The organism is Fructobacillus sp. ESL1096 (genome assembly GCF_058511985.1).
In genome coordinates, this window is the sequence record NZ_CP196400.1 from 670,001 (window position 1) to 727,671 (window position 57,671).

Sequence of the window (57,671 nt, forward strand, 5' to 3'; positions counted from 1 at the left end):
TATTTCACTCCCCTTCCGGGGTGCTTTTCACCTTTCCCTCACGGTACTGGTTCACTATCGGTCACTAGGGAGTATTTAGCCTTACGGGATGGTCCCCGCAGATTCCGACCGGATTTCACGTGTCCGGCCGTACTCAGGATCCTGTCTAGAGGACAAAAGCTTTCGGTTACGGGGTTATCACCCTCTTTGACAACGCTTCCCAACGTTTTCACCTAACTTCTATCTTGGTAACTCAACGACAGTCCTACAACCCCAGCATGCAAGCACACTGGTTTGGGCTCTTCCCGTTTCGCTCGCCGCTACTCAGGGAATCGATTTTTCTTTCTGCTCCTGCTGCTAATGAGATGTTTCAGTTCACAGCGTATTCCTTCAACTATCCTATGTATTCAGATAGTGATAGCACTTCTATGTGCTGGGTTTCCCCATTCGGAAATCTCTGGGTCATAGCGTACTTACCGCTCACCAAAGCTTATCGTAGTTAGTCACGTCCTTCATCGGCTCCTAGTGCCAAGGCATCCACCACGCGCCCTTATTCACTTAACCACAACTTTTCAGTTGGATCAGTTTTATGAGTTGGTCTTCTTTCAGACCTGCGATTAAACCGTTCTTTTTTAAAGAACTTGTGTTGTTTCTCGGTTCATTTAGATGATTCACCTCTGAATCATTTTAAAAGAATTTCTTGATTATTCAGTTTTCAATGTACTAGCTTTTGGCCAAAAGGCTTTCTTCTGGCCAATGGAGAATAGCGGGATCGAACCGCTGACCCCCTGCTTGCAAAGCAGGTGCTCTCCCAGCTGAGCTAATCCCCCATGCGCTGGTTGTGCTTCACGCACTCAAAACTAAACAAAACTTTGCACAAATCAAATTGACTCTGACGTCCCTGTAACGCTCCGATTATCCTTAGAAAGGAGGTGATCCAGCCGCAGGTTCTCCTACGGCTACCTTGTTACGACTTCACCCCAGTCATCTGTCCTGCCTTAGACGGCTCCTCCCTAAAAGGTTAGGCCACCGGCTTTGGGCATTACAAACTCCCATGGTGTGACGGGCGGTGTGTACAAGACCCGGGAACGTATTCACCGCGGCATGCTGATCCGCGATTACTAGCGATTCCGACTTCATGTAGTCGAGTTGCAGACTACAATCCGAACTGAGACGTACTTTAAGAGATTCGCTTACCCTTGCGAGTTCGCTGCTCGTTGTATACGCCATTGTAGCACGTGTGTAGCCCAGGTCATAAGGGGCATGATGACCTGACGTCGTCCCCGCCTTCCTCCGGTTTGTCACCGGCAGTCTGTCTAGAGTGCCCAACTGAATGCTGGCAACTAAACATAAGGGTTGCGCTCGTTGCGGGACTTAACCCAACATCTCACGACACGAGCTGACGACGGCCATGCACCACCTGTCACTTTGTTTCCGAAGAAAACAGCACTATCTCTAGTACCTTCAAAGGATGTCAAGACCTGGTAAGGTTCTTCGCGTTGCTTCGAATTAAACCACATGCTCCACCGCTTGTGCGGGTCCCCGTCAATTCCTTTGAGTTTCAACCTTGCGGTCGTACTCCCCAGGCGGAACACTTAATGCGTTAGCTTCGGCACTAAAGGGCGGAAACCCTCTAACACCTAGTGTTCATCGTTTACGGTGTGGACTACCAGGGTATCTAATCCTGTTTGCTACCCACACTTTCGAGCCTCAACGTCAGTTGCAGTCCAGTAAGCCGCCTTCGCCACTGGTGTTCTTCCATATATCTACGCATTCCACCGCTACACATGGAGTTCCACTTACCTCTACTGCACTCAAGTTCGACAGTTTCCAAAGCACTTCCACAGTTGAGCTGTGGGCTTTCACTTCAGACTTATCGAACCGTCTGCGCTCGCTTTACGCCCAATAAATCCGGATAACGCTCGGGACATACGTATTACCGCGGCTGCTGGCACGTATTTAGCCGTCCCTTTCTGGTATGGTACCGTCATGTAAAGATCATTTCCTACCCTTACCGTTCTTCCCATACAACAGTGCTTTACGACCCGAAAGCCTTCATCACACACGCGGCGTTGCTCCATCAGGCTTGCGCCCATTGTGGAAGATTCCCTACTGCAGCCTCCCGTAGGAGTTTGGGCCGTGTCTCAGTCCCAATGTGGCCGGTCAGTCTCTCAACTCGGCTATGCATCATTGTCTTGGTAGGCCTTTACCCCACCAACTAACTAATGCACCGCGAATCCATCAAAAAGTGGTCCAAACGGACCTTTTAACGTTTTGTCATGCGACAGCACGTTTTATACGGTATTAGCATCTGTTTCCAAATGTTATCCCCTGCTTTTCGGTAGGTTATTCACGTGTTACTCACCCGTTCGCCACTCGCTTGAAGAGTGCAAGCACTCTTCGCTGCGCGTTCGACTTGCATGTATTAGGCACGCCGCCAGCGTTCATCCTGAGCCAGGATCAAACTCTCATGTTAAAAGTTTGAAGATTGCTCTTCGATTAAACTGACTAGTTGCTATCTCTCGATAACGCCTATCCGTTTATTGTTTGTTACGAATTGACTTCGCAAATTTGTTTGTGACTACTTACCAAGTAGCCACCGTTACAGATTTGTTTGTTCAAAGTTTTGTTCAGTTTTCAATGTGCGATGCCTTGTTGGGCAACTCATTTATCTTACCTTAGCTGTGACCTAAAGTCAACAACTAATTTAGAAAGTTATTTGAGTTGCTTTGTTAGGGCAACTTGATTAGTTTATCAGGAATGTTGAAGCTTGTCAACAACTTTCTGATGAACTTTTATCAACTGCCGGTCATCTCTGACAACCAGCGCTTCGCTCGAAGCAGCTTTGCTTCGTAACGAACAATAACAAGTATAGCGCCTACCTGACTACTCGTCAACACTTTTTTAATAATTTTTTGAAAGTTTTGATTACGTTAAAAGGTGTTATTGTACATTTTTCGATGATGACTACTTTTTGTTAATTTATTGTAAAAAAATACTGTACTTTACACTCCTTTAAATTTAACATTTATCTAAATATGATTAAAAATGCGACTTTTTGTAAATATTTGTGGTAAAAAATTATGGTTTTCGTATAATTAATATAGAATTTATTCTTTATCTAATAGTACTAATCAATTTCAATCATTGATTTAGAAAGGTGTCTAAACGGGAAAGGAGGCGAATATGGCTTGCTATATTCTAACAACAAAGAAGCGTGACCAGCGCTTGTTCCGTAAAATCTTAATCGATCCATATATTTTTGAAACTCCACGAGAACTTTTACTCGCGATTCGTTCAAATAAACGAGGTCCAATTTTGATTATTGATTTGGAGATCCGCGGTCACGAAAAGATTGGCTTTCAAACTGCCGAATTAGTTAAGAAGAACAATCCCAACGCCCAAATCATTCTCTTAGCGGAAGATAGTCGTTTGGCTAATTATTGTTTCGAATACCAAGTTGGGGTTTTAGACTTCATTATTAAGAATGACCGTGATTTAACTTTTCAAAAGCGTCTTTTACGTGCCATTGAAAAGGCCCAATACAATCTTCACAAAATTTTTTACACAAAACCAAATTTTGTACGTTTTCCAAACGGAACACGGTCAATTTTGGTTGATTTAACACATGTCATTTATATCTCTTGTGAAAAGGGGACTCACCACCTTATTTTGCATGAACACGACCGTATCACGAAAATCAGGGCAACACTTAAAACCATTGTCCCACTCCATAAAGATATTTGTCAGATTCACTCAAGCTTTGCCATTAATTTAAACTATTTAAAGGACTACCAACCCAAGAAAAAAATTATTACGCTCTCAACTGGCAACGCTTTACCGGTTTCTCGTCGCTATGCAAGCGAAGTCCGAATGCACACAACTTGGTTTACTGAACCACCGAGCAAAGATGAAAATCCAAACTTCAAACGCAACGATTAAAAGAAAAAACATCACGACCACAGATAGTGTGGTTGTGATGTTTTTAAAACTGATTGAAACGATTTGCTAAACAAAAAAAGAAAATCACTGATTCAAAATCACTTATTACTCCCAATATCATTCGCCTTAACGTCATCAACAAAGGATGGCGGCCACTTACTGAAAATAACAGCAAACAGCAACTCCCAAAAATTAAAGTTGCTTTCTATCACATCCCGATCCATTCCGAAAATCATCTAATATTATTGCTAGCTATTATCATATCTTGATGGGCTTAAGATGCCAACCTCTTCATTTTATTTTTCTAAAATAAAAACACCACGGTTTAATCACAGACAATTTGTCCCTGACTATTGTGGTGTTTTATTTTGATTATTGCTCAGAATCTGTATCGTTTTGGTCAGCCTCTGCTCGAGCAACTAAGTCACTAACTTGGTCGCTAACAGGGGACTGGCTATTATCTGCTGCTTCTTGGCTTTGAACCAAAGCAGCTTCTGGACTATCTTCGTCCATCTCAACTGGTTCCAATTTCGTCAAGGTTGCTACCTTGCTGTCGTCTTCCAAACGAATCAAACGAACGCCTTGCGTTGCTCGACTGGTTTGACTAACTGTATCAACGCTGAAGCGAATCATAACGCCCTGGTCAGTAGTGACCATAATGTCTTCATCGCCATCAACAGTGACCATGGCAGCCAGTGGTCCGTTCTTTTCGGTGATTGTTGCCGTCTTGATCCCTTTACCGCCACGACCCTTAACAGGGTATTCAGCAGCTGCTGTTTGCTTCCCATAGCCCTTTTGACTAATCACAAAGACCTTCGAGTCCGGAGTTAAGATATCGGCACCGATCACTTCATCTCCGTCACGCAAGTTGATTCCTCGTACACCAGCAGCACCACGACCCATTAGTCGGACCGCTTCTTCCGCGAAGGTCACGGAGTAACCATTCATCGTGGCAATCACAATATTTTGCAAACCATCTGTTTGCAAGACCTTCAAAATTTCATCATCATCACGTAGGGTCAATGCTTTCAAGCCAGATGTTCGAATGTGGGCAAAGTCTTGTACCTGTGTCCGCTTAACGACACCCTTGCGAGTAACAAAGAAGAGATTATCTTGGCTTTCAGCTGGATTACCACTAACAGATAGAAGGGATTGAATCTTTTCATCTTCTTCAAAGTTCAAAAGATTAATCACAGGGATTCCCTTAGCCTGACGACCATATTCAGGAATCTCATAGCCCTTCATCCGATAGACCTTTCCCTTGTTGGTAAAGAAGAAGAGGGAGTCATGGGTTGAAAGGTTAACCAACTGGTCCACAAAGTCTTCATCATTCAGATTCATCCCTTGAACACCACGACCACCACGGTTTTGTGCCTTAAACTCGCTCGCTGGCACCCGCTTGATGTAGCCGTTATTAGTCAAAGTAACAATGACATCTTCTTCTTCAATCAAATCTTCGTCTTCGATGCTGGTAACATCACCAACTTGCAATTCTGTCCGACGAGGATCACCAAAACGGTTTTGGATTTCAAGCAATTCATCATAGATCAACTGATCGATGCGTTCTTGGTGGGCCAAGATATCCTTCAGATCAGCAATCAAAGCAACCAACTTTTGGTATTCGTCTTCTAGCTTATCGCGTTCCAAACCGGTCAACCGGACCAAACGCATGTCTAAGATGGCCTGTGACTGCTTGTCCGAGAGGTCATAGCCCTCAATCAAACGTGTCTTGGCTTCATCAGAAGTCTTGGATGAACGAATAATATTGATAATTGCATCAATGTGGTCAAGGGCAATGCGCAAACCTTCTAAAATATGTGCCCGTGCTTCAGCCTTCTTTAAGTCAAAGCTTGTCCGACGACGAATGACAGAACGCTGGTGGTCCAGATAGGCCACCAGGATTTCCTTCAAACTCAGCGTCTTCGGAGCACCATGGTCGATGGCCAACATGTTGAAAGAGAACCCAGTCTGCAAAAGGGTTTGCTTGTACAAATTATTTAAAATAACCGATGCGGAAGAATCTCGTCGGACATCGATTGAAATCCGCAAACCTTCACGGTCGGTTTCATCACGAATACCGGTAATGCCTTCAATCTTCTTATCGCGAGCTAATTCCGAAATCCGTTCAATCAAACGCGCCTTATTAACGGCGTAGGGGAGTTCTGTCACGATAATCTGTTCTCGACCTGATTTTGTCGTTTCAATATCGACCTTAGCCCGAATCGTTATTGTGCCCCGACCGGTTTCATAAGCTTTTCGGATACCAGCCTTACCCATGACGATTCCACCAGTTGGGAAATCAGGACCGGGTAGTGCTTCCATCAAATCAGCCGTCGTCGCCTCCGGTTTGTTCATCAAGATATGCAAGGCCGAAATGACCTCGCCCAAATTATGCGTTGGAATATTGGTTGTCATTCCAACGGCGATTCCGGTTGCACCGTTGACCAAGAGGTTCGGGATTCGAGCAGGTAGAACCTCCGGTTCGCGTTCCTCACCATCGTAGTTTGGCACGAAATCAACCGTATCCTTATTCAGGTCACGGACCATTTCCATTGCCACTTTCGACAAACGAGCTTCCGTATATCGCATGGCAGCGGCACTATCACCATCAACAGAACCAAAGTTTCCATGGCCATCTACCAACAAGTAGCGGTATGAAAAGTCCTGCGCCATTCGGACCATTGATTCATAGATTGCTGAATCACCGTGAGGGTGGTACTTACCCATAACATCCCCGACAATACGGGCTGATTTTTTATGGGGTTTATCTGGCGTATTGCCTTGCTCAATCATCGAATAAAGGATTCGACGATGAACAGGCTTCATCCCATCACGGACGTCAGGCAAAGCCCGAGCCACAATTACTGACATGGCATAGGACAAGAATGACGTCTTCATTTGCTCGGACAAATGCGTATTTTGAATCCGAGTATCCATTTCTTCTGGCATTTCATTTACTCCTCGTCAAACACGACCGACAATTAAATATCGAGGTCTTGAACAAAGACCGCGTTATCCTCAATAAACTGACGCCGTGGTGGCACATCGCCACCCATCAACATATCAATCACAGCATCAGCTTCTTGGGCATCGGCCGGGTCAACCCGTAACAACCTTCGGTTAGCAGGATCCATCGTGGTATCCGCTAATTGGTCGTAATCCATCTCGCCAAGACCCTTATAGCGCTGCACCTTTGGCTTGGCATTACTTGGTAATTGAGCTAAGTAGTCTTCTAGTTCTTTATCAGAATCCAAATAAGTCATGGTCTTGGAATTTCCCAAAGAAACACCGTACAAAGGTGGTTGCGCAATATAAATATAGCCAGCATCGACCATTGGACGCATATAGCGATAAAACAGCGTCAACAACAAGGTCCGAATATGGGCACCATCGACATCGGCATCCGTCATGATAATAATTTTGTGGTAATTGGCTTTTTCAACATTAAAGTCATCCCCAAAACCAGAACCTAGCGCTGTAAAGAGCGAACGAATTTCTTCGTTGGCCAAAACTCGGTCAAGAGTTGCTTTCCCAACGTTCAAGATTTTTCCACGAATTGGCAAAATAGCCTGTGTCAAACGGTTACGACCCTGCTTAGCTGAACCACCGGCAGAATCACCCTCAACAATAAAAAGTTCTGAAATTTCAGGATCCTTCGAAGTGTTGTCGGCTAATTTACCAGGCAAATTCGAAATTTCCAAGCCCGACTGCTTCCGGGTCATTTCGCGCGCCCGTTTAGCTGATAACCGGGCACGTTGAGCGAGCGAACCTTTTTCAACGATTTGCTTAGCAACTACTGGGTTTTCAAGCATAAAGCGTGAAAAAGTCTCAGAGAACATCCGGTCAGTCGCCTGCCGGGCATCCGAATTCCCCAACTTTGTCTTTGTTTGTCCCTCGAATTGAGGATCTGGGTGCTTAATCGAAACAATGGCCGTCATCCCTTCCCGGACATCTTCTCCGGTTAATGATTCGGCCCCTTCTTTAATAATCTTTTGTTTGCGAGCATAGTCATTAATTACTCGGGTTAAAGCTGTCTTAAAGCCGGTTTCGTGCGTCCCACCTTCATAGGTGTTGATGTTATTGGTAAATGTTTTCAGATTTTCTTTGACACCCGTTGTATATTGCAAGGCAACTTCAACGACGATGCCGTTCTCCTCACCCTCAACATAAACTGGTTGGTCAAACAAAGCCTGCTTATCTTCGTCAAGGAAAGAAACGTATTCCTTAATCCCACCCTCAAAATGGAAAGATTCACTAAGGGGTTCATCCGAACGCTTATCCTCAATTGAAATCCGCAACCCTTTGTTCAAGAAGGCTAATTCTCGAACACGGGTTAACAGAGTTTGATAGTTATAAACAGTTGTTTCTTGGAAAATATCAGCATCGGGCTTGAAATGAACGATTGTTCCTCGTTCAATTGGCAATGGCCCATCTTTTTTAGTCATTTTTGTTTTGACATGACCGGTTTGAAAGTCCATATAGTAAAGCTGACCATCACGAACAACTTGGACATCCAGTGCCGTTGAAAGGGCGTTAACAACTGAGGCCCCAACTCCGTGCAGACCACCAGAAACCTTATATCCGCCACCGCCAAATTTTCCACCGGCGTGCAAAATTGTAAAAACGGTTTCCAAGGCTGGCTTGCCCGTCTTTGACTGGATATCAACCGGAATCCCACGACCATCATCCGTTACGGTGATCGAGTTATCTTTCTCGATGGTCACGGTGATATGACTAGCAAAACCGGCAAGGGCTTCATCGATTCCATTATCGACAATTTCCCAAACCAGGTGGTGCAAACCTTGGGCCGTTGTTGTCCCAATATACATTCCAGGGCGCTTTCGAACGGCCTCTAACCCTTCCAAAACTTGGATTTGGTCAGCATTATAGGCATCCGCATCCGTATGCATTTGACTTGCTTCTTCCGGATTTACTGCGGCCACTTCTTGATTTTCTGGATACTCTTGCTCTGCCATCATTCTCCTTTACGCCATCATGGCTACTCTTCCACCTGCACATGACCAGCTTTGACGATAAAAATTTTTGGTTCCTTGATCAACTGACGGGCCACTTCCGTTAGGGAAGGGGCCGTGATAAAGGTTTGAACCTTGTCTTGAATAGCCATTAAAAGGTGCGTTTGCCGGTTGGCATCCAACTCACTTAAAACATCATCCAAGAGCAAGACGGGATACTCACCCGTTTCTTGATGCATCAATTCGATTTCACCAAGCTTTAAGGCTAAGGCCGCCGTCCGCTGTTGTCCTTGCGAGCCAAAAACCGCCACATTGGCTTGGTTGACATCAATAATAAAATCATCTCGATGTGGACCTGCCAAAGTAGTGCCTTGCCGCTTTTCACGCTCGGCATTCTTCTCAAAGACCAACAAAAGAGCCTCTTGCACTTGATCTTTTTGCATCTCCACTTCAACTGGAATCGCCGTTTGGTAATGCAAGGTTAAAACCTCTTTTTGACTGGCTATTTCCTGATGAATTTGATTTGCCTGGGCTTCTAATTTGATTAAAAATTGCTGTCGAGCCAAAATAATTTGACTAGCGACGTCGATTAGCTGCTCAGTTAAGACATCTAAAAAAATCTGGTCGCGCTGGCCACCCTGGGCCCAGGCCTTTAGATAGGCATTGCGTTCTTTGAGAATTTTTTTGTATTGGCTACTTTGCTGTAGATAGAGTTTGTTCATTTGTCCAAACTCGATGTCGATAAAACGGCGCCTAATCGTCGGTGCTCCCTTAACCAAATCCAGGTCTTCCGGAGCAAATAAAATGACGTTTAGCTGACCAATGTAAGTTGACAGCCGGGATTGATCAAGATGATTAACCCGAGCCTGCTTGCCTTTAGCAGACCAAGAAAGGGAAAGGGGCGTTTGACCAAACCGATTTTTGATTCGACCAGCAATTTTTGCCTCTTTTTGTCCCCACTGAATCAAATCCTTATCAGTTTTTGTCCGGTGGGAGCGAGCTAATGCCAGTGCATAAATACTTTCCAAGAGGTTTGTCTTTCCTTGGGCATTCTCACCCAAAAAGACGTTAATCCCACTTTGGAAATGCAAATCAGTTTGATCATAATTACGGAAATGGTTGAGAGATAAATCGCTTAGTTCCAAGATCCTGGTCCACTTGGCTTTTGCTTCGATGACCGCTGAACCGCTTTGTTACTTGCTCGTTGTTGACGAGCAAGCGCTGTTTGGCGTTTCTTTTCCTTGTGTGCTGCTTGCTTTTGACTAGCAGCAAATCGAGCTAAGATTGCCTGTTTTTCAGCTTCTTCGGCCTCTTCCTCTGCGCTTTGGTTATCAATCAAATAGCGCGTTTCTTGGAAGTCAACCTGGTCACCTGGGTACAATTTCTTACCCCGGCGATTTTCTTCTTCGCCATTTAACAACACTGATTGCTCAGCGAGAAAAGCTTTTGCCTGGCCACCAGAAGCAATAATGTTTTCCATTTTAAGCAACTGAGCCAGGGTGATATAAGCGGTTTTAATTGCTACGCGTTCAGCCATCGTTTTCCCCGATTTCTTGGTAAATACTTACTCCGTTATTATACCATACTTACGCTAATTTGCCCCTGAGAGCCGTTTTTAGCTTAATTTCTTTGTTTTGGACATTCATGCCAAACAGATAAAAAAGTAGCAGCAGGCTTCCTTGTGCAAATTGGCACAAAAAAAGAACATCAACCAAAGAAGATGTTCTTTTCTAAAGAATTAATTAAAATGTGCGTACTGGTGTTACCAATTGGAGTTGTTTATTATCGGTTTCACCTTCAGGGATGATGATGAAAGGCCGTAAGTTAGTTGTAAACTTCAATTCAACCGTTCTTCCCTGCAAAACGCGCAAGGCATCACGAACATAATCTGGATTAAAAGAAATTTCCAAATCTTCACCAACAACCTTTTTTGCTGTCAGCTCTTCCTTTACTTGACCAACTTCTTGTGAATTTCCAGAAAGTTGTGCTTGGCCATCTTTAATGGTCAGCAAAATCACGTTATTGCGTGATTCGTGTGACAGCAACGAAGCACGATCGATGGCACCTGACAAAACGGCCGCATCAATTTGCAGTTCGGTAGTTGCTTCATTTGGAATCAAACGATCTGTTTCTGGATAATTTCCTTCCAACAAGCGTGAATAGAAAGTCGTCTTACCAAAGATAAAAGCAGCCTGGTTGGTTGAAAGCTTAATTTCAACACGATTTTGTCCATCTAACAATGATTGCAATTCATTAAAGGCCTTTGCTGGAATAATAACCGATATTTTATCAGTATTTTCTGTTCCAGTTAACGTTACGATTCGTTGCGACAAGCGGTGTGAATCAGTTGTAACAGCTTTAATTTGGTTACCATCCAACGTTAAATGAATTCCCATTAAAATTGGACGACTTTCTTGCGTTGAAGCTGAAATTTTTGTTTGGGCAATAATTTCAACTAATTGAGCAGCGGAAACCTTTAATGATTTGCTTTCCGTTAATTCCGGTAATTTTGGATAAGCTGAACTTGGTTGGCCATTAATTTTAAATGATGCTGAACCAGAAGTAATCAAAGCTTGCAAACCATCAATTTCAAGTGTCATTTTGTCAGCAGGTAAATGCTTGACAATATTAATAAAGAAAGTTGCAGGGAGGGTAATACCACCTGTATTTTCAATTACTAATTCATTAGTGGTATCACTTGCTTCCAATGCGATTTTAATTGAGATATCAGCATTTGATCCCGTTAAGACCAGGTCTTCTTCGGACAACTCTAATTTAATGTTAGTCAAAATCGGAATGGTTGTTCGAGATGAAATTGCGCGAGCAACATCATTTAAAGCTTTGATAAAGGCTTGACGGTTAATCGAAAATTTCATGGCGTACGGCCTCCTTTATGGTCGGTACATCTATATTATATTAGTATTATTTAACTAGTAGTAATAATAAGGGCTGTGGAAACGGGGGATTGAAGAATCAGGCCTAATTTACTCGCTTTTTACCTGTTGATAACTTTGGGACTAACTTGCTAGAAAAGGGAGTGTTGTCCACAAGGCCTATTTCCCGTTTTTTATCTCATTGGCCAGGTCTTCAATCAGTTCCTTTGTTTTTGGTTCCGTTTCGACCTGTTCAGCTACCTTGTTGTAGGCATGTGAAATCGATGAGTGGTCGCGACCACCAAATGATCGACCAATATCTGGTAAGGATTTATTTGTCATGGTTCGGGTGAGGTAAATGGCGATGTGTCTTGCCGTTACTAAATCAGCTTGCCGTCTAGATCCCTGCATATCGGCAATTGTTTGCATAAAGTAGTTAGCAACGGTTTCTTGAATCCGCTCTACCGTAATCTTTTTGCCTTGGTCAATGTTTAGCTCGGTCAAAATTGATTGGGCCGTTTCAATGGTTGCCGGCTTGTTCATGAAGCGAATCTTGGCTTCAAACTTATGAAAAGCGCCTTCCAAAGAACGGACGTTGGTATCAATCTTTTCGCCAATTAGTTCCAGTACCTCGTTTGGAATATCTAGATCATTGCGTTCTTGCAAGTTGCGCAAAATTGCGACCCGGGTTGGTAAATCGGGCTTTTGAATGTCCTGGGTAATTCCCGCTTCAAAGCGGGAGGTCAACCTAGTCAGTAAGTCTGGAATATCAGTTGGATAGCGGTCGGAAGTCATCACAATCTGCTTACCAGCCTTGGTTAAGGCGTTAAAAGTATTGAAGAACTCTTCTTGCACCTTTTCTTTACCAGACCAGAACTGAATATCATCAATTAAAAGCATATCCAGCGATCGATATGTTTTTTTAAATTTAGCCGTCGCGTTGGAATCGGCTTTGTTTCCTTCACGAAGTGAATCCGTAAAGTCATTTAAAAAGTCTTCTGCAGTTGCATATTTGATGCTGGCATTTGGGTGGGTAGTTGCATATTCATTACCGATTGACTGCATCAAATGTGTCTTACCCAGACCAACCCCTCCATAAATAAGGAAGGGGTTATAGACTTTGCCGGGTGCTTCAGCAACTGCTAAGGCAACTGCTAAGGCGTTTTCGTTCCCGGCCCCTTTGACGAATTTATCAAAGGTAAAATCAGAATTTAAATCGTTTTCTTGGGAGAAAGGAATTTGGGTCGGTTCATTGTAGCCGTTGAAGCTACCGCTTGTTTCAGTTTCGCTGTCTTCTTCGACTTTTAGTTCTGGTCGAATGAAGTCGCCGGTAATTTCGTTGGCATGCTGGACGAAATCCATCGCATACTGTTGTGTATTCCATGCTTGAATGATATCAGCGGCATGGTCGGTCGGAACAGATAAAACAAGTTTGCCATCTTTAAAGCCAAGCGGCGTAAGTGGGGCAATCATTGCTTCAAAACTGACAGGACCAGTTGTTTTGTAAAGTCTGAGACTGACCTCTTTCCAAAGGACGTCGGGATCAAGTTGTTTTGCCATGTAAATCTCCAAGAAAAGTAGATAAAGGATGAAGCTATGCTGAATATTATAGCAAAAAAAAGGGGTAAAGACTAGTTATCCACAGGAAAGAGGATAAAAAGAAAGTTATCCCGCTTGGGGACTAATAACTGTCTGTCATGTGGAGAAGAAAGGGAACAAATTTTCGGGTTATCCACATATCAACAAAGTTATCAACGCCACAAAGTGGACTAATTTCGTTTTGTCTGACTTTTTCAACGTTATCCCCAGAAAGCAGTCCCCAGCCTGTGGATATGTGGATAAGTCGTGCATAAGGCGTGAAAAGACAATTATTGTCCCCTTATGTCCACAACCTTGTGGTTTTCTTTTGGATAAAGGCGTGGAAAGCTGATTTGAGCCAATTTTAAAATTTTTAGTGTTTTTGCTGGCGACTTTGGTGCAAAACTTGCCTCAACGGCGTATCCATGGTATGATTAGTCTCGAATTGCAAGAAATTTTGCAGACAAATTATTAATGGAGGAAATATAGATGAAGCGTACATTCCAACCAAAGAAGCGTCATCGCGAACGCGTACACGGTTTCCGTAAGCGTATGAGCACTAGCAATGGCCGTAAGGTATTGGCTCGCCGTCGTGCTAAGGGCCGTAAGGTATTATCTGCCTAATCAGGTCGCTGCATGCAGTGGCCTTTTTATTTTTATTGGATTTTTAATGCAGGGTTTTCCTGTGTACATAAGTGAACGGTGATTTAGGTAAGAGACCATGCGCAAGACATTTCGGATTAAAAAACCAGCCGAATTTCAAAACGTCTTTGACCACCATCATTCGGTGGCAAATAAGTATTTTGTCTTATATCGGTTAAAAAAACAGAATCAAAAACATTTCCGTCTCGGGCTTTCAGTTGGTAAAAAAGTCGGTAAGGCCCATGACCGGGTTTTTGTTAAAAGACGAATTCGACAAGCTTTTTTGGAATTAAAACCAGTGTTGAATTCAGATGTTGATATCTTAGTGATTGCAAGACCAGCTGCAGCACACCAGTCCCAAGCTTTTATTAAGAAACAACTTGAACATGTACTAAAGCTTGCGAAACTTTTAAAGGAAGAAAATCATGACTCGAATCAATAAATGGGTAAAAACAATTGGCTTTTTGCCGCTGCTCTTAGCAGCATTGGCAATGGTGGGCATCATTGCTGCTGACCATTCATATAGCGGCCATGTGGCAGGTTCTGGCTTGTGGGGTGGTTTTGTTGCCATCTTTATTCGTTCTATTTTGGGCGTTTCTTCCTGGTTTTCGTCTTCTTTTGGACTTGGAATCATTGTCTTTACGGTTTTTGTTCGTTTTCTGATTTTGCCATTAATGGTTTATCAGGTTGATTCCATGAAGAAAATGCAGGGCTTGCAAGATGAAATTAAGGCCTTGCAAGATACTTATCCTGGTCGTGATACTGAAAGTCGGCAGTTGCTAGCTGCTGCTCAGCAACAACTGTACAAGGACCGTGGTATTTCACCTTTTGCCTCAATGCTGCCTTTGTTAGTTCAAATGCCGGTTTTGATTGCCTTGTATCAGGGAATTCACAATTCACCTGTGTTACGTTCAGGCTCATTTCTTTGGTTGAATTTGGGACACCAAGATCCTTATTTCGTCTTGCCAATTTTGGCTGCCTTGTTTACCTTTGGTTCGTCATGGTTGTCAACCCAGGCCAATCCGCAGCAAAATGCGATGACGAAAGCAATGCCATATGTCTTTCCTTTTCTAATTTTGTTCACAGCCTTAGCTGTTCCTTCTGCCGTTTCTCTTTATTGGGTGGTTGGAAACTTGTTCCAAATGGTGCAAACGTTCTTCTTGCAAAACCCATTCAAGATGCGCCGCGAGCGAGAAGAGGCCTTGGCTTTGGAAAAAGCGAAGGCACGTAAGGTTCGTAAGGCCCAACGCTCAAAGAAGCGTAAAAAGCGCTAATTGTATTGTTTAAATGAAGTCACAGCAAGTTCTTGCTGTGATTTTTTTTGATTCCTTTTATAGTGAAGATGTCTGTTTGATGGTCTTGAAAGTTTAAGCAACGATGGTTTAATTAGACTGTTTTTTTTGCTATGATACCTAGTGTTATTTTCTTTTAAAAATCAGTGAGGGAGGGTCATCATGATTGAAATGTTAAAACAGACACCAAAGTTTTCTTGGTACCATATTACCGATATGAGTTCTGCAGATGAGAAAACACTTTTGGACGACCATGGTTTAACAAAACAAATGATTGGCTATGCGGATGACCATAATGAAAGTGTTCGAATGGAATTTGATCCTGAGGCCGACGAAGCCTTGATTATTTTAGATGTTATCTCCGCTGAACCGGAACCGGTTTTAACTCGTCCTTTAGGAATTGTTTTGGTTCATGGTGACTTATATACTTTTGCGCATCGTCCAACGAACTATATTAAGAAGAATTTTTTAAATGGCGATACAACCTTTCATCGAACAAATGATGAAGAAATGTCAGTTTTCGAATTTATGGTGACGGGTATTTATCCGTTAATGACAATGTTTGGTGATGAAATTACTGAAATTAATCGACAAAGACGGGCAATTCAAGCACAATTTAGTAGTCGTAAGCAACTAACGAAACACACCAATGATTTATTGCACCTGCAAATTCAAATGATTTATCTCCAAAATTCGTTGGCGAATGATTTAATTATGTTTGATCAGATTCGACGCTCATATGAGAACCATGTTTCGGAAGCCGACTTGGATCGATTAGATGCTGTTCGGGTTGAGGTTGAGCAGGCGCGCGACATGGCTGGTTTAGCAATGGAAGTGATTAATGCTGTTGCTGATGCGACAGGCTCACTTGGTAATCGTGATTTGAATTGGACGATGAAGGTCTTAACTGTCTATTCAATTGTCTTTACAATTCCAACGATTGTTTCTGGTTTTTATGGTGAAAACGTTGATTATTTACCCTTTGCTCATGGTGCTTCTGGGTGGTGGGTGACCATCATTATCATGTTCTTAATGATGATTGGTGCAATCTATTTGTTCCATCATTATGGTTTTTTGAAAAAGTAAATAATGAACCTGATTTTTATGCTACATTGCCGTATAATAAATTTATAACAATTATATTTCGAATGTTGTGAGGATGTTATGTCGAAAAAAAAACGGAAAAATGAATTTATCGAGCAACGAGATTTGCTGTTACAGAAATCTTCTGTTGGCTGGGTTTCTTTCCGCCGCTTTTTGTTTGCACCGAATCTGTTAACTTTTGTGATTTCGGTTGTTGTTGGAAATGCTTTTGGTGGAGCAATCAAAGATTTAGTGAGTTTATTAGCTAGTTTTATTTCCTTTGTCTGGCGTTGGCTCTTTACCAAAAACCATCCATTATATTTTGCAGCAACGCAACAGGCTTGGTCTGAGTTTATCACCTCATTTTTAACAATGATTTCGATTGCGTTGGCGGTATATTATACAATTCAATTGATTAATAATAAGTTAATTAATTCGGAAAGTGAAAAATGGGGTTATGATGAACCTCATGAAGATATGATGGCTTTGCAGAAACTGCAACGAGAAAACAACGATTTGATTAAAAAGAATAATGAACTGCAGCAAAAAGTTTTGCAGACACTAGCAGAAAAGAAGTAAAAGAGTTACTCTAAGGAGAGAGGAAAAAATATGAAGCAAACAACAGTTATTGTCACGATTGTCGCCTTGGTTTTGATGTTTATTTCGATTGCCAGTTGGATTTTCAAGCAGGAAGGTTTTTCTCTTGTTTGCGCCAACTTGGGAACAGTCATTTTGCTGATTGCCTATTTGTGGGACAATCGTCGTAATGATATAAATGATTAAGAAAAAGTAAAGAACAGTAATATTATTTAAAGCTAAGATTCTTTCTTAGCTTTTTCTTTACTTTTTCGGTGGTGTTTCACGTGAAACACTTGAACGGTTGTTTCACGTGAAACACAGGAAGGACGGAAAATGCTATTTAAAGATGCTCAGGTAACAATCGATCCTGTTGTAGTACCTGACTACGTTAGCCACGTTATCAAAAACCAAAAATATGGTCCAGAAGATTATCAGCTTTTTGATATTTACCTACCAGCTGGTGACCAACGGCACCCAATCATTTTGGATCTTCAGGGGGGTGGACTGATTCGAGGGGTGAAGTCATCCTTTAAGTTAGGACCTTCATTGAAATTTGTCAAAGAAGGCTATGCCGTCATTTCAATGAACTATGCACTGATTTCGACAAAATCATTTTCTTTTCCAAAACAAGTAGCAGAAATTCGTGCGGTTTTGGCAAAAGCTAAAAAAGATGCACAGAAATATCAGTTAGAAGCCAATAGTGTTGATTTAATTGGAGAATCTTCCGGAGCACAGCTGGCAATGCTGACTGCCGCATCTGTTACGGCTAAAGTGAAATTAGGACGAGTTTCAGCAGCCGACGACTTAACTGATTTGCCAGAAATTAAACATGTGATTGCCAATTATGGACCTTATGAATTTGACCAATTTGCCCGTCAGTTTCAAGAAGAGGGGATTCAACCTAAGTATGTAGAATCTGGCCAGGCAATTTCGTTTGAAGGACTCGCCTTAGCAGGACTAGCAGTTGGTGAAAATCCAATTGGTGTTAGTCAGGCAAATCCAGCCAATTACTTTACTCAAAAGACACCAGCTGTATTAGCCTATGCGGGTAGTGATGATCAAGTTGTGCCTTATCAACAAAGCCTTGATCTAATTACTCGTTATCAGAAAATGACAGCAAAAAAAGCTACCTGCCATCTTATTACAGGTGGTCGACATGGTATTTTTGATTATGATACACCAGAGATTTATCAAGAAAAACTTGCTTTTTTAAAAAATAATGACTGAGCAACGGTAAAGATACTTTAGAACAAAAAAAGAAGGTAGGATTGGATTCCTACCTTCTTTTTATTGGTTTAAAATTTGCTTCACAACTGTGGCAGCTTCAGTGAAGGCGATTGTTTGAACGTGTGGTCGGGGGATTACTGTTGTGAACCAACTTTGACCTTCTAAAGGAACACCAGTAACAAACAAGTTTGGAATTGATTGGTTTTCCTTGTTATAAACCGTAAAGTTTTTTAAGTCAACTTTGATGGTGTTGGCTAAAGGAGCAGTACCATCCTGGTTAATAATTCGGTTGTCACCAACAATTAAACCATTTTTGCGGAGAGATTTTAGCAACGGACTCTTAGCCGTGCGAAAATCGGGTCGACCAAGACGCGCTTCGATGAGAGCAGTTCCTTGAAAATGTTCAGCAAAACGATCAGTTGCTGTAAAAAATTGTTGGTTATGGGCGACACTGAAATTTGGACCGGCGATAGTAACGAGCTTGGCTTTAATTAAAGCCAAAAGTTGCCGTGTTCGGATTAATGGCGGACCCACTGATAGTTGTGTATCAAAGAGTTTGAAGTCAGTTAAGAGTTTTTGATAATCATCTTCATCAAAAAGACGTTCATTATAAAGTGTTCGGACAGTACCACGAACATCACGCAAAATGTCATAGGCTCCTGTTAAGGGCGATTTATCATTACCGAGAAAGGCAGAATCAATATCTTCTTTCAAATGCTGAACGAAAAATTTCCGAAAAGCAGCAAGAGAGGTAACATCGCGGGAAGGGGTTGCTTCCTTTTCCCAAGAAATGTTCACATCTAATTTAAGATGAAACTTTTGATTAACATGCTGCCAATTTTTTGGATTTCCTAGAAAATCCAAAATTTCTTCTTTTTTTGTATCGGATAGTTTATCAAGCAGATTGACTTGGTTAATGAGATATTTGTAAGTCAACTCTTGGTCTAAGACGTGGCGAAAAGTATTGTAGGGCAGGTGACCACCGTGATCTTTTGCGATTTGCTGCATACGTTCCAGCGTGAAAAAACGAGGTTGATACAACTCATTTGCCCCTTTTTGATTAAGGCCGTGTGATCGAGGAGGAAGCCCCGAACCAGAACCAATAATCAAATGTGGCTCATGACCAGATGGGTGGTAAACAAGTGAACCATCCTTTTTAGTCAAAAAGAAACCACCTTTACCAGCTGTCAAAGACAGGAGGTCATCAAAAAAGGAAAGACCAAGTCCTTGAACCAAAACAGTATCATTTTCATTCAGGCTAGAAAAATCATTTTCCGCTGGGTGAGAGGCGGGATAATAGTGAAAGCCCCTTTCTTTTGCAAATTTTTCCAAGTCTTTCTTCTTCTCACTTAACTCGGCATCAAGGTGACCCAAAGCCAAGACGACTTTATCAGCAAAAAAATGATTATAGTCGGTAGTGGTCATGTTAAAACCGGGATTAGCTTCTAATAAGCTTTTGACGGCGACTTGGTGAAAACGTACTGAAAGGTTACTAGGACAATTTTTGAGAATTTCTTCAAAAAACCAAGCAGCATAGACACCCATTAAACCACGGGAAGCATAGGCAGTCATTGATGTTAGTGACAAAACTTCCTCTCGGTAAGCCATTGGATATTCGTGATGTTGTTTTAAGAAGGGCAGTGCGTAAGATTGCGCCCAAGTAAGCAGGTTTGGTGTTAAATCTTCACCACGACGTTGACCGATATCGTAATCATTAAACAACGTTACCTGATTGGGATTCGTATTCATTAAATAAGTTTGATTATTTTCAAAAAAAGGATTCCAAACGCGGCCACCAACTGGGTAAGGGTCGAAAATATTAATTGTTAAGGCCTGGTTTGAATCAGCTTTTTGAATAAGGCGGTCGAGAATAGCTAGATTTCTCGGACCCGCTCCAATTAAAGCAATTTGCATGGGGACTCCTGTATCAAGTGAAAATAAAAAGCCAACGATAAAGTAAGCGCTAGCTATGAAAATGCATTTTTGAAAAAAGGTTAGAAACATTGCGATTAAATGTGTCTAAAATTTATAATATTTCTTAAACTAATTCTACTCTAAATATGATTGAAAAAAAAGGTAACTAAACAAAGTATATCCCAAATAAAAAAAGAATTTGTTATAATAGACGTATCATCTGTTGGCAAAAGTTTACTTCCATGGAAAAGACAGAAAGTTAGCGGTCGCTGTAAGCTATCCCATCTTAAGCTGAGTTACACAACAGGAATCGATGACGTCGAGTCGCGTTAAGACTAAATGAGTGGCCTTCAAGAGGCAATTTAGGTGGTACCGCGGACAATTCGCCCTAATCAGTTATGATTAGGGCTTTTTTTTGTCCTGATTTCTAACTGAGACGAACGTGCCGGTAATCAATGGAGGAAAGTAAAATGAATTTTATTGAAGATTTGAAGTGGCGTGGGGCCTTAAACCAGGTGACTGATGAAGAGGGGTTGTTGCAGGCAATGGCGGCCGGCCAAATCGGCGCTTATGTCGGCACTGATCCAACAGCTGATTCGCTGCACTTGGGACATTTGATTCCATTTATGGTCTTGAAGCGTTTCCAAAAAGCCGGTGGGAAAGCCGTGATTATTGTTGGTGGGGCAACCGGATCAATTGGGGACCCTCGGCCAACAACTGAGCGCCAGCTACTCTCAGAAGAGCAATTAAAGGTTAACGAACAAGGAATTGCCACCCAAGTAACCAAGCTCTTCGGAGCGGACGGAACGACAATCGTCAACAATGCTGATTGGCTGAGCCCAATGACCTTGCCAGAATTTTTACGAGATTATGGAAAATTATTCTCTGTTAATGTCATGCTGAAGAAGGATGTTGTTGCTTCTCGTTTGGAAACCGGAATTTCTTATACTGAATTCACTTACCAAATTTTGCAAGCCGTTGATTTCTTACACCTCTGGCGCGAAGAAAACGTTCGCTTGGAAATTGGTGGCTCTGATCAGTGGGGGAACATTACCGCCGGTGTTGATTTGATTCATACGGTTGAAGGTTCTGAAGCACCGGCTTTTGGATTGACAATTCCATTGATGACGGACTCTACGGGAAAGAAGTTTGGAAAATCAGAAGGAAATGCTATTTGGCTGAACGCTGAAAAGACATCACCATACACGTTCTACCAGTTCTGGTATAACCAACGTGATGAAGACGTTGTTAAGTACCTGAAGTATTTTACTTTCTTGAGCCCTGAAGAAATTGCTGATTTGGAAAAGGAAGTTGCTGAAAACCCTGGTGCCCGTCTGGGTCAAAAGCGCCTAGCGGAAGAAGTGACGGCCTTTGTTCATGGTCAAGCAGCTGTAAAAGAGGCGGAGGCACTTTCCAAGGCATTGTTCTCGGGTGATGTTGCAACCCTTTCTACTCAACAAATTCGCGATGTTTTCGCTGGTGTTCCAGGATTTGAAACAACTAGTGCTCAGCAAAATGTAGTGGACTTCTTGGTTGACGCTGGTATTGAAAAGTCTAAGCGTCAAGCACGAGAAGACGTGACGAACGGTGCAATTACCATTAACGGTCAAAAGGAAACCGACGTTGCAGCAGAAGTTGATCCAAGCACCAATTATGACGGTCAATATATCTTAGTACGCCGTGGTAAGAAAAAGTATTTCTTGGGAACGGTTAAGTAAGAAAAGGGGACATGCGAGTCTCTAAGACACTTTTTTCTTTAAAAAAATAAAGAAAAAGAAATCTTTTTCTTTAATTTTAGTTTAATCTCAATTCCCTATACTTACAGTATCGATATAGCGATATATCGGACATCAAAAACTTCATCTCGGCACATCTATAAATACTTCTCTCTAAACCTAATTTATACCTTCTCTCCCGTGCCGAGATGGAGGTTCAGCAGATGGACGACCCCCTGATTTTTATCAGGGGGCCTTTTACTACCTGAAACTTCATCAGTGATGGACGCTGGGCTTTTGAATGCTTGCCGGTCTTTGTTATAATGACCAAAGAGACTGATTTTTGCGACGGTGTTGAACTTGTCAAAGAAAAAGACCGGTAGCGCAAAATTATCCTCAGATCAGTATCAAGACAAAGGAGACATAGGTAATGTCATTACTAGAACTGCATCACGTGTCAAAGAACTTCGGTTCTTACCAGGCTTTGGATAACGTTTCGTTTTCCGCTGAACCTGGGCGAATTGTTGGGTTGATTGGTCCTAACGGGGCTGGGAAGTCGACAGCAATGCGCGCAATCACTGGATTAATGTCATATAGCGATGGAGAAATCATCTTTGATGATGAAACAATTCGCTTTGCTAAGAATAAGTCGCTGGCAAAAATGGGTAATTTGATTGAATATCCAGCGATTTATCCTAATTTCACTGCACGTGACCATATGACATACTATGCCATGGATGCCAAAGATCATGCAGACATTGATGAATTGATGAAGATTACTGGAATTGACGGCGAAAAGTTTGGTAAGCGTAAGGCAAAAAAATTCTCATTGGGAATGAAGCAACGCCTTGGGATTGCCATCGCTTTAATTCGTAATCCAAAGTTTGTTGTTTTGGATGAACCAATGAACGGTTTGGACCCACAATCTGTTCATGACATTCGTGCCTTGATTCGTTCGCTAGCTGATAAGGGTGTCGCCTTCTTGATTTCTTCACACCTGTTGGACGAATTGCAACGTTTGGCTGATGATGTTGTGATTATTAATAAGGGAAAAATCTTGCGTCGTGAAAAAATGGTCGACTTCTTGGCCGAAGGAAAGACCCAGGTTAAGGTTCAAACGAGTGATAATGACAAGATGTTGGCTGTCGCCAAGGCTGCGGGTTGGGATGCCTCGATGGGTGATGACCGTGTCTTGATTTCTGTTCAGGGCGACGTGACAGCACAAAAGGTGCTGAAATTGGCCACCGATGAAGGGCTTGAAGTGACAGATATTCAAACGGGTCAAGGAAACTTAGAAGATCATTTGTTAACGGTATTGTCAACTGACGCCACTCGGGCCTAGTCAACGAAGGAGAATTCATGTTTACGTTATTAAAGCAAGAAGCAATGAAGGCCTGGAAGCAAAATCGGGTCTATATCTGGGCGATTATCGCCTTTGTTTTACCAATTATTACTTTGACTAGTTTTGTTCCAATGGCTAGTCAAGCATCGGCATACGGTGCCTTGGGTGGTTCAAGTATCATCATTACGATTGGAATGTTGGTCTTAACAGCCCTTTCCTTTACGCAGGAATTTACTTTTGGGACAATTCGTCCCTTACTGTCACGTCAGTATTCACGGCTTCAAATCTTTTTGGCTAAGATCATTACGGTAATTGTTGAATACTTCCTCTTGATTGTTTTCTCACTGGCAGGGACAGCGATTGGTCGTTTAATTTTCAGAGCAATGCACGATGGCGCAACTGAAAAGATTTACACCACATATTATACAAGCCTTGATTGGAAGTCATTCCTATTTGCATTGTTGATGAGCTTCGTTGGTTCATTATTCTTGATGGCCATTGTTCTTTTGGTTTCCAATATTGCTAAGTCGTCTGCTGCAGCAATCTCTCTTGGGATTGTGATGTCAGTTGCGACTAGTATCTTGTCAGCAGTGACTTCTTCATTGATTCAACTTTGGGCTCCATTAAAGTGGAATCCATTGACTGTTCAGAACGTTGTTTCTTACTATAGTGGGACTTCAGACTTTAATAAGAGCATCCAGTCTTATTTCGGTGCTGGTGCTTGGGTACTTTTCGTCGTTTATGGTGCCTACGTCTTGGTTATGTACGCCCTGGCTTACTGGGTTTTCAAGCGACGTTCTGTCTAATTTAAAATAAAAAAAGGACTGCTCAAGCAGTCTTTTTTATTACATACATGCGAATAATTCTAAAAACAAGTCTTTTCTTTCTGTTGGGCTTTGATAAAATAGGGGTAGGAGAAATCTTATGTCAAGAAAACCACCAGCATATAATGACAAACAACGGATTTTACGTCTTTATTCCGTCCTGATTTCTAAACAATCGATGGGTGTAGACGAAATCGAAAACCTCTTCTTCGTTGGTCGCAAGACCGTGCAGCGTGATATTGCGGCGATCCGTGAGTTTCTGGCGGATCTACAGGTCGAAGATGAGGTTAAATCAGAGATTATCTTTGATCGCAAAAGTAAAAAGTATCGATTAACCGAGCGAGAACACCTTTTTGAGGTTTTTGATCGAATCAATACTAATGGATCAGGAATGGAATTGTAACAAGTAGAAAGTGATTCGCCCCCAAGATAAGGGGACTTCAGCGAATACCCTTTAGGACTGGTGGCCGATACTGAACCGGTCTTGGTCCTTTTCCTTTGTTTTTAAGATAATAGGGGCTAGTAAATAAAAAAGCCCCGAATCGCAATCGGAGCTTTTTAGGAAACGGATTATTTTTTAATTTTTGATGTGGTCAATATCAGTCAAAATGCTCATCATTGATCACTTGTTAACCCTCTTTTTAGTGAACAAAATATTCAAGCAGGTCCTCTTCACTGAGGTCCTTTTTTTCTTGGTCCTTGACGTCTAAGACAATCTTACCGGCGTTGAGGACAATTAAACGATTCCCATAAGTTAAGGCGTCTGCCAAATTATGGGTGATCATCAATGCCGTGAGATTATTATCAATAACCTGATGATTAGTGGCATCCATTAGTTGTGCCGAAGTTTTAGGATCTAGGGCGGCCGTGTGCTCGTCTAATAGTAGGAGTTCTGGCTTAACCTGAATAGCCATTAGAAAGGATAGTGCTTGTCGTTGGCCCCCAGAAAGGGAACCAGCGGCTGTCTGCAAACGGTCTTCAAGATTGTTGCCCATCTTTTCGGTAATGTTATGGTAAAAGTCCAATTTTTGATTAGATAGATGGCGATTTTTCAGTGTCCGCCGTGAACCACGCTTTTCAGCTAAGAGGAGGTTTTCGGCAACAGTCATGCGGGGGGCAGTCCCCATCTTTGGATCTTGGAAAACTCGGGCTAAAAAAGCGGTTCGTTTAACAGCTGGAAGGTTGGTAATATCTTTGCCCTGGTGATAGACAGTGCCTGAACTTAGGGCGAGATCACCAGAAATAGCGTTGAACAAGGTTGACTTCCCAGCCCCGTTAGTCCCCAGGACAGTGATGAAATCACCGGGGTAAATTTCTAAGTTAAGCTGCTTTAAAATTTCAGTTTGATTGCCGACAGTAACGGTTGCATCTTTTAGGGTAATCACGGGTTTAGTCATGGTGCTGTCCTCCTAACTGGAAAAGCTTGTCTAATTTCAAATAATGGCGAACTTGTGGCAAAACCATCGCGATCGCCAAAATAATGGATGAAATCAGGTTCAAATCATTGGTTGAGAAGCCAAGTTGCAAGACAGCTAACAGAACTAAGCGATAAATAATGGAACCGATGATGACAGCAACCAAGCGCTGATTTAATGACAAATCACCAAAGGCAACTTCGCCAATAATAATAGAAGCCAGGGCAATGACAATGATACCAATTCCCATGTTAATATCCGCAAAGCCGTTGTTTTGAGCAATCACAGCGCCACCAAAGGCAATCATGGCATTTGAGACCATTAGACCCATAATGATCATTTGGTCAGTCTTAATTCCAAAGGCTGCAGCCATTTTGGCGTTATCGCCGGTAGCGATGAACGCTTGTCCGAGCTCCGTTTGCAAGAACCAGATTAAGGCGAGGGTAATCAAAATAATGATGATCAGGCCCACAAAGACGCCGTCAAAGTATTTTGGCAGACCTTCTAAGAATGGTGACGAGAAGATTGTTTTTTGATTTAAAAGAGAAATGTTAGCAGATCCCATAATTCGGAGATTAATTGACAGGCAGGCTGTCATGACCAAAATTCCGGAAAGCAAAATCGGAATCTTGCCCTTTGTATACAAAAGGCCGGTTACTAGGCCGGCTAGGGCGCCAACGAAGATGGCGGCTAAGGTTGCCAGGTAGGGGTTGGCCCCATGGGCGATTAGGGCAACAGCGGTCGCACCACCAAGAGGAAAGGAACCTTCAACCGTCATATCGGCAAAGTTTAAAATCCTAAAAGTTAAAAACAGGGCCAGGCCCAAAACGGCCCACAAGATTCCCTGAGAAATACTTGAAACAACAATTGACATTAGAAGACCTCCCCGGCTTTTTCAGCCTTGGCAACGATATCGGCCGGCAAAGTAATGCCAAGCGTTTTCGCTGTTTGTTGGTTGATGACGTAATTTCCCTTCGTGACGTTGTAAACTGGCATCGTTGCAGTTTTCTTCTTGCCACTAAGGACTTGGGCAGCCATCCGACCAGCCTGATAACCAATTTCATACTGTGAATTAGAAAAAGTAACCAAACCACCGTCTTTAACCATTGAATCAGCAGCCGGAATCACAGCAACATGTGCTTGGTTAGCGACGGCCACTAAAGTCTTCATCGCCGTGGCAACACCGTTATCTTGCGGTGCGTAAACAGCGTCAACCTGGCTGACCATCGTGGTTGCCACCTGTTGCATGTCATTAGTAGAAGCAATCGTATAGTTTTTGACTTGATAGCCGGCCTGTTTTAATGCACTGGTCATTTTTTTTGCATTATAAGTCCCACCGGCATCAGAAGAAGTTGAAATGACTCCGATTGTCTTTGCTTTTGGTAAGACTTCCTTGAAGACAGCAATCTGCTTTTCATAAGGAGAATCGCCACCGACACCAGTAATATTAGCGCCAGGATGAGCATCTGATTTTATTAGTTTTGAACCGCTAGGGTTAGTAATGCCCGCTAAGATAACGGGATTCTTCCCATCGGCAGCCTTTGCTAAGGAAAGAGCTGCTGGCGTAGCGATTCCAACAGTTAAGTTTTCGTTTTTATTGGCAAAATTTTGAGCCATGGTTTTTAAATTAGCTTGATCTGCTTGTGCATTTTGATAGTCAATCTTCACGTTTTTGCCGGCAGTGTAACCACCAGCAGCTAGACCAGCCACAACTCCTTGGTGAATTTGATCCAAGGCAGGATGAGTGACTAACTGCAAAATTCCCACAGTGGGGATGCCTTTTTTCGAACTAGTGTTCGTGTTACCAGTGGTGAAAAAGGCAACGACTAGGAAAAGGGCGATGAATGATGTCACGGTTAGTAGACGCTTATTCATTTTTTACTCCTTCATACTTCTAATATACTGGCCCAGACAAGTTTTAGACAAAAAGAAAAGCCTGCCTGGGTATTATGATTAAACCCAAACAGACTTTTAATGAATTGCAGTATTGCAAAAGAGCCGGTTGGGACAAAACTGTTGTCACAGCTTGTCCAAACGACGAGCTGCTTTCCTACCGGCGCCACCATTGGCGGTTAGATTGTGAAGCAAACTGACGCATACGCGACTCCTTAAAACATTTAAAAGTTAAGTTAAGCATACAAGACGGGACTAGGCCTGTCAAGAAAAATGAAAAAATTATCAGAAGAGGCGACAATCAACCTTAAGAGAAGATTAGTCTTGGAAGAAACGGAAACGTACGTCTTCTGCTAAGTAGTCTTTCTCACTTGCAGGGGCAACGATTGATCCAAATGGCATTTGACCACGCAAGGTCCAGTTTTCAGGCAAGTTAAATTCCTTGGCGACGGCAGCATCAATCAATGGGTTATAGTGTTGCAATGAGGCACCAAGACCTTCTTCTGCTAAGCGCAACCAAACAGCGTAAAGCGAGATACCAACTGCTTCTTCAGCCCAATCAGGGAAGTTGTTAGCGTAAAGTGGGAAGCCTTCTTGCAAGCCCTTGACGATGTTTGTGTCAGTATAGAACAAAACAGTACCAAAACCGGCCTTGAAAGCACCATCAACCTTGGCCTTCGTAGCAGCAAAGGCTTCTTCATCAGCAGAAACCTTCTTGAGTTCAGCTAACGTGATTTCCCACAAACGCTCGTGAGCGGCACCAGTCAAAACAACGGCTTGCGTTGATTGTGAATTAAAAGCTGATGGTGTGTTTGCAATGGCTTCTTTAATAATTGTGTTCAGTTCTTCAGGAGTTTTTGAAACGTCCTTACCAAGGGCATAAATTGAACGACGCTTTTTTTGCAAATCTAAAAATTCTGACATAATCTGTCTCCTTATTTACTGTATTTTTTAAAAGTACAACTCTATGTTATAATAGACATTAGAAAAAGACAAGGACTAATTTTTATGAAACCATCATTACGATTAACAAATGCGCTCCACATCCTTGTTTATGTGGCAACTGCGCGACCAACAGATTCATTGAGCTCTGCTACGATTGCGAGTTCAATTAATACGAACCCGTCACGTGTCCGGGCACTTTTAGCTGAATTACAGAATGCTAATATTCTGTGTCGGCAGGGTCCTTATCCTGGCCGTCCTGTACTTGCAAAAAATAGTAAGGACATTACCTTTGCAGAGGTTTTGCAGGCCGTTGAGGATTGTGCGGCAGTTTTTGCTTTAGATAAACATACCAACCCTGATTGTCCAGTCGGTTCTTCAATTGGTTCGGCCCTGTCAAAGTATTATGGCGAAATTGATCAAGCCGTGATGGCCGTGATGGGAGAAATGACCCTTTTTGATCTTATCGAAGACGTTAAAAAGAATCAAACGCTACCAATTTGAGCATTGAAAGCGTGATAGAATCTTCTTATGTAGAAAGTAGGCGTGGTCATGACGGTTGAAACAAATCGAAAAATTGAAGGATTGGTTGTTTTCTTTGGAGGTGCCCTTGGTGGGCTCCTGCGCTATGTATTAAGCTTTACGCCAGTAATCGGACAATGGCCATTGACGACGATGTTGATTAACTGGTTGGGGGCTTTTTTGTTGGCCTTCTTGGGCGCTTATTTGGTTGGCAAGATGGAACGGCCGGCATACTGGCAGTCGTTTTTAGGGACTGGCATTATGGGTGGGTTCACGACCTTTGGGACCATGATTTTGCAGACTTTCCATCTTGGCTTGCATCAACCAATCTTAGCTGTTTCTTATCTTTTCTTTTCTCTATTTGGTGGTCTGGCACTAGCACTTGCTGGACAATTGATCGCTCAAGAATGTTTGAAACAAAAACAAAAGGGGGCCAGCCATGCTTGAAAACTACTTACTGGTGATGATTGGCGCGGGGCTGGGCGCCCTTTTACGGTATCTGTTACTGATTTGGTGGCCGCAGCGCTTTGATTTTTTGACCGGAGTTTGGGCGGTTAATATCCTTGGATCATTTTTACTTGGTGCTCTTTCAAGTATTGGCCAAGGTGCCCACGCCGTCCTTTTGACGCAAACCGGTTTTTTGGGTGGATTAACAACATTCTCAACAATGATGACCCAGGCCAAACAAAGAGAGGGCCTCTGTCAGCAACTTCTTTATTTATTTGTCCAGGTTCTAGCGGGTGCCATCGCCTTCTTCTTAGGTCAAGTGCTAGTGGGGGCCGTTCGTTAGTTTAGTATGGTAAAATAGCCCTTAAGATTAGGAGCAACTTATGACAAAGAAAACAGCAATAATTGTGGATTCATCGGCGGCGTTGCCGGCCGAAATCCGCCGTTCATATGGAATTGAGGAAGTTTCAATTCCGATTTTGTTTGGCCAAGAAACTTATATGGGTGGTCAGGATTTAACTTCTCTAGCTGATTTGGTCGAATTAATGACTAAAAAAGACGTTTTGCCAACGACATCGCAACCAAGTCCGGCTGAATGGGAGCAGGCCTTGAACCAAGCGGTTCAAGCAGGCTATACAGAAGCAATCATCATCACTTTGTCTTCCGGGATTTCAGGCGCTTTTCAAACGGCAAAATTGGTTGCTGCTGGTTTTACTGGCCTTGAAGAAATTCTTGTAGTCGATTCCAAATTGACTAACATGGGTCAGGCCAGTCAAGCGTTATTGGCAGCCAAATTAGCCGAAAAGGGGCGTACTTTGGCTGAAATCGATCAAGCCCTCTCGGACTTCCGTAAGAACCTTGGGGTTCGTTTGGTCGTCAACGATATTTCGCATCTGAAGCGAACAGGGCGCCTATCCCGTGGGCAAGCCCTAATTGGCGGTCTATTAAATATTAAGCCAATTTTGTCCTTTGATATCGTTTTAGACGGGAAGATTGGAGCCGTTGGCAAGGCTCGGAAAATGTCTGGGGCGAAGGAACAAATCCAAGAAGCCTTTGAGGACTACCTAAAAGTTGCTGATTTTCCTGTGCGAGCCTACATCATTGACGGTAATAATGCTAAATTAGGGGATAAATGGCTGAAGGATTTTCAGTCAAAGTATCCGACAGTCGCCTTTGAACGGGCAAGTATGGATCCTGTGATTGGTGTGCATACCGGTGATGGGGCAATGGCCGTCATTTGGTCACAAGACTGGCAGGTCATGGCAAAAGAAGATTGAGATAGTTATTTAGAGTAAATAAAAAGCCAGCCGAATGGCTGACTTTTTAGTAAGCAGAAAAATAGTAGTTAATGCCTAACAATTAGGATGTCTTAGGCAACTTTCTTGATACCCAAGGCAGGGTCAAGTTCGCCACGACGACCAGACAATGAGTAGCGTAAGTACTTTTCATTGACGTCGATGGTCATTTCTTCATCCATTTGGTCGGTTGAATAAGGCTTAGCATAAATTTCGCCAAGGTTTGAGTCAATTTTAGCACCAAATTCCGACAAATCCGCATCCTTATTAACGAATAAGAGGTTGAATGACAAAGCCAAGGTGCAGTTCGCTTCATCTGAGAATGGTCCAACGCCATCATCGAAATCTAGGACCATCTTGACGTCGTCGCCCAAAAACTTCTGCAAACGCTCAGTTGCTGCTGGTGTAAAAGTCAATTTCATAAAATATTCCTCCAATTCATCTTTAAATAACAAGGTTAGTATATAATGTTTAACAATGTTTGTCAATTGGTATAGTTGTCATTTGTTTTATTTTCGCGATGACAGTAGACAAAAATCATGTGACGGACAACTTTTAAGGGGTTTGACAAAAAATGGAAATAAAAAAACACGGAAAAGCATATCAGATTGTCTATGAGGTTTTAAATGCCGTGACTCATGGTCTTGGCTTTATTTTAGCCGTGATTGCCAGTATCTTTTTAGCGTTAAAAATAGTTCGTGATGGTCGGACGAGTGGCATTGAAATCGCCGCGGTCAGCATTTATTTGACCTCGGTATCACTATTTTTACTAGCATCGACACTTTTTCACTCACTCGTTTTTACTAGGGCAGCCAAGATTTTCCAATTTATGGATCATGCCGGTATTTATCTTGTGATATTAGGCTCCTATACGCCCTATACCTGGTTAGTTTTGAAGGGAGGGTGGGGTTTTGGCATTTGGTCAGCCATCCTATTGATGACCATTGCCGGTCTGATTTATGATTTGTTTTTGGTCGGCCGCTTTCCCTGGTTATCTGTACTGATCTACCTAGTGATGGGCTGGCTTATTATTATTGCCATGCCGCTATTATGGACTGCCTTATCACCAGCTGCCTTTTGGCTACTTTTAGCCGGTGGCGTGGTATACTCTCTTGGAACCATTTTTTACCTAGTACCACGAATTCCCATGGGTCATGTTTATTGGCATGTTTTTGTTCTTGTTGGTGCCGGACTCATGTATTGCTCAATATATCTAACGCTTTAGATTTTGAAAGAAGGTCCAAAAGATGGAAAAGCTGGATTATCGTTTTCAAAGTGCCTGGACAGCCACGGCTTTAAGTAACCAAGAATCACCGATTGAGATTAACCAATCAGCCGTTTTTATGGGGGATGATTGGCAAGTTGACTGGACTAATTTTCAAAACACGCCGGTTAAGAAGAGTCAAGAGGTGATTGGCGATCAGTTTTATTGTCAGGGCCAGCTGATTTTAAATCAGCAGGCTTGGCATGTTGTGCGTTTTCACATTCATGATGGTGCTGAACATCTGATTGATGGCCAGCGCTATGCTGCCGAGATTCACATCGTTTGTCAAAATCAGCTTGGCCAAACGATGGTTGTTGGGGCCTTTGCTGAAGTCGACGAAAATCACCCGGTCATCTTTGCCCCACTATTTTCGGAAGAAAAAAAGATGGTCAATCTGCAGGATTTGCTGCCTGTGGAAAAGAGGGGTTGCTTCACCTATACGGGCTCGTTAACCACACCACCGTTGAAAAAAGACATTAATTGGGTTTTGTTAGACGAACCGGTGGGGATAAGTCCCCAAGATTTGGCGACTTTTGCCGAGGCCTATCCGGATAACTACCGGGAATGTCAGCCCTTATTCGGGCGGACGGTGGTTTATCACCACTTATCACCGATGCATCATTCAAAGTAAGTGCCAAAAGCCCGCAGGGCTTTTTTCAATGCCATTGTTTTCTTTTTGATCTAAGAATAAAATTGAGCAATGGTAAGTTAGCTTCTCTAACAAATGAGAAGCCTCTTTCACGCCATTCGTCATTTAAAAGGGGATTTTTTCATGACCAGTAATTCGAAAATGAATTTTTCGCAGATGAAACGGGCGGCCTTGGTCGTAGCTGCCGCCCTGTTTATGCAAATGCTTGATTCGACCATTGTCACAACAGCACTACCACAGATTGCAACTGATTTGAAAGTAGCCCAGAGTACGGCCTCATTACTCGTATCAGTCTATATGCTGTTTGCTGCCATTTTTATTCCATTGTCTGGTTGGTTAGCTAAAAAGGTTCGCCGTAAGAACTTATTTTTGCTGGCCGTCGGTCTTTTCACGGTTTCATCTGTGTTGGCCGGCCTCTTTAATAACTTAACCTATCTGTTGGTCATGCGCGCTATTCAGGGGATGTCCGGGGCATTGATGGTCCCTGTTGGCCGGCTAATTATTTTGGAAAATACAGAGCCAAAGAAAATGCTCCAAATCCTGTCTTACCTGGTATGGCCGGCACTCTTGGCACCGGCAATTGCTCCCTTACTTGGGGGTTATGTGATTGCGAGCCTATCCTGGCATTGGATTTTCTTTTTAAATTTGCCAATTGGCCTGTTAATTATTTTAACGGGAGTGTTTTTTATTTTGGATGATAACGAACGGGAGGACTTGCCCTTTGATCTATTTGGTTTCGTGCTTGTAGCGGTTGCCGGTGGGGGTCTCTTGATTGCTTCCGAAATGCTGTCACGCGGTCTCTCTCTTTTTTTCTGGGGCTTCTTGGTGCTTTTCGTGTCCCTCGTCTTTTTGGCCTTGGCCTGGCACCATCTTTCAGCGAGCGACCAACCGCTATTCTCCCTGGAGCCTCTAAAAGTAAAAACTTTTCGAGTCTATGAATCGGGCGGATCAATCTTTTGGATGACGATTGGTGCTTTGCCATACCTTTTGACCTTGCTTTTGCAAGTTGCCTTTCATTGGTCACCGATCATGGCTGGAACCTATGTTATCTTTATTTTTGTTGGCAATATTGCCATTAAGCCATTTACCACAGTAATTATTCGGCGGTTAGGCTACAAGTATGCTCTGGTAGTGGCCCTCAGTCTAGCAAGCTTAGCAACCTTGCTGATGGCAGCCTTTCATGCTGATAGTACAAAGGTCTGGATTGCCTTCGTTGCTTTTGTATCTGGTGTTGGCCGTTCATTAGCCTTGACTGCTTACAACTCGTTGTCCTTTTCAGAACTTTCAAAAGAGCAGAAGAATTCAGCCAATACCTTGACGTCGGTCCTACAAATGCTGTCACAGGCACTCGGAGTCGGAATTGCTGCGACAATTTTGGCTTTGCTTGGACAAGTGGTGAAAGTGACAACTGCTTATCAGCTAACTTTCTTGATTGTGGGGTTAGTTTCCTTGTATCCACTTATGGAGGTTTTAACCTTACCTAAGGATGCAGGTGCAAAAACTCTCAGTTAAATTTAATAAAAGAAGGCCAAACAGCTTTTTGTTTGGTTTTTTTTGTGAAGAAAGTTGCTTTTTAGAAGTAGTCTAGTGGATAATAATGAATAACAATTATTAGGAGGCGCATATGGTAGCAAAGTATCAAGATGATTTTTATCAAGCAGTCAATCAGGAGTGGTTAAATCAGGCTGAAATTCCAGCCGACAAACCCGTGACTGGTGGCTTTTATGACTTGGCCGATAAAATTGAAGACTTGGAACGAGCCACAGTCAAAGAAATCGAAGCCGGTCAAAAGCAAGTCGCCGCTTTGGACCAGTTTGTTGCTCTCCATCAGTTAACCAAGGACTGGGACCGTCGTGGCCAAAATGAAGCCGGTCAAGTCCAACAATTCTTGCAGCCGTTGCTGAAGATTAAAAACTGGGATGACTTCCAAGAAGCCGAAGGGCAATTGATTTTGGATTCTTATACGACACCGTTAGCATTGACGGTTAGTCCAGATTCAAAGAATACGGCCCGCAATGAATTGTGGTTGGCCAATCCAGGGCTGATTTTACCTGATACAACGAGTTACCAGGACGAAGACAGCAAAAAGGAGCTGTTGGCTACTTGGTCGACAATGGTTACTGGGCTGTTGCAACGGTTTGGTTTTGCAGAGCTAGAGGCGCAGAAATTAGTTGATGACACGCTCGCTTTTGACCAACTTTTGGCAGATAGTGAAAGTTCTCGTGAAACGTTGTCGGATTATTGGAAGAATTACCATCCCACGGCCTTGGCTGATTTGACAAAACAATTCACCGACTACCGGATTGCTGCGGTGATTGAAAAGGTACTGGGGCAAAAGCCGGAAAAGGTGATCATCTTTGATGGGGCATTCTTCGCTCAGGCCAACGCTGTCTACCAAGAAAAGAACTTTGCCTTGATTAAGGCTTGGTCAATTGTTCAAAATATGCTCGATATTGCCAAATTATTGGGGAACCAAAGTCGCATCGATGCTGGTGTCTTTGGTCGAAAACTGTCTGGTGCTAAAGAGGCGGTTGATGCAGACAAGGCTGCTTTCCGTCAGGCTCGAGCTTTTTTTGCCCAAATCGTTGGTCGCTGGTACGGTCAAACCTATTTTGGCGAGGCCGCTAAAAAAGATGTCGAGAAGATGGTCCGTGACTTGATTGGCGTTTATGATGACCGCTTTGACCAACAACAGTGGTTGTCCGCTGCTACGCGCGAAAAGGCCAAGGTGAAGTTGGCTGCCTTGCAAGTCAAGGTCGGTTATCCTGATCAGATTCCCGCATACTTGGAGGATCGCAAAGTTGATGTTCACAAGACGCTCTTAGAAAACGTAGAAGCCTTTTCCAAGGCGGCCGTGGCCGATCACTTTAGCCGGTGGGGACAGGCACCGGATACGAGTCGTTGGGAAATGCCGGGTGATTTGGTAAATGCCTATTATTCACCAGAGTTTAATCAAATTGTCTTCCCGGCAGCTATTTTGCAAGCACCATTTTATGATTATCATCAATCATCAAGCCAAAACTTTGGCGGGATTGGGACGGTGATTGCCCATGAAATTACTCACGCCTTTGACACTAACGGTGCGCGTTATGATGAACATGGAAACCTGAAAGAATGGTGGACCAAGGAAGACTTCGAACACTTTGAGCAGAAGACACAGGCGGTGGTTGCTGCTTTTGATGGACAGGATTCGGCTGGTGCCAAAATTAATGGGCACTTGACGGTTTCCGAAAACGTTGCTGACTTGGGTGGTGTCTCTGCCGCTTTGGCAGCCGCTAAGGAACAAAAGGACTTTGATGCGAAGGCCTTCTTTGAAAATTTTGCAACATTGTGGCGACAAAAGGCAGCACCGGCTTACCTGGCCATGCTAGCGAAGATTGATGTCCATGCACCGGCGAAGTTGCGGACGAATGTTATCTTGCCGAACTTTGATGACTTCCACCAAACTTATGGCATTCAGGCAGGAGATAGGATGTGGCTGGATCCAGACAAAAGAATCCAAATTTGGTAATTTCAAGGTTGGCATGATGATGGATTGAATCCTTCTAGCGATAGTGTGCAAGTTTTAAAATAGCAAATGGCATAAAAAATCTCTTACCAAAGTTTTCATTCCAGTAAAAGATAGGTCAGTAGTTATTAGGACTAATGACGAGCCGTGGTTATTTCATATAACGAAATGATATAAGTGATCATTTCATAAAAGCAAGCAGGGAACCCGCAATTAATTTATGTCGGGTTCCTTTTTATTACTTTGACAGCCTTCAATTAATTGCCTGTGGAAGGTTGTTTTAATCGTTAAGAATGGGAAGGAAAGGTGTGTAATATTGGTTGCTGCATGATTTTTTTCTTCGTGCTTCCTAGATCAGAAAATTTCAAAACCCTGACATTAGTCAGGATGTGCTTCACATATAATCTTTAATCACGCTTATACAAAGCACTAGTCAATGTCAATTTGCTGATAATAAAAAACCTCAAAATGGAGATAAAATTCTGAGGTTTATATCGCTTTTTCAAGTCTAAGTATTTAAACAAACAATTGTAACTAGTCCTTGACGTAAAAAACAAATGATGAGTATAAGTACTTCAATAGTGGTTGATTAAATTTTTGATATCTTTTTTTCATGCGTCGAATCCATTTTGTAATGGTACTCTGGTGATAATATTGTTCAAATTCTTGCTTATTTATATTTAGAATAACCAACTGATCACTCTCCGAGGTATTAAGCATCGTAAGCCGATAACATTCTTCTGTTTCAATTACCCCCCACAGTAGGTAAAATTTATGTTTTTTTGAAAATATATTGAAAAGAGCCATTTTCTTATTCGTTACATGGTCCATATACTTTTTTAACCATTCATTATTATTGGAAACAGTTTTTAAGTTAATAACACCATCCTGTTTACTAAATGAATACTTGATTGCTTGTCGGATAAAGTAGACAATTTTAATCCAGCTAATAAGCATCAGGCAAGTGATGATTATAAGAAGGTACTGGAAAATGATTACTTTCATTGTTGGTATAGTAATATTGTGGGCTGCATGCATCCGTGATAGATTATCCATAAATAAATAGATATCTATCCTAATCAGAATAACGGTGATTAATATTTGCCATTTTAAATTTCTTTTAGCTTTTCTTTCAAGTGATTTTTGAATGTACTTAAATTCGTTCATTAGTTATTTACTCCTCTAATTTAACAGGCAAATATTAAACTGCCTCTGGTGCAAAAAGTGTGATGACTGTGATGACAATGAGGGCTATCATACTGTCAATGCTATTTTGGGCTGTCATGACTGATGGCAATTGGTTGGTGGCATCCAAAATCGATGGAATAGCACTTTTAGTTGATTGCTGTTTTATTATTTAATTTTAAATCATTCTGAATTAAGGTTAACATCGTTTGAAAATCTTTTTTATGGTGATGTCAATTGGATTTGTTAAATTCTTGACCAGCTTTGGTGTGGATGTGCAAGCAAAATCAATTGCGATTAATTCAAATTAGTATAGGTCTTGCCAATTGACGAGATTTTTGGAATAATCACCTAAAATAATCAAAAAATCAGAAAAAAGACTTGCCACTCGTAATAATTCTTGTTATTATAGAATAGTTGTTTAGCAAACGGGAGTGTAGCGAAGTCTGGCTAAACGCGACGGACTGTAACTCCGTTCCTTCGGGTTCGTAGGTTCGAATCCTACCGCTCCCATTGCCGCGCTTCAGGCAAAATAGAAGCATTGCCCCTTGGCCAAGTGGTAAGGCAGAGGTTTTTGGTACCTCCATGCGCTGGTTCGATCCCAGCAGGGGCAACTAAGATGCCGGTTCAGTGATGAACCGGTTTTTTTGTCGTTTTTTGATTTAAAAAAGTGATTTTGATGTGGGGTTGATTTAGAATCGTTATCTTTTCAACCTTTTCACAAGAAAATTCTATGAGACCCCAAGACTTTTACAACTTTTTGCTTTATAATTGGTCTTGTTTAAACAAAGAATATTTGGAGGCAATTATGGCAAAATTAGCAGTAACTGACTTGGCCGTGAGTGGCAAGAAGGTTTTGATGCGTGTGGACTTTAATGTCCCTATCAAAGATGGTGTGATTGGTAACGATAACCGAATCGTAGCCGCATTACCAACAATCAAGCACGTTATCGCCGAAAACGGTCGTGCAATCTTGTTCTCACACTTGGGTCGAATCAAGTCAGAAGAAGACAAGCCAGGTTTGTCACTTGAACCAGTAGCAAAGCGCTTGGGCGAATTGCTTGGACAAGAAGTTATTTTTGTTCCTGAAACACGTGGTGCTCAATTGGAACAAGCTATTGCTGATTTGAAGGACGGTCAAGTATTGATGGTCCAAAACACTCGTTATGAAGATGTTCATAACGGTGAACAAGTTAAGCTTGAATCAAAGAACGACCCTGAATTGGGTAAGTACTGGGCTTCACTTGGTGATGACATGTTCATCAACGATGCCTTTGGAACTGCTCACCGTGCCCACGCTTCAAACGTTGGTATTGCTTCAAACGTTGACCAAGCTGCAGCCGGCTTCTTGATGGAAAAGGAAATCAAGTTCTTGGGTGACGCTGTTGATACACCAAAGCGCCCATTCGTTGCCATCATTGGTGGTGCCAAGGTTTCTGACAAGATTGAAGTTGTTCAATCATTGTTGAAGAAGGCCGACAAAGTAATCATTGGTGGTGGAATGGCTTATACTTTCGATGCTGCCAAGGGCAACAAGATTGGAAAGTCATTGTTTGAAGCCGACAAGGTTGACTTGGCTAAGGAATTGATGGAAGAAGCAGGGGACAAGTTGGTTTTGCCAATCGATGCCGTTGCTGCTGACAACTTCGCCAATGATGCTAAGACAGTGACTGTTGATTCAGACGCTGGTATCCCTGACGGTTACATGGGCTTGGACATTGGTCCTAAGTCAATTGACTTGTTCAAACAGGTTTTGTCAGATGCTAAGACGGTCGTTTGGAACGGCCCAATGGGTGTCTTTGAAATGGAAAACTTTGCCAAGGGGACTTTGGCCATTGGCAACGCCTTGGTTGATGTAACCAAGAATGGGGGCACAACCATTGTTGGTGGTGGTGATTCAACTGCCGCTGTTCAAGCTTTGGGTGTTGCTGACCAATTGTCACACATCTCAACTGGTGGTGGTGCATCTTTGGAATACTTGGAAGGTAAGACCTTGCCAGGTATCCAATCATTGACTGATAAGTAAAAAACGATTTGAAACCAAGCAAAAGATTGCTTGGTTTTTTAATACATAAAAACCAAATCCTTCTTAAATAAGTCTGTTAAAATAGAAGCTAATCGTGGGAGAGAAAGCGAACAAAAAGTTTGAATTTGTTTGTTATTTATGCTCTTTATAAATAGAAGAAATTAGCGTATAATGACAACAACTTATTTTCGAGAGGTGCACCGTGTCAAAAGAGCAATTAGTCAATGAACAAGCCTATTTAGACCAAACCCTGGGAAAAATTACAGATTCCCTGGAAAGTACCCAGGAGGAAATTAAAAAATCCAAAGGGTCACTGGCAGACGTCGCCAGCGGCTGGGACGATGTCCGGGTTAAAACCAGTACCTATTCTGGCATTGTTGAAACGGCGATGTCCGTGCGGCAACAGCAACAAGCCATTGCAGAGCGTGAAGCAGCCCAGTCACGGGCTGAAGTCCGCTATCAGACCTTGTCGAAGCAAATCGTTAAGCCATATTTTGCTCGCATCGACTTTACCGATCCAAGTGAAGAAAATCAAAAACCCGAGTCAATTTATATCGGTTTAGCTTCTTATTCCGATGACGATGGTCACTTCTACATTTATGATTGGCGGACCCCGGTTGCTTCCATTTATTATGATGGCGGTTTGGGCTCGGTCGAGTACTTAACACCAGTTGGGCCACAAAAGGCTGAAGTTTCCTTGAAGCGTCAGTTTGAAATTGAGGATGGCGTCATTGTGACCCTCTTTGACACTGAGGAGGCCATTGGGGATGCCATGCTTCTCAACGCCCTGTCTGGTGAGTCTTCTACTAAAATGAAGTCTATCGTCACGACAATTCAAAAGGAGCAAAACAAGATTATCCGGAATACGGATGCTGATTTGCTCTTTGTCCAGGGAGCAGCCGGGTCAGGAAAGACAGCCGCGATTATGCAACGAGTGGCCTACTTGCTTTACCGTTATCGTGGTAAATTAAATTCTGGTCAAGTCGTGATGTTTTCACCCAACCAGCTGTTTAACGACTATGTTGACCAAGTCCTGCCCGAGTTAGGGGAACAGAACCTGGTTCAGCTGACCTTTTTCCAATACGCATCGCGGCGGTTGCCACGGTTCTCTGTTCAGACCTTGGCAGAACGGTTTGAAAAATCAGTGGAACATGAAAAGATTGAGCGGATGCTCGGATCTTTGCAGATGTTTGCCGCGACAAAGGCCTATGCCGAATCGCTTAATGAGCAAGGCTTGGCTGCTCGTAACTTGAATTTCCGTGGCGAGCCACTGATTTCGAAGGAAAAAATCCTAGAAATTTACTATCAATATAATAGCAATTACAAGTTGTCACAGCGTTTGGAAGCCACTCAGGACTCTTTGCTACGGTCACTGCGGGCTCAAGTGAGCCACCAGATGAAGCAGGATTGGGTTGAATTAGCTATTGAAAACCTTTCAAAGGAAGAATATGACGAATTAGTTGGTGCTGGTGCCACTCGTTTGGGGGATGACCAGGAGGGGGATGCAGCAGCCATGACCCGTCGTCATCAACTTGGTGCTGGTCCCCAGGAACGAGAATTTAAATCAGATAAGCAGGAAAGAAATTTCCTAGCAAAGAAGATTACGACACAGGCTTTGCGTCCGTTGGCAAAAAAAATTCGTCGTTCTGGCTTTATCAACATCAACACGCAGTTTGTTGACTTCTTGCGGGCTTTGCCAAACTTCTTGTCTTTAGCTGATTTTGGCGTAACTGAGGAGGAGTGGCAGTCATATCTGAACGAAGTTGTGGCGAACTTAAAGAAACACGAATTAACGTTGGCAAACACAACAATTTACCTGTATTTGTATGACTTAATTACCGGTAAACATGGTCAACGCGATATTCGCTACCTCTTTATCGATGAAATTCAGGATTATACGCCATTCCAGTTGGCCTTCTTGAAATTCTCCTTCCCAAATGCTAAATTTACCGTTTTGGGTGACTTAAACCAGGCTATTTTCACACAAGACTGGGCGAATAGCCTTGAGGAAGACTTTGCTTCACTCTTTGACCCAGAAAAGGTTGAATTAATCGACTTAACCCAGACTTACCGGTCAACGGAACAAATCACCAATTTCTCCAAAGAATTGTTGGCCAATGGAAAAGCGATTGAGGCCTTTAATCGAGAGGGGGAATTGCCCGTCTTGAAGATGGCGAAAACGGCTAATCAGGCGGTTAATCTGGTCAAGGAACAATTGGCTGAAAATGCGGCTGATGGTGAAAAAACGGCCATTATCACTCAGACACTGGATGCAGCAAGAGAGCTAGCCCAGCAGCTATCTGATATGCCGGTAACGTTGATTCATTCCGAAAATCAGCGCTTAGCGCCAGGCGCCGTGATTATTCCGTCATACCTAGCCAAGGGATTGGAATTTGATGCGGTTATCATTTGGCAGGCGGATGCCACTCACTACAAAAAAGATGAACAGCAACGCTTGCTTTACACGGTTGCTTCTCGAGCAATGCACCGCTTGACAATGATTGGTCAGGGCCAGGTGTCGCCATTGATTGCTGCAGTACCAAAGGACCTTTACGCCACAGTGGAGGAACAAGCATGACAAATTTAGTTGAAAAAATTTATGAGGCCCATCAAGGGTCTTTTTTAACGGTCGGCATGACCGGATCCGTTGCCGTCGGTAAATCGACTCTGGCAGCGGAATTGGCCCAAGGCCTGCAAAAAAAAGGACTTGTGGCCACCGTCGTTTCCACAGATGACTTTTTGAAGACCAACCAAGTCCTCAGGGATGAAGGAATTTTCGATCAAAAGGGCTTTCCACAAAGTTATTATCTGCAAGACATAGTCCAGTTGATTCAAAACTTTAAGGCCGGCATGAATAATCAGGTTATCAACCGTTATTCGCAAACCTGGGCTGATATTGTCCCTGGTGAAAAGCAAAAGATTAGTCGACCGGATGTCTTAATTATTGAGGGTGTCGTTGCTCTTCAATTACCGGCAGAAAACTTTGATCAAAAGGTTTTTGTTGAAGCAGATATGAACGATATTAAGGACTGGTACTTGGAACGTAACTTCTTGGCAACGGTGAAGGCAAGTCATCAACCGCAGTCTTGGCGTTACCAGTATCAGGACATGGCGATTAAGGACTTTTACGACCTTGCTTTATCCGTGTGGGAACAGACAAATCAGGTTAATTATGATTGCTATATTCAAAAAACACGGGCAGAGGCTGATTTGATTTTAAAGCTTGACCGTTACCATCATCCAGTTTCGTTAACGGAGGGCCCACGGTCAGAAAACTAGAAGGCCGAATGTTCGGAAATTTGACAGAGACCATTTCCATTGGTAAGATTGTTGCTTGGGTTTAGAATATTAGAAAAATAACAAATTATGGGTTAGAGTACCCATAGCTAACAAGTTTTATTTGTACAACAAATGGAGGAAAAACATGGCAGAAAATACTGACATGAATGGAAAACCGATTAATCGCATGGCCATGATGGCCCTGTTGATGATTGGATCTTTTATTATCATTATCATGCAGACATCATTGGGAACGGCCTTGCCAACCCTGATGACTGCCTTTAATGTCGATACGGCGACGGTCCAGTGGCTGACAACGATCTTTTTGATGGTGAACGGAATCATGGTACCCGTTTCCGCCTTTTTGACAACAAGAATTCCAACGAAATACCTGTATCTATCCGCTTTGGTGGTGTATACGATTGGTACCGCAGTGGCTTACGTGACCCCAACTTCTGCCTTTTGGTTGTTAATGGTCGCTCGTGCTTTGCAGGCGGTTGCTGCTGGAATTGTGATGCCACTGATGCAGGTTGTGGCTTTGACGCTTTTTGATGCCAAATCGCGCGGTAGAGCATTGGGGATGGTCGGTTTGGTTATCGGAATGGCCCCAGCTATCGGCCCCACGTTGACTGGTTGGATTTTGGATTCAAAGCATGACGTTTTGGGAATGACTGTTGGTGGTGATTGGCGGTCAATTTTCGGTATGGTCTTACCACTTGCTGTGATTGTCTTAGTTTTGTCAACCATTTACTTCCGTAATGTCTTGGAAACGCGGAAGGTTAGTTTGGATATCCGTTCGTTGATTGAATCAACGGTTGGTTTTGGTTTAGTTCTTTTTGGATCTGCCATGGTATCAAACTATTCATGGACAAACTTTACTTGGGTTTTGGCACCAATGATTGTTGGCGTCTTGGTGATTGCTGAGTTTGTGCGCCACCAACTTCACATGGAAAAGCCGTTTCTGGATGTTTCTGTCTTTAAGAATAAGCAGTTTGCCTTGACGTCAGCCTTAGTTGCCTTGACTTTTATCGCTATGATTGGAGTTGAGATGGTTTTGCCAATCTATATGCAACAGGTTCGTGGTTTGTCAGCCCTAAATTCAGGATTGACACTCTTACCTGGTGCTTTGATGATTGGGGTAATGTCACCAATTGCCGGTTATTTCTATGACCTTTATGGGGCCAAGCGCTTGGCGGCCTTTGGTTTTGCCATGATTTTGCTAGGGACAATTCCCTTCCAATTCTTGACTGAAACAACGCCAACGATTTATATTACGGCCTTGTACATGGTTCGGATGATGGGTGTCGGGATTACGATGATGCCATTGACGTCATCTGCTATGGGTGCTTTGCACTTGAATCAAACAGCGCAGGGAACTGCCGTTAATAACACGGCCCGTCAAATTGCGGCCTCGTTGGGGACGGCGATTCTTGCTTCCGTGATGCAGTCACAAATTAACAATAACCTGCCAAGCGATTCCCTGAAGACGGCCGATCCGATTGCCTATGGCTCAAAGGCCTTACAGGCAAGCTTGGATGGGTTCCATGCATCCTTCCTCTTGGCCGCCTGCTTTGCTTTGCTAGCCTTTGCGCTATCATTTTTGATGCATAAGGGTAAGGTTGAGCCAAAGCCTGCAGCAGGAAAGGAGAACTAAGATGATTGTCTTTATTCTATTTATTTTTGTTGTCTTAGCTTTTGTATCATTAATGATGGTACAGGATATGAGAAAGCGGGTTATTGCTGTTGCTGTTTCTTTCCTAGTCGTGCTTGCTTCAGTTGTGTTAATCATTGCCAATATGCATGATCATTTTGGTATGAAGGTGCAAACAACAACGACTAAACAGCAAATTTATTCCGTTCAGGGGCAAAACATCTATGGTGTCTTGTCCTACCAACAAGTTGGCACATCCGGTAAGGAAAAGGTCTTTATTTACCGAGATACTTCGACGAGTACAACACCAACAGTGGCCAAGCCTGATTTGAAGACCAAGACGGCCATTCAAAATGTTCAAGGAAATCAGGCCTTTAAGGTGACAACTTCTAAGAACTATGTTTACCGAAACGGTTTCTACAAGTTTATGTTTGCCATTTCGGGTAACAACCATGACTTAAAGTCGCGTCAGGTAACTTACCAAGTTCCACCAACATGGCTGGCTCTCTCATCACAAGATGGCGAACGCTTGAAGAGTATCGTTGCGGGAATGGCTAACCAAGCTGACTTTATTCAATGGTTCCAGCAGGTTAAGTCACAATCACAAACCGATCCCGATGGGGCAGCGCAAACTGCCGTTTCCTATTATCAAAATCTTTTAGCGAATAATCATTAAAAAATAGTTAAAAGGAAGTTGTACTTTTTAATTAAACTAGTATGATTCCAGCTAACTTAAGTGAAAAATATTGCTTAGTCTTGATTTCTATGTTACAGTAACAGTGTAATTTAGGTTTTGATTTTGATTTGTTTTTTTCGGAAGGCGTCATACCAACAATTCTTAATTACAACTATAATTTTGGGATGACCCAAGGAGAAACAATCATGGAAAAAGGCACTGTAAAGTGGTTTAACAGCGAAAAGGGCTACGGCTTTATCACACGCGAATCAGGTGAAGATGTGTTTGCACACTTCTCAGCAATCCAAGGTGACGGTTTCAAGACTTTGGAAGACGGCCAAGCCGTAACTTTCGATGTTGAAAACTCAGACCGCGGTTTGCAAGCTGTTAACATCGTAAAGGACTAATTACTTAGTCTTTACCGAAAAAGCTCGGGAATTTTTCCCGGGTTTTTTCTTTGGAATAAATTCAATTCAAAGACCAAATGTTGTATAATAGCAAGGAATCTTATTGTAATAATCAAAGGAGCATGGAAATGGCAAAATTAGTTTTGATCCGTCACGGACAAAGTGAATGGAACGCATTAAACCTTTTTAATGGTTGGATTGACACCAAGTTGTCTGACAAGGGAATTGACCAAGCTAAGCAAGCTGGGGTTCTCTTGAAGGAAGAGGGGTTGGTCTTTGACCAAGCCTATACTTCTGTTTTGACACGTGCTATCACTACTTTGCACTACGCATTGGAAGAAGCTGGTCAATTGTACGTCCCTGAAGAAAAGTCATGGCGGTTGAACGAACGTCACTATGGTGCTTTGCAAGGACAAAATAAGGCGGAAGCCGCTGAAAAGTGGGGCGACGATCAAGTGCACATCTGGCGTCGTTCTTATGATGTTTTGCCTCCATTGCTTGAAAACTATGAAGAAACAGTTGAAGTTCAGGGTAAGACTTATCCTGCCTTTGACGCCCGTTATGCTGATGTGCCTTTCGGAGAATTGCCATTAGGTGAGAATTTGAAGGTTACTTTGGAACGAGTACTGCCATTCTACGAAGCCAAGATCAAGAAGGATTTGGAAGAAGGTAAGAACGTTGTGATCGCAGCTCACGGTAACTCATTGCGTGCCTTGGCTAAGCACTTGGAGAAGATTTCAGATGATGACATCTTGAACCTTGAAATTGCTAACGGTCAACCAATCGTTTATGATTTGGCAGATGATTTGTCAATCAAGTCAAAGAAGACGTTGGGCGCATAAAGTCAACAAAAAGCCTGTCTGGGAAGATGATTCTCCGGTGGGTTTTTTATTAGGATTTTTAGATAAAGGAAAAAATATGGAAGAAAAACAGCAAAGACAGCCGATTTATGACTTACATGAACGGCCTCCATTTTTTCAATTAATTGGGTTGTCATTACAACACTTGTTTTCAATGTTTGGGGCCACGATTTTAGTACCGCTTTTGGTGGGGTTAAATCCTGGTGTGGCCCTTTTTTCATCAGGTGTTGGAACATTAATTCACCTACTAACGACTAAAGGGAAGGTTCCTGCTTATATGGGTTCTTCTTTTGCCTTTATCATCCCGATGGCTTCGATGATGAAGACCATTGGTTATCCTGCTGTCGGTCAGGGCGTTGTTTCGGTTGGAATTGTTTACTTGATTATTTCATTGATTGTTTGGCGAATCGGTTCTGCTTGGATTGACAAGATTTTCCCACCAGAAGTGGTCGGACCCGTTATTTTGGTGATTGGCCTTTCATTAGCTGCTACAGCAGCCCAATCGGCGACGGAACTAAACGGTCACTACGACATCAAGGTCTTTTTAGTTGCTGGTGCAACCTTATTAGTAACAATTTTTGCCAATATGTATCTTGGCGGTTTTTTGGGATTAATTCCAGTGCTAATTGGTATTATCTTTGGTTACTTGTTGGCCTTGGCACTCGGGTTAGTGGACTTGAGCTCCGTGGCCAGCGCCCATTGGTTTGCGTTACCAAAGTTTGATTTTCTTTTTTCTGGTCATAATGGTCTTTCCTGGCACTTTTATCCAATGGCCGTTTTGACCATGGCCCCCTTAGTTTTGGTTACCTTATCGGAGCATTTAGGCCACTTATTGGTTCTTTCGAAAATTACCGGTCAGGACTTCTTTGAAAATCCTGGTCTACATAAGACGTTAGCTGGTGATGGTGCTGCTTCTGTTTTTGCTGGTTTGGTTGGTGGGCCTGCCGTCACTTCTTACGGTGAAAACATTGGCGTGATGCAGCTTTCGCGAGTATATTCTGTCTGGGTGATTGGTGGAGCTGCTGTCTTAGCTGCTGGCTTTGCCTTTATTGGCAAGCTATCGGCTTTGATTGGTACAGTCCCTGGTGCTGTTACTGGCGGTGTTGGCTTTATGCTGTATGGTGTCATTGCTGCAGCTGGTTTGCAAGTAATTGTCGACAATAAAGTCGATTATGGGCAAAAGCGTAATTTAATGATTGCGGGCCCAGTGATGGTTGTTGGAATTGGAAACTTCCATTTGGCTCTTGGTTCACAAGTGGACTTCTCGGGTGTCGCATTAGCGACGGTTCTCGGAATCATTCTGAATTTAATTCTACCTAAGGTGGCAAAATCAGATCGCTAAAGTCCTGATTTAACGGAGTTTTATCAACACTTTTCTGATTTTGTTGTTTAATTAGGTTACGATTAAAACAAAATAAAAAATGTTGTGATATTCCAACAAAGTTGCTTGTATTTGAGAACTTTGACGAGTATTATTGGGGATATATTTTGAGGAGTGCGCCCAACGCCTTGCATCAAAATAAGTTCTTTAGAAAGGAGAAAATCGATGGATGAACCAACATCAACCTTTACCTTGTTGGGTCTAACCTTTAACTGGACGACGATTATTTCAACGCTTTTGGCAATGTCAATCGTGGTTTTGGTAGCGGTTTTGATGACTCGAAAAGTGGGTATTCGTCCAAGCCGAGGGCAGAATGCAATTGAGTATGTCTTAGATTTTGTTCGTGGAATCTTAGGCGACCAGTTACCGGCCAATTTGGCCCGACAATTCGGTCTCTATTCCTTCACCCTTTTCTTGTTTTTGATTGTTGCAAACGAGATGGGCTTGCTGTTGCAAGTTAAGATGGGTAATGGCGTTACTTATGTTAAGTCGCCAACAGCTGACCCATTATTTGCCTTTACATTGGCGATTATGTCGTTGATGCTTGCCCATGGAACAGGTGTGAAAACACTTGGTTTGGGTGGCTATCTGAAGAACATGTTCTTCAAACCCTACGTTGCGATGTTTCCTTTGAATGTGGTTGAGCAGTTTACCAACTTCTTGACTCTTGCTTTGCGGCTCTTTGGAAATATCTTTGCCGGCGAATTGATGTTAAATTTGCTCGCAAGCATGGCTTGGGGAACTCACTTAAATGGGTTCTGGATTATCCTAGCTTTCCCATTGGAAATTGCATGGCAGGGATTCTCACTATTAATTGGTGGAATTCAAGCCTATGTCTTTGTCATGTTGACCGCCGTCTTTACGGCTCAGTTATCTGGCAATGAATAGGATTGACTTGGTCTGGCACAGCGTTAGGCCACACGCGGGAGCGTTATCATCCAAACCGAAAGAAAAAAACGCGGAGCGTTTTAGCATTAAAGGAGAATTACAATGGATTTACACAACTTAGGCGTAATCGCAGCCGGGATTGCCTTTGCGGGATCTGCCATCGGTGGTGGTATCGGGGTCGGTGTGATGTACTCACAGTTCTTAGCTGGAATGTCTCGCCAACCTGAATTGGCTAACAAGCTTTTGTCACGTGCCTTCTTGGGATTGGCCTTGGCTGAAGCCACACCAATTATCGTTTTGGGTATGGCCTTCACACTTATTAACAAGTAATAGTCCCAGAGGGAGGAAAAAATGATGGTTCCAACACTATCAATGACAAAGGCCATGCCTTTAGGTGACATGGTCTTCATTATCGTCGCTTTCCTTACTCTGATGGTCATCTTGAAGCACGTTGCTTACGGTCCTTTAACAAAGGCATTGGATGCACGTGCAGATAAAATTAACACCGATTTGGATAGTGCCCAAAAGGCAAATGAAGATGCAGCCAAGTTGGCTGCACAACGCGAACAGGAATTGGCTGAAGGAAAAGACCAAGCCAGTCAAGTGATTAGCGCTGCTAAAAAATCAGCTAAGGACCAATCAGAAGCTCTCTTGAAGACTGCTAATGACCAGGCCTTAAGCTTACGTAAAGCAGCTGAAAATGATGCTGATCAGTTGAAGACTGAGGCGTTGGCTTCTGCCAAGAAGGATGTTGCAGACTTGTCTGTAACGATTGCATCTAAATTGATTCAAAAGAATTTATCTGCTGATGATCAGCGGTCTTTGATTGATGCCTATTTGGCAGACTTAGACCAGCAGTAAGGGGGGCGTATGGCCAAGCAAAAAGAAAAAATTGTTAACCAATACGCCCAAGCAATCTTGGCTTATGCAGACGAACACAATGCTTTAGAAAGCATTAGTGCAGACTTGCTAGCCATTCGTTCAGTGGTTGTCGCTGAACCAAAATTAACTGCTTTGCTAACAGCACAGACAATTTCTGATGCTGACCAAGGTGGGTTAGTTGATGCGCTGACGCAAGGCGCAGATAATGCAGTGGTGAACTTGGTTAAAATTCTTTTGGCCCACCACCATTTCGCATATTTGCCTGCAGTAGTTGATCGTTTTTTTGACCTTTACCAGCAAAGTCAGGGTATTCAAGCCGTGACAATTACCACAGCGGTAGAAGCTGATGAAGACCAAAAAGAACGGTTGTCAAATGCTTTTAAGAAGCAAAGTGGCGCAAAGAAAATCCAAGCAACCTATAAAGTCAATCAAGACATTATTGGGGGCGTGGTCATGCAATCGAAGTCGTTGTTAATTGACGGTTCGTTGCAGACAAAGATTGCCAAAATGAGGGCAGAGTTACTAGGTTAGTGAGGAAAAGACATGGCGATTCAAGCTGAAGAAATTTCTGCTTTAATTAAGCAGCAGCTCGAAAAGTTCGACACAAAACTGACTGTAGAAGAAATTGGTACTGTTACCTATATCGGAGATGGAATTGCACGAGCTACTGGTTTGGCAAATGCCCTTTCTGGTGAATTGGTCGAATTTACAAACGGCGAATTTGGAATGGTCCAAAACTTGGAAGAGAGCGAAGTCGGAATTATCGTTTTGGGTAGTTCAGATGGCATCCGCCAAGGTGATACAGTTAAGCGGACTGGACACATCATGGAAGTGCCAGTTGGTGAAGAACTTATCGGGCGCGTCGTCAACGCATTGGGACAACCAATTGACGGATTAGGCGACTTGAAAACAACGAAGACACGACCGGTTGAAGTGAAGGCTCCTGGTGTTATGGACCGTAAGTCCGTTTCAGAACCTTTGCAAACTGGAATCAAAGCTATTGATGCCTTGGTTCCAATCGGACGTGGACAACGTGAATTGATCATTGGTGATCGTAAGACTGGAAAGACTTCAATCGCCATTGACACAATTTTGAACCAAAAAGACCAAGACATGATTGTTGTTTATGTCGCTATTGGTCAAAAGGATTCAACTGTTCGTGAACAAGTTGAAACTTTGAAAAAGATGGGCGCAATGGATTACACGATTGTTGTTAACGCCGGCCCATCTGAAGCTGCCGCTTTGTTGTACTTGGCTCCTTATGCTGGTGCAGCCATGGGTGAAGAATTCATGTACAACGGTAAGCACGTCTTGATTGTCTTTGATGATTTGTCAAAGCAGGCAACGGCCTACCGTGAGATATCTTTGATCTTGCGTCGTCCGCCTGGACGTGAAGCTTACCCTGGTGATGTCTTCTACTTGCACTCACGCTTGCTTGAGCGTGCTGCCAAGTTGTCAGACGAACTCGGTGGTGGATCAATGACTGCTTTGCCAATCATTGAAACACAAGGTGGTGACGTTTCTGCATATATTCCAACTAACGTGATTTCAATCACCGATGGCCAGATTTTCTTGGATGCCGACTCCTTCTATGCCGGTATTCGTCCTGCCATCGATGCTGGAACATCTGTTTCCCGTGTTGGAGGGGATGCCCAGATTAAGGCAATGAAGAAGGTTTCTGGAACTTTGCGTTTGGACTTGGCTTCCTTCCGTGAATTGGAGTCCTTTGCTCAATTCGGTTCTGACTTGGATGCAGCAACGCAAGCTAAGTTGGGTCGTGGAAAGCGCACTGTTGAAATCTTGAAGCAACCATTACACGCGCCTATGTCTGTTCAGCATCAAGTCTTTGTCTTGTATGCTTTGACACACAGTTTCTTGGATGACGTGGCAATCGAAGATTTGCAACGCTTCCAAGATGAATTCGTTTCATACTTGGATGCTAGTCAAAAGGACTTGTTGGACGAAATTGTCACGACCAAGAACTTGCCTGACCAATCTAAGATGGATGCTGCAGTGAAGAGCTTTAAGGATGGCTTTGCTGGCTCAGTTGACCAATAAAAGGAGGCAACATGGCTTCTTTACAAGATATTAAACGGCGAATTGGCTCAACAAAAAAGACTCGGCAGATTACAGCTGCAATGCAGTTGGTTTCAACTGCAAAGCTTAGTAAGATTCAAAATTCGGCAACTGGTTACCATGAATATGCTAACCGTTTGAAGGCAGTGGTGGGCCACTTAATTGAGGCGCACGTGTTGGATAATGTCGATTCTGCTCATTTGCCAATGGTTGCTAAGCGGCCGGTAAAGAAGACGGGAATCTTGCTTGTGACCTCAGACCGAGGTTTAGTTGGGTCTTATAACGCCAACATCATCAAGAAGACAAACGCCTTGATGGAAAAGCACAACTTAACTAAAGAAAATACTGTGATCTTAGCAATTGGTGGTAACGGAGCTGATTTTTACAAGCAACGTGGCTTCTCCATTGCCTTAGAACACCGAGGTATTTCCGATGTCCCAACCTTCAATGAAATTCGCCAACTGTTAAAGACGGTCATTTCATTGTATGAAGCGGAAGCCTTTGATTCATTGCATTTGGTTTACAATCACTTTGTGAATCGTTTGGAATCAGAGCAACGAAACACGCAATTACTGCCATTGACAAAGGATATTTTGGAAGACATGGATGATAGTCACGAAGACGTGGCAGCGGACTTTGAAGTTCAATCAGCCTATGATTCCGAACCGGATTCAACTACAGTTTTGAACGTGGTTTTACCACAATACATCCAATCGTTGGTTTTTGAAGCCGTGTTGGATGCCAAGACGGCGGAACATGCCGCATCATCAACGGCGATGTCATCGGCAACCGATTCAGCCGACGATTTAATTGGTACGTTAGGTTTGCAATATAACCGCGCACGTCAAGCACAAATCACGACTGAAATCACCGAAATTACTGGTGGCTTGGTTGCTTTGGAATAAGCTAATCGCAGCATCTTTGCGGGCTTAAAATAGCCAGCAAAGCTTTGAAATTGAAAGGAAACAACGATGACTACTGGAAAAGTCGTACAAGTGATCGGTCCAGTTGTTGATGTTGCCTTTGAAGAAGGGCAAGTTGTTCCTGAAATCAACAACGCCTTGTTGATTGATTTAGGATCTGACAAAACATTGACGGTTGAAGTTTCTTTGGCTTTGGGAAACGGGGTTGTCCGTACCATTGCCATGGACTCAACTGATGGATTGCAACGCGGCATGGCCGTGACCGATACCGGTAAGCCCATTGAAGTTCCCGTAGGGGAAGCTACTTTGGGTCGAGTTTTCAACGTGTTGGGTGACCCGGTGGATAATGCAGGTGCAATCGACTCTTCAGTCGTACGCCACCCCATTCACCGTGATGCTCCTGCATTTGATGAACTTGCAACTTCAACGGAAATTTTGGAAACAGGAATCAAGGTTATTGATCTTCTGGCACCATATATCCGTGGTGGAAAGATTGGGCTCTTCGGTGGAGCCGGGGTTGGGAAAACTGTTCTAATCCAAGAATTGATCCACAACATTGCTCAAGGGCATAATGGTATTTCTGTCTTTACTGGTGTCGGGGAACGTACCCGTGAAGGTAATGACATGTACCACGAAATGAAGGAATCTGGCGTTTTGAAGCAAACTGCCATGGTTTATGGACAGATGAACGAACCTCCTGGTGCACGTATGCGTGTTGCCTTGACTGGTTTGACGATGGCCGAATCATTCCGTGATAACGAAGGTAAGGATGTTTTGCTCTTTATCGATAACATCTACCGTTTCACGCAAGCTGGTTCTGAAGTTTCTGCCCTTTTGGGTCGTATTCCTTCAGCCGTTGGTTACCAGCCAACATTGGCTTCTGAAATGGGCCGTTTGCAAGAACGAATCACTTCGACTAAGAAGGGTGCCGTTACTTCAATCCAAGCCGTTTATGTGCCAGCCGATGATTATACTGATCCTGCGCCTGCAACGACTTTCGCCCACTTGGATGCTACAACCAACTTGGAACGTTCATTGACACAACAGGGTATTTATCCTGCCGTTGATCCTTTGGCATCAACTTCTTCTGCTTTGGACCCACAAGTTGTTGGGCAAGAACACTACGAAGTCGCTACTGAAGTGCAAAGGACTTTGCAACGTTACCGTGAATTGCAAGATATTATTGCAATTTTGGGTATGGATGAATTGTCAGACGAAGAGAAGGTTACTGTTAACCGTGCTCGTCGTATCCAATTCTTCTTGTCACAACCATTCTCAGTTGCGGAAACCTTTACTGGTGTGAAGGGTGAATATGTTCCTGTTTCAGAAACTGTTCGCTCATTTAAGGAAATCTTGAACGGTCAGTATGATAACTTGCCTGAAGATGCCTTCCGTAACGTCGGTGCTATCGAACAAGTGGTTGATAAGGCCAAGTCGATGGCCCAATAAGGGGGTAATCCATGGCTGATGAAGAAACAAACTCACGGGGAATCGCAGTTAAGATTGTGACCCCTGAAGGCCAAGTCTACGACCAAGACCAAGTTGAAATTGCTGTGATTAACACACAGGGTGGACAGCTGGGCATTATGGCCGGCCATGAACCGATTTTGGCCGCCATGGCCATTGACGAAATGTTGGTTAAAAAAGACCAACAAGAAAAGTCACTCGCCGTTAACGGTGGCGTGGCAGAGTTTTCTAATAATCTGTTGACGGTTATCGCCGACAGTGCAGAAACTGCTGATAATATCGATGTGAACCGTGCTGAAAGTGCTAAGGAACGTGCGCAATCACGTTTGGGTCATGCACAAGAAGTTAAAAACCAACACGAAATGGATATGGCCCGCGTCGCTTTGATGCGTGCTGTTAACCGTATTCATGTTGCTTCAATTCGTTCGGGTCGTTAAAATCAAAAAGGGAGTTAGCTGTTGGCTAACTCCTTTTTTTGTTGCTTAAAGTAAAAATCAGCGGGGTAGAGTTCTAGCTGATTTAGCAGTAAAAGTTGGACTTAATGAGTTCTTATGACAATTTTAAAAACATTGTTACATCAAAAAGGTTATCATGAGACATAGTAGGCGCAGATAATCGATTTTTTCTCGCCTCAAGAAAAAGAAAGGAGCGTCATATGAACGTCAAAAAGCAATTATTAATCGCTGCTGGTTTAGCTGGTTCTGTTGCAGCCGGTCAACATGCAGTTAGTGCCGATCAGGTGCAAAAGCATACAGTTGCCAGTGGCGAAACGCTATCAGCATTAGCGTCTCGTTTTAATACGACGGTGGCACAGTTGGCATCGGATAATCAAATTCAAAATGTTGATAAAATTTATCAAGGGCAAGAATTGATTATCGGTGTTGCCAATACAAAGACCACATCACAAAATGCCACAACACAAATGACCGAAAATACTTACCAAGTTCAAGCGGGGGATAACCTCTGGACTTTAGCGCAGAAGTTTGGTTCAAGTGTTGATCAATTGGCCCAAGAAAATAATATCAAGGATGCCAATCAAATTTTTGTTGGACAGACTTTGTCCATCAATAAGAGTGGCAGTCAGACGAGTTCGCAAAGCGCTCAAACGTCTGCATCCCAGTCAGCCAGTTCGCAGACAGCCGTTTCAGAGGCGCCTGCATCGCAGACGGCTAGTTCTCAGACAGCTGTTTCAGAGGCACCTGCATCGCAGACGGCTAGTTCTCAGACAGTTGTTTCAGAGGCACCTGCATCGCAAACGGCTAGTTCACAGGTTGCTGTTTCAGAGGCACCTGCATCGCAAACGGCTAGTTCTCAGACAGTTGTTTCAGAGGCACCTGCATCGCAAGCGGCTCCGACATCAGTTTCTAGCCAGCAAAGCCAGGTAGTCCAAGATAATGCCTTGGATGATAACCAAGCAGAACAGCAGGCGCTTCAAACAATCATCATGAAGGAATCTGGTGGTAACGTCAATGCTACAAACGGCATTTACTTTGGAATTGGCCAATTATCTCCAACTCTGCGCGCTCGCTATGGTGGCAATTCAACTGATTATCAAGATCAGTTGCAAGCAATGAAAGCTTATATTGCTGCTCGTTATGGGACTGCACAGGCAGCATTGGCCCATCATTTGCAGTACGGTTGGTACTAAAATTCAAAAAAAATTGATTTAAGTGTTGACGAAAGCGTCTTACCTTGATATACTAATATAGTTGTTTGATAGAGATATCAAGCAACAACTGACCATGGCTCGTTGGTCAAGTGGCTAAGACGCTGCCCTTTCACGGCGGAATCGAGAGTTCGATTCTCTCACGAGCTACTATTAAAGTCGCAACTTCGGTTGCGGCTTTTTTGTTGTCTAAAAGGCAAAGAAAAAACGCTGATGTGGCAGGGCAAAGGTAAGGAGTTTTTAAGCTCGCTTAGCAATGCGCTAGCAGTCTTTATCAGCGATTTTTGACTATCATTTTTTTACTTTTCTGCTTGTACAAGCTTATTAACTGGTGGGTTAAATTCACGCATTGCTTCGGCAAGATGGACCAAGTTGGTAATCAAACGTTGGTTAGGAGCTGGTACGCCGTTCTTTTCGGCCAAATCAGCCAAGTAGCCGTTGATGTAGTCAACTTCCGTTGGACGTCCCTTCACAAAGTCTTGATACATAGAAGGGAAGTGGAGTGGGTTACCAACGCGGGAAACGTAATCGACCTGTTCCAACATCTCCTGTTCTGTTTCAATCAATTCGATGCCGGCTGCCTTAGCACCAGCATAAACTTCTGCGACAAGTGGGGCAGCAATCTTTGAAACGAAGTCCTTGTATTCGATCAAATGACCCATCCGGGATTGGAACATGGTAGCGATTGAGTTTTCTACCGAGTTGAAAGTAACCTTTGTCAGCAATGTTCCCATGAAGTTTTCAGAATAAGAGGGGTTCAAGCCGGCTGCTTGAAAATCTTTTTGCACTTCATCCATGACCTTGGATGGCTTTTGGGTCAAGTTTGCATAAACAGAACTTGTTTCCCCAATAAAGTCGACATCACCAAAGTTGTTCAAAATAGTTGCAATCATAGCTGTTCCACCGATGATATGCTCTTCGTCGAAGTATTCTTGAATTTTCTCAATGTGACCCATGCCATTCATGGCAGCCAAAGCGGTTTGCCCCTTTTGGAACTTAGGTTGCAAGCGCTTTAATGCATCTGCTAATTGCATTTGCTTCATAAAGAAAATCCAGACATCTGGGGTATTTTCGTATTCTTCTGGTGAATAGATATTCACCTTAATTGGCGTCCGGTCTTCGTGGTTAACCGATCGGTAAACTACGTCGCCTTGAGCTTTAATAACGTCGACTGAACCTTGTGTTGGCTCGACAAAATCGACGTCGAGGCCTGCTTCTTCTTGCAATAAGAGACCGTAACGAAGACCCATCGCACCTGCACCCACAACAGCATATTTCATATTGATTCCCCCTTAGTGTGAAAACATTCTAATCTTTTTCTCATAATATAACAATAAAACAAGAATCCTGCAAGTCGAGTTTGATTTCGTTATAATAGAGGAGTTAATAACTAGAAAGAGAATAGAAGCCATGGAAAAAGAAATTTACTTAACTGGTGATCGCCCAACCGGAAAACTACATATCGGTCACTATATTGGATCATTGAAGAATCGAGTGGCTATGCAAAATTCTGGGGAATTTGACCCCTATATCATGATTGCCGACACCCAGGCCTTCACGGATAATGCGCGTAATCCTGAAAAAATCAGACAATCATTGACGGAAGTTGCCTTGGACTATTTGGCTGTTGGCTTGGACCCAAAGAAGTCAACCATTTTTGTCCAATCCCAGATTCCAGGCTTAGCTGAATTAACGATGTACTTTATGAACTTGGTTTCATTAGGACGTTTAGAGCGTAATCCAACAGTCAAGACCGAAATTCAGCAAAAGGGCTTCGGGGAAGGGATTCCCGCTGGTTTCCTAACCTATCCAGTTTCCCAGGCTGCTGATATTACGATTTTTAAGGCCAAAAAGGTCCCGGTTGGTGATGATCAAAAACCGATGATTGAACAAACGCGCGAATTAGTGCGGTCATTTAATAATGCTTATCAAAAAGATGTCTTTGTTGAGCCTGAAGGCGTTTTTCCACCAAAGGGTCAAGGACGCCTACCAGGAATTGATGGAAATGCAAAGATGTCGAAGTCTTTGAATAATGGCATTTACCTTTCTGATGACCCAGACACCTTGGCTAAGAAGGTCAAGTCAATGTATACTGATCCAACACATATTCGTGTTGAGGATCCGGGACATGTTGAAGGAAACGTTGTCTTTACCTATTTAGATATTTTTGACCACGATCAAAGTCGGGTACAAGACCTAAAGGAACAGTACCAAGCGGGTGGTTTAGGTGATATGAAGCTCAAAAAGCACCTATTAGACGTGATGGAAGCTGAACTAGCACCGATTCGTGAACGTCGGTTAGAGTACGCACAAAATATGGATCAGGTATTAGCCATGTTGAAAGATGGTTCAGAAAAAGCCAACCAAAGGGCTGAAGAAACCATGAAAGAGGTTCGAACAGCCATG

52 protein-coding genes, 4 tRNA genes and 2 rRNA genes (2 of these 58 running past the window's edge) are annotated in these 57,671 nt (G+C 43.0%); 41 read left to right on the forward strand and 17 right to left on the reverse strand.

Annotated elements, in window-relative coordinates; translation table 11 throughout:
* The 3 genes from ACSYSR_RS03165 to ACSYSR_RS03175 form a co-directional block, all read right to left on the reverse strand.
* A 23S ribosomal RNA gene (locus tag ACSYSR_RS03165) occupies nucleotides 1–543 on the reverse strand; it reaches 2,363 nt to the left of the window's first position.
* 193 nt (nucleotides 544–736) lie between these two features.
* Nucleotides 737–809, reverse strand: a tRNA-Ala gene (locus ACSYSR_RS03170).
* 95 nt (nucleotides 810–904) lie between these two features.
* Nucleotides 905–2,455 (reverse strand): 16S ribosomal RNA (locus ACSYSR_RS03175).
* Together the 16S and 23S rRNA genes with 1 tRNA gene alongside form the textbook arrangement of a ribosomal RNA operon.
* Before the next feature lie 710 nt (nucleotides 2,456–3,165).
* On the opposite strand from ACSYSR_RS03175, the gene ACSYSR_RS03180 reads away from it, so the two are divergent.
* Entirely contained in the window at nucleotides 3,166–3,921 is a 756-nt protein-coding gene (locus tag ACSYSR_RS03180; protein WP_489816148.1) for a LytR/AlgR family response regulator transcription factor, read from the forward strand.
* Nucleotides 3,922–4,293: 372 nt separating this feature from the next.
* Here the strand turns inward: ACSYSR_RS03180 and gyrA are convergent, their stop codons facing one another.
* From gyrA to dnaA, 6 genes are all read right to left on the reverse strand, one after another.
* Complete coding sequence (gyrA, locus tag ACSYSR_RS03185) at nucleotides 4,294–6,870, reverse strand: DNA gyrase subunit A (RefSeq protein ID WP_252773305.1); 2,577 nt, start codon at nucleotides 6,868–6,870, stop codon at nucleotides 4,294–4,296.
* 32 nt (nucleotides 6,871–6,902) lie between these two features.
* Nucleotides 6,903–8,897 carry a DNA topoisomerase (ATP-hydrolyzing) subunit B gene (gene gyrB, locus ACSYSR_RS03190; protein WP_489816532.1) on the reverse strand — a complete coding sequence of 665 codons (1,995 nt, stop codon included), beginning with the start codon at nucleotides 8,895–8,897 and terminating at the stop codon, nucleotides 6,903–6,905.
* Between the two features lie 23 nt (nucleotides 8,898–8,920).
* A complete protein-coding gene (recF, locus tag ACSYSR_RS03195; protein ID WP_489816147.1) occupies nucleotides 8,921–10,039 on the reverse strand; it encodes a DNA replication/repair protein RecF in 1,119 nt (372 codons plus the stop codon).
* Entirely contained in the window at nucleotides 10,030–10,431 is a 402-nt protein-coding gene (gene yaaA, locus ACSYSR_RS03200; RefSeq protein ID WP_252773307.1) for a S4 domain-containing protein YaaA, read from the reverse strand. The genes recF and yaaA overlap by 10 nt, the downstream gene beginning before the upstream one ends.
* A 205-nt stretch (nucleotides 10,432–10,636) precedes the next feature.
* Nucleotides 10,637–11,770, reverse strand: coding sequence for a DNA polymerase III subunit beta (gene dnaN / locus ACSYSR_RS03205; protein WP_252773308.1), 1,134 nt, complete (start codon nucleotides 11,768–11,770; stop codon nucleotides 10,637–10,639).
* Between the two features lie 177 nt (nucleotides 11,771–11,947).
* On the reverse strand, nucleotides 11,948–13,327 hold the full coding sequence (gene dnaA, locus ACSYSR_RS03210; RefSeq protein ID WP_489816146.1) for a chromosomal replication initiator protein DnaA: 1,380 nt from the start codon (nucleotides 13,325–13,327) through the stop codon (nucleotides 11,948–11,950).
* A 507-nt stretch (nucleotides 13,328–13,834) separates the two neighbouring features.
* Between dnaA and rpmH the strand changes: the two genes are divergently transcribed.
* The 7 genes from rpmH (at nucleotide 13,835) to ACSYSR_RS03245 (ending at nucleotide 18,168) form a co-directional block, all read left to right on the forward strand.
* Nucleotides 13,835–13,969 (forward strand): 50S ribosomal protein L34, encoded by a 135-nt coding sequence (rpmH, locus tag ACSYSR_RS03215; RefSeq protein ID WP_047975516.1) that lies wholly within the window; start codon nucleotides 13,835–13,837, stop codon nucleotides 13,967–13,969.
* A 97-nt stretch (nucleotides 13,970–14,066) separates the two neighbouring features.
* Complete coding sequence (gene rnpA / locus ACSYSR_RS03220) at nucleotides 14,067–14,429, forward strand: ribonuclease P protein component (protein ID WP_489816145.1); 363 nt, start codon at nucleotides 14,067–14,069, stop codon at nucleotides 14,427–14,429.
* Complete coding sequence (locus ACSYSR_RS03225; protein ID WP_489816144.1) at nucleotides 14,413–15,261, forward strand: membrane protein insertase YidC; 849 nt, start codon at nucleotides 14,413–14,415, stop codon at nucleotides 15,259–15,261. Before rnpA ends, ACSYSR_RS03225 begins: the two co-directional genes overlap by 17 nt.
* Before the next feature lie 180 nt (nucleotides 15,262–15,441).
* Nucleotides 15,442–16,365: a magnesium transporter CorA family protein gene (locus tag ACSYSR_RS03230; RefSeq protein ID WP_252773312.1), complete on the forward strand. Its 924-nt coding sequence runs from the start codon at nucleotides 15,442–15,444 to the stop codon at nucleotides 16,363–16,365.
* A gap of 78 nt (nucleotides 16,366–16,443) precedes the next feature.
* Nucleotides 16,444–16,941: an MscL family protein gene (locus tag ACSYSR_RS03235; RefSeq protein WP_252773313.1), complete on the forward strand. Its 498-nt coding sequence runs from the start codon at nucleotides 16,444–16,446 to the stop codon at nucleotides 16,939–16,941.
* A 30-nt stretch (nucleotides 16,942–16,971) separates the two neighbouring features.
* The gene (locus tag ACSYSR_RS03240) at nucleotides 16,972–17,145 is read left to right on the forward strand and encodes a hypothetical protein (protein WP_252773314.1); all 174 of its coding nucleotides are present in this window, start codon (nucleotides 16,972–16,974) and stop codon (nucleotides 17,143–17,145) included.
* A 129-nt stretch (nucleotides 17,146–17,274) separates the two neighbouring features.
* A complete protein-coding gene (locus ACSYSR_RS03245; protein ID WP_489816143.1) occupies nucleotides 17,275–18,168 on the forward strand; it encodes a prolyl oligopeptidase family serine peptidase in 894 nt (297 codons plus the stop codon).
* A 60-nt stretch (nucleotides 18,169–18,228) separates the two neighbouring features.
* On the opposite strand, the gene ACSYSR_RS03250 is transcribed toward ACSYSR_RS03245, so the two are convergent.
* On the reverse strand, nucleotides 18,229–20,082 hold the full coding sequence (locus tag ACSYSR_RS03250) for an FAD/NAD(P)-binding protein (protein ID WP_489816142.1): 1,854 nt from the start codon (nucleotides 20,080–20,082) through the stop codon (nucleotides 18,229–18,231).
* A gap of 470 nt (nucleotides 20,083–20,552) precedes the next feature.
* On the opposite strand from ACSYSR_RS03250, the gene tyrS reads away from it, so the two are divergent.
* The 4 genes from tyrS to ACSYSR_RS03270 all read left to right on the forward strand — a co-directional run bounded on the left by tyrS (nucleotide 20,553) and on the right by ACSYSR_RS03270 (nucleotide 24,366).
* Nucleotides 20,553–21,800 carry a tyrosine--tRNA ligase gene (gene tyrS, locus ACSYSR_RS03255; RefSeq protein ID WP_252773317.1) on the forward strand — a complete coding sequence of 416 codons (1,248 nt, stop codon included), beginning with the start codon at nucleotides 20,553–20,555 and terminating at the stop codon, nucleotides 21,798–21,800.
* 427 nt (nucleotides 21,801–22,227) lie between these two features.
* Nucleotides 22,228–23,139, forward strand: a complete 912-nt coding sequence (locus tag ACSYSR_RS03260; protein ID WP_252773318.1) for an ABC transporter ATP-binding protein — start codon at nucleotides 22,228–22,230, stop codon at nucleotides 23,137–23,139.
* A gap of 17 nt (nucleotides 23,140–23,156) precedes the next feature.
* A complete protein-coding gene (locus ACSYSR_RS03265) occupies nucleotides 23,157–23,945 on the forward strand; it encodes a DUF2705 family protein (RefSeq protein WP_489816141.1) in 789 nt (262 codons plus the stop codon).
* 118 nt (nucleotides 23,946–24,063) lie between these two features.
* Nucleotides 24,064–24,366, forward strand: a complete 303-nt coding sequence (locus ACSYSR_RS03270; protein ID WP_252773320.1) for a kinase — start codon at nucleotides 24,064–24,066, stop codon at nucleotides 24,364–24,366.
* Between the two features lie 238 nt (nucleotides 24,367–24,604).
* On the opposite strand, the gene ACSYSR_RS03275 is transcribed toward ACSYSR_RS03270, so the two are convergent.
* From ACSYSR_RS03275 to ACSYSR_RS03290, 4 genes are all read right to left on the reverse strand, one after another.
* A complete protein-coding gene (locus ACSYSR_RS03275; RefSeq protein WP_252773321.1) occupies nucleotides 24,605–25,360 on the reverse strand; it encodes an ABC transporter ATP-binding protein in 756 nt (251 codons plus the stop codon).
* Entirely contained in the window at nucleotides 25,353–26,252 is a 900-nt protein-coding gene (locus ACSYSR_RS03280) for an ABC transporter permease (protein WP_252773322.1), read from the reverse strand. Before ACSYSR_RS03280 ends, ACSYSR_RS03275 begins: the two co-directional genes overlap by 8 nt.
* A complete protein-coding gene (gene trpX / locus ACSYSR_RS03285; RefSeq protein WP_489816140.1) occupies nucleotides 26,252–27,253 on the reverse strand; it encodes a tryptophan ABC transporter substrate-binding protein in 1,002 nt (333 codons plus the stop codon). Before trpX ends, ACSYSR_RS03280 begins: the two co-directional genes overlap by 1 nt.
* Before the next feature lie 336 nt (nucleotides 27,254–27,589).
* Nucleotides 27,590–28,195, reverse strand: coding sequence for a nitroreductase family protein (locus ACSYSR_RS03290; RefSeq protein ID WP_252773324.1), 606 nt, complete (start codon nucleotides 28,193–28,195; stop codon nucleotides 27,590–27,592).
* A gap of 84 nt (nucleotides 28,196–28,279) precedes the next feature.
* On the opposite strand from ACSYSR_RS03290, the gene ACSYSR_RS03295 reads away from it, so the two are divergent.
* Genes ACSYSR_RS03295 through ACSYSR_RS03310 form a run of 4 tightly spaced genes read left to right on the forward strand, consistent with a single transcriptional unit; the run spans nucleotide 28,280 to nucleotide 30,459 of the window.
* Nucleotides 28,280–28,717 (forward strand): Rrf2 family transcriptional regulator, encoded by a 438-nt coding sequence (locus tag ACSYSR_RS03295; RefSeq protein ID WP_252773325.1) that lies wholly within the window; start codon nucleotides 28,280–28,282, stop codon nucleotides 28,715–28,717.
* Between the two features lie 48 nt (nucleotides 28,718–28,765).
* The gene (locus tag ACSYSR_RS03300; protein ID WP_252773326.1) at nucleotides 28,766–29,182 is read left to right on the forward strand and encodes a fluoride efflux transporter FluC; all 417 of its coding nucleotides are present in this window, start codon (nucleotides 28,766–28,768) and stop codon (nucleotides 29,180–29,182) included.
* Nucleotides 29,175–29,525, forward strand: coding sequence for a fluoride efflux transporter FluC (locus ACSYSR_RS03305; protein ID WP_252773327.1), 351 nt, complete (start codon nucleotides 29,175–29,177; stop codon nucleotides 29,523–29,525). Before ACSYSR_RS03300 ends, ACSYSR_RS03305 begins: the two co-directional genes overlap by 8 nt.
* Nucleotides 29,526–29,565: 40 nt before the next feature.
* Complete coding sequence (locus ACSYSR_RS03310) at nucleotides 29,566–30,459, forward strand: DegV family protein (protein ID WP_252773328.1); 894 nt, start codon at nucleotides 29,566–29,568, stop codon at nucleotides 30,457–30,459.
* A 92-nt stretch (nucleotides 30,460–30,551) separates the two neighbouring features.
* Here the strand turns inward: ACSYSR_RS03310 and ACSYSR_RS03315 are convergent, their stop codons facing one another.
* Complete coding sequence (locus ACSYSR_RS03315) at nucleotides 30,552–30,899, reverse strand: iron-sulfur cluster biosynthesis family protein (RefSeq protein WP_252773329.1); 348 nt, start codon at nucleotides 30,897–30,899, stop codon at nucleotides 30,552–30,554.
* A 152-nt stretch (nucleotides 30,900–31,051) separates the two neighbouring features.
* On the opposite strand from ACSYSR_RS03315, the gene trhA reads away from it, so the two are divergent.
* The 4 genes from trhA (at nucleotide 31,052) to ACSYSR_RS03335 (ending at nucleotide 35,901) form a co-directional block, all read left to right on the forward strand.
* Nucleotides 31,052–31,702, forward strand: a complete 651-nt coding sequence (trhA, locus tag ACSYSR_RS03320) for a PAQR family membrane homeostasis protein TrhA (RefSeq protein WP_252773330.1) — start codon at nucleotides 31,052–31,054, stop codon at nucleotides 31,700–31,702.
* A 22-nt stretch (nucleotides 31,703–31,724) separates the two neighbouring features.
* Nucleotides 31,725–32,372 carry a carbonic anhydrase family protein gene (locus ACSYSR_RS03325; RefSeq protein WP_489816139.1) on the forward strand — a complete coding sequence of 216 codons (648 nt, stop codon included), beginning with the start codon at nucleotides 31,725–31,727 and terminating at the stop codon, nucleotides 32,370–32,372.
* Nucleotides 32,373–32,513: 141 nt separating this feature from the next.
* Nucleotides 32,514–33,902 (forward strand): MFS transporter, encoded by a 1,389-nt coding sequence (locus ACSYSR_RS03330; RefSeq protein WP_252773332.1) that lies wholly within the window; start codon nucleotides 32,514–32,516, stop codon nucleotides 33,900–33,902.
* Between the two features lie 112 nt (nucleotides 33,903–34,014).
* The gene (locus tag ACSYSR_RS03335; RefSeq protein ID WP_489816138.1) at nucleotides 34,015–35,901 is read left to right on the forward strand and encodes a M13-type metalloendopeptidase; all 1,887 of its coding nucleotides are present in this window, start codon (nucleotides 34,015–34,017) and stop codon (nucleotides 35,899–35,901) included.
* 531 nt (nucleotides 35,902–36,432) lie between these two features.
* Here the strand turns inward: ACSYSR_RS03335 and ACSYSR_RS03340 are convergent.
* Nucleotides 36,433–37,065 (reverse strand): hypothetical protein, encoded by a 633-nt coding sequence (locus ACSYSR_RS03340; RefSeq protein WP_489816137.1) that lies wholly within the window; start codon nucleotides 37,063–37,065, stop codon nucleotides 36,433–36,435.
* Nucleotides 37,066–37,513: 448 nt separating this feature from the next.
* Between ACSYSR_RS03340 and ACSYSR_RS03345 the strand changes: the two genes are divergently transcribed.
* The 20 genes from ACSYSR_RS03345 (at nucleotide 37,514) to ACSYSR_RS03440 (ending at nucleotide 55,415) form a co-directional block, all read left to right on the forward strand.
* A tRNA-Tyr gene (locus ACSYSR_RS03345) sits at nucleotides 37,514–37,596 on the forward strand.
* 29 nt (nucleotides 37,597–37,625) lie between these two features.
* Nucleotides 37,626–37,697: transfer RNA gene (locus ACSYSR_RS03350), tRNA-Gln, on the forward strand.
* A 194-nt stretch (nucleotides 37,698–37,891) separates the two neighbouring features.
* A complete protein-coding gene (locus ACSYSR_RS03355; RefSeq protein WP_252773334.1) occupies nucleotides 37,892–39,109 on the forward strand; it encodes a phosphoglycerate kinase in 1,218 nt (405 codons plus the stop codon).
* Between the two features lie 202 nt (nucleotides 39,110–39,311).
* On the forward strand, nucleotides 39,312–41,687 hold the full coding sequence (gene helD / locus ACSYSR_RS03360) for an RNA polymerase recycling motor HelD (RefSeq protein WP_489816136.1): 2,376 nt from the start codon (nucleotides 39,312–39,314) through the stop codon (nucleotides 41,685–41,687).
* On the forward strand, nucleotides 41,684–42,388 hold the full coding sequence (locus ACSYSR_RS03365) for a nucleoside/nucleotide kinase family protein (protein WP_252773336.1): 705 nt from the start codon (nucleotides 41,684–41,686) through the stop codon (nucleotides 42,386–42,388). The genes helD and ACSYSR_RS03365 overlap by 4 nt, the downstream gene beginning before the upstream one ends.
* A gap of 145 nt (nucleotides 42,389–42,533) precedes the next feature.
* Entirely contained in the window at nucleotides 42,534–44,042 is a 1,509-nt protein-coding gene (locus ACSYSR_RS03370; protein ID WP_489816135.1) for an MDR family MFS transporter, read from the forward strand.
* Between the two features lies 1 nt (nucleotide 44,043).
* Nucleotides 44,044–44,715: a DUF4811 domain-containing protein gene (locus ACSYSR_RS03375; protein ID WP_489816134.1), complete on the forward strand. Its 672-nt coding sequence runs from the start codon at nucleotides 44,044–44,046 to the stop codon at nucleotides 44,713–44,715.
* 206 nt (nucleotides 44,716–44,921) lie between these two features.
* Nucleotides 44,922–45,122, forward strand: coding sequence for a cold-shock protein (locus tag ACSYSR_RS03380; RefSeq protein ID WP_059378954.1), 201 nt, complete (start codon nucleotides 44,922–44,924; stop codon nucleotides 45,120–45,122).
* A 128-nt stretch (nucleotides 45,123–45,250) separates the two neighbouring features.
* Nucleotides 45,251–45,964 (forward strand): 2,3-diphosphoglycerate-dependent phosphoglycerate mutase, encoded by a 714-nt coding sequence (gpmA, locus tag ACSYSR_RS03385; RefSeq protein ID WP_252773339.1) that lies wholly within the window; start codon nucleotides 45,251–45,253, stop codon nucleotides 45,962–45,964.
* A gap of 76 nt (nucleotides 45,965–46,040) precedes the next feature.
* Nucleotides 46,041–47,324 (forward strand): solute carrier family 23 protein, encoded by a 1,284-nt coding sequence (locus tag ACSYSR_RS03390; RefSeq protein WP_252773340.1) that lies wholly within the window; start codon nucleotides 46,041–46,043, stop codon nucleotides 47,322–47,324.
* A 204-nt stretch (nucleotides 47,325–47,528) separates the two neighbouring features.
* Nucleotides 47,529–48,251 carry a F0F1 ATP synthase subunit A gene (gene atpB / locus ACSYSR_RS03395; protein ID WP_252773341.1) on the forward strand — a complete coding sequence of 241 codons (723 nt, stop codon included), beginning with the start codon at nucleotides 47,529–47,531 and terminating at the stop codon, nucleotides 48,249–48,251.
* 102 nt (nucleotides 48,252–48,353) lie between these two features.
* Nucleotides 48,354–48,581 carry an ATP synthase F0 subunit C gene (gene atpE, locus ACSYSR_RS03400; RefSeq protein ID WP_047975171.1) on the forward strand — a complete coding sequence of 76 codons (228 nt, stop codon included), beginning with the start codon at nucleotides 48,354–48,356 and terminating at the stop codon, nucleotides 48,579–48,581.
* A 24-nt stretch (nucleotides 48,582–48,605) separates the two neighbouring features.
* Nucleotides 48,606–49,112 (forward strand): F0F1 ATP synthase subunit B, encoded by a 507-nt coding sequence (gene atpF, locus ACSYSR_RS03405; protein ID WP_489816531.1) that lies wholly within the window; start codon nucleotides 48,606–48,608, stop codon nucleotides 49,110–49,112.
* A 9-nt stretch (nucleotides 49,113–49,121) separates the two neighbouring features.
* A complete protein-coding gene (atpH, locus tag ACSYSR_RS03410) occupies nucleotides 49,122–49,664 on the forward strand; it encodes an ATP synthase F1 subunit delta (protein WP_252773343.1) in 543 nt (180 codons plus the stop codon).
* A gap of 12 nt (nucleotides 49,665–49,676) precedes the next feature.
* The gene (atpA, locus tag ACSYSR_RS03415; protein WP_252773344.1) at nucleotides 49,677–51,191 is read left to right on the forward strand and encodes a F0F1 ATP synthase subunit alpha; all 1,515 of its coding nucleotides are present in this window, start codon (nucleotides 49,677–49,679) and stop codon (nucleotides 51,189–51,191) included.
* Between the two features lie 11 nt (nucleotides 51,192–51,202).
* Complete coding sequence (locus ACSYSR_RS03420) at nucleotides 51,203–52,114, forward strand: F0F1 ATP synthase subunit gamma (RefSeq protein ID WP_252773345.1); 912 nt, start codon at nucleotides 51,203–51,205, stop codon at nucleotides 52,112–52,114.
* Between the two features lie 66 nt (nucleotides 52,115–52,180).
* Entirely contained in the window at nucleotides 52,181–53,581 is a 1,401-nt protein-coding gene (gene atpD, locus ACSYSR_RS03425; protein WP_252773346.1) for a F0F1 ATP synthase subunit beta, read from the forward strand.
* Nucleotides 53,582–53,592: 11 nt separating this feature from the next.
* A complete protein-coding gene (locus ACSYSR_RS03430) occupies nucleotides 53,593–54,036 on the forward strand; it encodes a F0F1 ATP synthase subunit epsilon (protein WP_489816133.1) in 444 nt (147 codons plus the stop codon).
* A gap of 218 nt (nucleotides 54,037–54,254) precedes the next feature.
* The gene (locus ACSYSR_RS03435; protein ID WP_489816132.1) at nucleotides 54,255–55,247 is read left to right on the forward strand and encodes an aggregation-promoting factor C-terminal-like domain-containing protein; all 993 of its coding nucleotides are present in this window, start codon (nucleotides 54,255–54,257) and stop codon (nucleotides 55,245–55,247) included.
* Between the two features lie 96 nt (nucleotides 55,248–55,343).
* Nucleotides 55,344–55,415: transfer RNA gene (locus ACSYSR_RS03440), tRNA-Glu, on the forward strand.
* Nucleotides 55,416–55,564: 149 nt separating this feature from the next.
* Here ACSYSR_RS03440 and ACSYSR_RS03445 read toward each other — a convergent pair.
* A complete protein-coding gene (locus ACSYSR_RS03445) occupies nucleotides 55,565–56,545 on the reverse strand; it encodes a ketopantoate reductase family protein (protein WP_252773349.1) in 981 nt (326 codons plus the stop codon).
* A gap of 130 nt (nucleotides 56,546–56,675) precedes the next feature.
* Here ACSYSR_RS03445 and trpS point away from each other — a divergent pair, with 130 nt between their 5' ends.
* Nucleotides 56,676–57,671 carry the 5' portion of a tryptophan--tRNA ligase gene (gene trpS / locus ACSYSR_RS03450; RefSeq protein WP_252773350.1) on the forward strand. It continues 21 nt past the right edge of the window, so the window shows 996 of its 1,017 coding nt (coding positions 1–996); it begins with the start codon at nucleotides 56,676–56,678; the stop codon falls past the right edge of the window.

Coding starts and splice junctions, on each gene's coding strand:
- gpmA (WP_252773339.1), top strand. CDS start 45,251: ATGGCAAAATTAGTTTTGATCCGTCACGGACAAAGTGAATGGAACGCA.
- tyrS (WP_252773317.1), top strand. CDS start 20,553: ATGAATTTTATTGAAGATTTGAAGTGGCGTGGGGCCTTAAACCAGGTG.
- ACSYSR_RS03245 (WP_489816143.1), top strand. CDS start 17,275: ATGCTATTTAAAGATGCTCAGGTAACAATCGATCCTGTTGTAGTACCT.
- ACSYSR_RS03370 (WP_489816135.1), top strand. CDS start 42,534: ATGGCAGAAAATACTGACATGAATGGAAAACCGATTAATCGCATGGCC.
- ACSYSR_RS03275 (WP_252773321.1), bottom strand. CDS start 25,360: ATGACTAAACCCGTGATTACCCTAAAAGATGCAACCGTTACTGTCGGC.
- ACSYSR_RS03305 (WP_252773327.1), top strand. CDS start 29,175: ATGCTTGAAAACTACTTACTGGTGATGATTGGCGCGGGGCTGGGCGCC.
- ACSYSR_RS03380 (WP_059378954.1), top strand. CDS start 44,922: ATGGAAAAAGGCACTGTAAAGTGGTTTAACAGCGAAAAGGGCTACGGC.
- ACSYSR_RS03250 (WP_489816142.1), bottom strand. CDS start 20,082: ATGCAAATTGCTTTAATTGGAGCGGGTCCGAGAAATCTAGCTATTCTC.
- ACSYSR_RS03390 (WP_252773340.1), top strand. CDS start 46,041: ATGGAAGAAAAACAGCAAAGACAGCCGATTTATGACTTACATGAACGG.
- rnpA (WP_489816145.1), top strand. CDS start 14,067: ATGCGCAAGACATTTCGGATTAAAAAACCAGCCGAATTTCAAAACGTC.
- ACSYSR_RS03300 (WP_252773326.1), top strand. CDS start 28,766: ATGACGGTTGAAACAAATCGAAAAATTGAAGGATTGGTTGTTTTCTTT.
- trpX (WP_489816140.1), bottom strand. CDS start 27,253: ATGAATAAGCGTCTACTAACCGTGACATCATTCATCGCCCTTTTCCTA.
- ACSYSR_RS03325 (WP_489816139.1), top strand. CDS start 31,725: ATGGAAAAGCTGGATTATCGTTTTCAAAGTGCCTGGACAGCCACGGCT.
- ACSYSR_RS03265 (WP_489816141.1), top strand. CDS start 23,157: ATGTTTACGTTATTAAAGCAAGAAGCAATGAAGGCCTGGAAGCAAAAT.
- atpH (WP_252773343.1), top strand. CDS start 49,122: ATGGCCAAGCAAAAAGAAAAAATTGTTAACCAATACGCCCAAGCAATC.
- ACSYSR_RS03180 (WP_489816148.1), top strand. CDS start 3,166: ATGGCTTGCTATATTCTAACAACAAAGAAGCGTGACCAGCGCTTGTTC.
- dnaN (WP_252773308.1), bottom strand. CDS start 11,770: ATGAAATTTTCGATTAACCGTCAAGCCTTTATCAAAGCTTTAAATGAT.
- trhA (WP_252773330.1), top strand. CDS start 31,052: ATGGAAATAAAAAAACACGGAAAAGCATATCAGATTGTCTATGAGGTT.
- atpB (WP_252773341.1), top strand. CDS start 47,529: ATGGATGAACCAACATCAACCTTTACCTTGTTGGGTCTAACCTTTAAC.
- ACSYSR_RS03420 (WP_252773345.1), top strand. CDS start 51,203: ATGGCTTCTTTACAAGATATTAAACGGCGAATTGGCTCAACAAAAAAG.
- ACSYSR_RS03430 (WP_489816133.1), top strand. CDS start 53,593: ATGGCTGATGAAGAAACAAACTCACGGGGAATCGCAGTTAAGATTGTG.
- ACSYSR_RS03435 (WP_489816132.1), top strand. CDS start 54,255: ATGAACGTCAAAAAGCAATTATTAATCGCTGCTGGTTTAGCTGGTTCT.
- ACSYSR_RS03365 (WP_252773336.1), top strand. CDS start 41,684: ATGACAAATTTAGTTGAAAAAATTTATGAGGCCCATCAAGGGTCTTTT.
- ACSYSR_RS03260 (WP_252773318.1), top strand. CDS start 22,228: ATGTCATTACTAGAACTGCATCACGTGTCAAAGAACTTCGGTTCTTAC.
- ACSYSR_RS03270 (WP_252773320.1), top strand. CDS start 24,064: ATGTCAAGAAAACCACCAGCATATAATGACAAACAACGGATTTTACGT.
- yaaA (WP_252773307.1), bottom strand. CDS start 10,431: ATGGCTGAACGCGTAGCAATTAAAACCGCTTATATCACCCTGGCTCAG.
- ACSYSR_RS03355 (WP_252773334.1), top strand. CDS start 37,892: ATGGCAAAATTAGCAGTAACTGACTTGGCCGTGAGTGGCAAGAAGGTT.
- ACSYSR_RS03340 (WP_489816137.1), bottom strand. CDS start 37,065: ATGAACGAATTTAAGTACATTCAAAAATCACTTGAAAGAAAAGCTAAA.
- ACSYSR_RS03240 (WP_252773314.1), top strand. CDS start 16,972: ATGAAGCAAACAACAGTTATTGTCACGATTGTCGCCTTGGTTTTGATG.
- ACSYSR_RS03290 (WP_252773324.1), bottom strand. CDS start 28,195: ATGTCAGAATTTTTAGATTTGCAAAAAAAGCGTCGTTCAATTTATGCC.
- atpF (WP_489816531.1), top strand. CDS start 48,606: ATGGTTCCAACACTATCAATGACAAAGGCCATGCCTTTAGGTGACATG.
- gyrB (WP_489816532.1), bottom strand. CDS start 8,897: ATGGCAGAGCAAGAGTATCCAGAAAATCAAGAAGTGGCCGCAGTAAAT.
- ACSYSR_RS03235 (WP_252773313.1), top strand. CDS start 16,444: ATGTCGAAAAAAAAACGGAAAAATGAATTTATCGAGCAACGAGATTTG.
- ACSYSR_RS03330 (WP_252773332.1), top strand. CDS start 32,514: ATGACCAGTAATTCGAAAATGAATTTTTCGCAGATGAAACGGGCGGCC.
- ACSYSR_RS03375 (WP_489816134.1), top strand. CDS start 44,044: ATGATTGTCTTTATTCTATTTATTTTTGTTGTCTTAGCTTTTGTATCA.
- atpA (WP_252773344.1), top strand. CDS start 49,677: ATGGCGATTCAAGCTGAAGAAATTTCTGCTTTAATTAAGCAGCAGCTC.
- ACSYSR_RS03280 (WP_252773322.1), bottom strand. CDS start 26,252: ATGTCAATTGTTGTTTCAAGTATTTCTCAGGGAATCTTGTGGGCCGTT.
- atpE (WP_047975171.1), top strand. CDS start 48,354: ATGGATTTACACAACTTAGGCGTAATCGCAGCCGGGATTGCCTTTGCG.
- ACSYSR_RS03315 (WP_252773329.1), bottom strand. CDS start 30,899: ATGAAATTGACTTTTACACCAGCAGCAACTGAGCGTTTGCAGAAGTTT.
- atpD (WP_252773346.1), top strand. CDS start 52,181: ATGACTACTGGAAAAGTCGTACAAGTGATCGGTCCAGTTGTTGATGTT.
- gyrA (WP_252773305.1), bottom strand. CDS start 6,870: ATGCCAGAAGAAATGGATACTCGGATTCAAAATACGCATTTGTCCGAG.
- ACSYSR_RS03295 (WP_252773325.1), top strand. CDS start 28,280: ATGAAACCATCATTACGATTAACAAATGCGCTCCACATCCTTGTTTAT.
- ACSYSR_RS03310 (WP_252773328.1), top strand. CDS start 29,566: ATGACAAAGAAAACAGCAATAATTGTGGATTCATCGGCGGCGTTGCCG.
- ACSYSR_RS03230 (WP_252773312.1), top strand. CDS start 15,442: ATGATTGAAATGTTAAAACAGACACCAAAGTTTTCTTGGTACCATATT.
- ACSYSR_RS03335 (WP_489816138.1), top strand. CDS start 34,015: ATGGTAGCAAAGTATCAAGATGATTTTTATCAAGCAGTCAATCAGGAG.
- ACSYSR_RS03225 (WP_489816144.1), top strand. CDS start 14,413: ATGACTCGAATCAATAAATGGGTAAAAACAATTGGCTTTTTGCCGCTG.
- dnaA (WP_489816146.1), bottom strand. CDS start 13,327: ATGGCAAAACAACTTGATCCCGACGTCCTTTGGAAAGAGGTCAGTCTC.
- rpmH (WP_047975516.1), top strand. CDS start 13,835: ATGAAGCGTACATTCCAACCAAAGAAGCGTCATCGCGAACGCGTACAC.
- ACSYSR_RS03445 (WP_252773349.1), bottom strand. CDS start 56,545: ATGAAATATGCTGTTGTGGGTGCAGGTGCGATGGGTCTTCGTTACGGT.